The organism is Flavobacterium frigidum, assembly GCF_048286735.1.
Lineage (GTDB): Bacteria > Bacteroidota > Bacteroidia > Flavobacteriales > Flavobacteriaceae > Flavobacterium.
On sequence record NZ_JBLVPU010000005.1, the window covers coordinates 1 to 57,671 of the forward strand.

Here is a 57,671-nt window from a genome sequence, read left to right on the forward strand (position 1 = left end):
AATAAAAGCATTTAGATCTCAATTCAGAGGAGTTAGAAATATAGAATTCTTCCTTTTTAGACTAACTAATATTTATGCTTAATTTTTGCTTCCCCACAGGTTTTGGGATTGATCCATAAACCATCGACTACAGCTTTGGTAAACGATAAAAAAACGAATTGGATACCGAGCTAAAAATAGGGCATAAAAAAAACGCTCCACTAGGAAAGCGTTTTTAAAATGTGAAGCAGATGTGTAACAAAATTAATGTTAAGTCAATAATTGCGCTGCTATCTGTGACCACGGCGGGATTTGAACCCGCACGCCCTTGCGAGCACCAGCCCCTCAAGCTGGCAAGTCTACCGTTTCTCCACGTGGCCTAAAAAAATAAAAGGCCAAGTAATAAATTACTCGACCTTTTGTGACCCGACTGGGGCTCGAACCCAGGACCCCATCATTAAAAGTGATGTGCTCTACCAACTGAGCTATCGAGTCAATGCTTTCAAGAAAATTATGTGTTGATCACTTAAATTGTGACCCGACTGGGGCTCGAACCCAGGACCCCATCATTAAAAGTGATGTGCTCTACCAACTGAGCTATCGAGTCATTTTCTTTCCTTGAACGCGGGTGCAAATATAAGGACTTATTTTGGAGTTTACCAAGCAATTTTATTATAAATTTGTCTTTTTTTAATTAAATCACTCAACACCTTAATTTGTAAGGTTTTATTCAGATGAAAAAAATTATATTGTTAGGATATATGGGTTGTGGGAAGTCTACAATTGCTGTAGCGTTGTCTACTAGTATCGGAATTCCGTTCGTAGATCTCGATAAAGAAATTGAAGCAAAAGTAGGATTGTCTATCGATGCTATTTTTAAAAAGCACGGTGAAATATATTTTAGAAAGCTTGAACACGAAGTTTTTATCGACTTATTGAATAATTCAAAGCAACTAATCATTGGTTTAGGTGGCGGAACTCCATGTTATGCGAATAATCATGAGTTGCTAAAAGGCACTAATGTAGTATCCGTATATTTGAAAGCTTCCATTGATACGCTTTTTCATCGTTTACATCACAACAAAAGCAAACGCCCTCTGATTGCGGAAAAAAACGAAGGCGAAATGAAAGAGTTTATAGCCAAGCATCTTTTTGATCGAAGTTTTTATTACAATCAAGCTCAATATAAAGTTGTGGTAGATGATAAAACAATTAAGCAAACAGTACTTGATATTGTTTCGATTTTAACTTAGATAAGCATAATTGGTGTCGTTTTCGTCAAAAACTACTTGTACATGTTCGTACAATGAGGTAGAAAGAGAAATTCCTTTGAAGTCAGCTTTTACGGGATATTTTTTATGGTTGCGATCTACAAGCACTGCTGTTTTAAACTTTTTTAAAGGAACGTCTATAAAATGCCTTACTGCATATATTAAGGTAGTGCCTGAATTTAGTACATCATCAACAAGAACCAATCCTTTATTAGCATATTCGTCTTTTGATAAAGAGGTGTGAATGGGTAATTCAGGATGTTGTTTGTTAATTTGTACTTCGCAAAGCGAAACTTTGATGGTAGAGATAACTTCTAAACTCGCAGCTATTTTTTTTGCAAATATAAAACCGTTAGTTGCAATTCCTGCAATGACAATTTCTTGCTCGTCTACAAAGGTTTCGTAGATTTGATAGGCTATTCGTTTTATGGTATGTTCAATTTCTTGATTAGTCAAAATTATATTCTTGCTCATGGTTTTTTGTTTTGTTGGAGGGTTGAAGCGGCTATTTCAAATAGTTGAAGAACGGGGATTTTAGAGGAACTTTAAACCTAAATTTATAGTGTCTAAATCAATCTTCTTCGTCTACTATGATTTCATTTCCAAATTCATCGATATCTCTCCTGTCTTTTTTCGTGGGTCTACCAGTACCATTTTTTCGGTAATGTTCTTTGGATAATTTTAGTAATTCTAAATGCTGATACGCTTCTGCTGGAGTATCATTTCTTCTATAAATATCTACTAATTTAGCTGCAACACGATTATCTGGGACATCTAGAACAGTAATGATTTGCGTAATTTGATCTTTACGAAAAGTGATTTTATCTGTTGCAAATACCTCTTTAGAAGGTTTGGCGACTTGGCCATTTACTGTAACGTGGTTTTTTTTACAGGCTTCAGTAACCATGTTTCTGGTTTTGTAATACCGCACGCACCATAAGTATTTATCTATTCTCATAAAATTTCTAAAATCGGAGTTAAATAGTTTACAAAAATCAATCAATATTGTATCTTGCGCACTTAAAAATTAGCTATAATGAACAAATTTAAGTATTATTTTATTTTATCAATTACAACTTTATCTTTATTTTCATGTTCTAAAGATGATGCTACTGCTGAAATAACTCCGCCCAGAGATTTTGCAGTGCAATATGCTACTGATTTAACTGATATTGAAGAATATTTAAAAACATATTCCATAACCGTTGTCAATCATCCGGGGTTTGCAGATGATCAAGACGTTTCTTTTAAAAAAATTGCAACTGGAGGAACTGAACCTTCTATTTATTCTTATTTAAATAGCGCTACTTTTCCAAAACTTTTAAGTAAAGAGGTAAAACTTCATGATATCAGTTATAAATTGTACTATTTAGTATTACGCGAAGGAGTAGGGCAACAGCCTACCAACGTTGATGGTGTACTTACGTCATATAAAGGAGAGTACTTATCACGAACTAAAGTTGCTGATGTAGAGACCTTTGGAACTACTTTCTTTGAAGAAAGTAAAAATCCACAGCAGTTTTTTAATCTACCTTCAACAATTGTAGGTTGGGGTGAATCTTTTCCAAAATTTAAAGGAGGTACGTATTCATCTAATCCTGATGGGACCGTTTCGTATAGAGATTTTGGTGCTGGTGTCTTTTTTATACCATCAGGATTAGGTTACTTTTCTCAAGGTCAAAATAGTATTCCAGCGTATGCGCCTTTAATTTTCAGTATCAAATTATATGAAATCAATAGACTAGATTCAGATGGTGATGGAATACTAAATTTCCAAGAAGATTTAAATAATGATGGATACATTTACAATTATAGCAATAAAGTAAATTACCCAACGTTTCCTGCAGATAATATTCGTTATGAAGATGATTCTGATAAAGACGGAATACCAAATGCTTTAGACACAGATGATGATGGTGACTTTATAAGTACGAGAAAAGAAATTACAGATGCTAATGGTGTTTTAATTCCATTTGCATCCATCCCTTCTTGTAACGGAAATACAACAGATCCAACTCGAATTAAAAGGCATTTAGTACAATGTAACTAAAAAAAAATCAAGGCATAAAAAAACCAGTTCAAAATAAATGAACTGGTTTTTTTTTGGAATCAAATGAAAGCCTACTTTCTTTTCATTACTCTTTCTACAGCTTCAACAATCGCTTGATTGTTCAATTTGTATTTATCCATTAATTGTTCTGGTGTTCCAGATTCTCCGAAACTGTCATTTACTGCTACAAACTCTTGTGGAGCTGGACTGTTTAATGCCAAAACTCTTGAAACGCTTTCGCCAAGACCACCCAAAATATTATGCTCTTCAGCTGTAACGATACATTTTGTTTTTGCTAATGATTTTAATATGGCTTCTTCATCCAATGGCTTTATGGTGTGAATGTTGATCACTTCAGCAGAAATTCCTTGTAGCTCTAGAGCTTCGGCAGCTACTAAAGCTTCCCAAACCAAATGTCCTGTTGCAACAATCGTTACATCAGATCCCTCCGTTAAAACAATAGCTTTTCCTATAACGAACGGTTCATCAGCGGGCATAAAGTTAGGCACTACTGGACGGCCAAATCGCAAGTAAGCAGGACCATGATGATCTGCTAGTGCTAAAGTAGCTGCTTTGGTTTGGTTGTAATCACACGTATTAATTACGGTCATTCCTGGTAACATTTTCATCAAACCAATGTCTTCCAGGATTTGGTGTGTGGCACCATCTTCACCTAAAGTTAATCCAGCGTGAGAAGCACAAATTTTCACATTTTTTTCAGAGTACGCTACAGATTGACGAATTTGATCGTATACTCTTCCTGTAGAAAAGTTAGCAAAAGTTCCTGTAAAAGGAATTTTCCCTCCAATAGTTAATCCTGCTGCAATTCCAATCATGTTTGCTTCTGCAATTCCAATTTGGAAAAAACGCTCTGGATGGTTTTTTTTGAAATCATCAAATTTCAAAGAGCCAATTAAATCGGCACAAAGTGCAACTACATTTTCGTTTTTTTGACCCAATTCCGTCATTCCCGCTCCAAAACCCGAGCGTGTATCTTTACTTCCTGTATTTGTATATTTTTTCATTGTTAGATCTTTGGAATAATTAGTTTAGTTGCGATTGTTTTTTTAGTAATTCTTTCATAAGTACGAATATTTCCATTTTTATAATCTACAATGATTTTTATTGGAATACCAATTGATATTTTAAAATCAGTATTTAAAAAAGACCCATGCGAGAAAGAATTTAAAAATTCTTCATTAAATTTCACATCACTATTTTCATATATAATTTCAATTGCTATTTGTGCTCTTTTCATTTTTGGTCTTGCGTATCCTAAAATTAAAACTTTTGTTTTAATACTGTCAATCAACGTTTCTATTTGTTTATAATAAAATTTGGGTACTCGTTTAGCATTAAATTTCTCTTGTTTTTTACTTTCTTCGTAAATAAATGAAACTGATTTTTCTAAATTATGAACTTTAAATTTGTGATAAGTTTGTTTCTTTTCTTCAAAAATAGAACCGTACATTTCGAAATCTTTACTATGACCTGTAAATAAGTTTGTATTTTTTAAAGAATTAACCATATAAAAATGGATATTTCCGCTAGAGATATTTTTGTATTGAAGAAATATATCGTAGATAAATTCTTGAGAATAAATACTTCCCGACCATACTAGAAATATAAATAAAGATTTTAGCTTCATTTCTTAAATTTAATAATCTCCTAATGTAATAGGATTTTGACCCAAAGCAATTTCAAGTTGCGTGTCATTAGGCGCTTTACCGTGCCATGCGTGACTGTACATCATAAAATCGACACCATTACCCATTTCAGTATGCAATAATACACATACTGGTTTTCCTTTTCCAGTTCTTGATTTTGCATCGTTCATTCCAGCAATGATAGCTTCGATATCGTTTCCTTTTTCGATTTCGAGAACATCCCAGTCAAAAGCTTCAAATTTAGCACGGATACTTCCCATAGCTAAAACTTCGTCTGTAGAACCGTCAATTTGTTTCCCGTTCAAATCGATTGTAGCAATAAGATTGTCTACTTTTTTGGCAGAGGCATACATAATTGCTTCCCAGTTTTGACCTTCTTGCAACTCACCATCTCCGTGAAGCGTGTAAATGATATGATTGTCACCATTTAGTTTTTTAGCTTGTGCTGCACCAATTCCTACAGATAATCCTTGACCAAGTGAACCAGAGGCAATGCGCACTCCTGGCAAACTATCATGCGTTGTTGGATGTCCTTGTAATCTAGAATTAATCAAACGGAAAGTCGCTAATTCAGCTACTGGAAAGTAACCGCTTCTTGCTAAAACGCTGTAAAAAACAGGAGAAATATGCCCGTTTGAAAGGAAGAAAAGGTCTTCTCCAATTCCGTCCATTTCAAATCCTTCTTTGCGGTCCATTATATTTTGGTATAATACGACAAGAAATTCTGCACAACCTAATGAACCACCTGGGTGACCTGAGTTGACTGCATGTACCATTCGAAGAATATCTCTTCTAACTTGGATTGTTAAATCGTTTAATTGTTGTGTGTTCGGTTTCATTTGTGTGTTAAAATTAGACTCGGCAAAGATAAACAGTTATTTTGATTTTAGATAGTTCCGTTTTTAGATTTATCATTAGTTATAAAGGGTGTCCTTTTTTGTGAAATACTATTTTTTTGTTCTAATAAGGTAATTACTATCTTGCGAGCATGTTTGAACAATTATTTAAGAGTATTCGAGAAAAAGTAGCATTGACTCCGACTGAAATGGAGCTGTGCAAGACTTTTTTTATTCCTAAAAAGCTACGTAAAAAGCAAACATTGCTTCAAGAAGGTGATGTTTGTATCTATAATGCATTTGTCGAAAAAGGGATTTTACGCTCTTTTTCTATAGATGAGAAAGGAAATGAACACATTGTGCAATTTGCAATTGAAGGTTGGTGGATTACTGATTTAGCTAGTTTTCTAACCAACAGCAACTCTATTTACACCATAGAAGCGCTTGAAGATTCAGAATTGCTGTTGCTCACCACCGAAGCAAGAGAGGCATTGATGGATCAAATTCCAATGTTTGAACGCTACCAACGCTTACTATTGCAAAATGCTTACATTGCAAATCAAACCCGAATTAATTCGGCATTGACCGAAACGGCCGAAGATAAATACCTTAATTTAGGAAAAGCATATCCCGGAATTGTAAAACGGGTACCCCAACACATGCTTGCTTCCTACCTTGGACTTACCCCCGAAACTCTGAGTAGAGTTCGCAAACAAATTAGCAAAAAATAGTAGAATTCCTTGATGTAGATCAATGGTATTTCTTGCGCTACATCAACACTCTCTTGGGTATCGTTATTTATTTTTGTACTGTAAAATAAAGGCAATGACCAATAGAAAAACAGTCGCAATACTAGGTGTTTCCAATAGCAATGCAATTCTTTTAGCAACACATCTTGCCCGAGCGCATGCTGTTCTGCTTTTTGATACGGATCAAAAGTTGCTTTCACGTATTTATGCACAGCTACTTTTAGAAAACCCAAATGCACAAGTTGAACCGATGCGTTGTCCAACCAATGCAAGTTGGGAAGCTGATATTATTGTGGTTTCTGATAATGCTTTAGCAAATGAACCGCTAACACAGCAAATCAGGAAGGTGTCTACAGGCAAAATCGTCCTTATTCTTGAAAGTATAACCGATGAGAAAAATAAGAATTCGTATTTTGAAGTACTATTTCCTTTTTCTAAAATTATATATTGCTGTGAAGGCAAAGCAGATGCAATGGCAACTCTTTCTCTAAAAGGAAATGATGTTCAGGCTTTGGCAACTCTTGTTACTTTTTTTACCACTATTGGTTTAAAAATCAATGTTATATTTCCAAGTACAATTAACTCTTAACAAAAAAGAAATGAGTAAATCAATTTTATTTCAATCCTATACTCTGGGGACTCGTAGTTTAAAGAACCGCATGGTAATGGCACCCATGACACGAAGCCGCTCTAACAATAAAGGAAATGTTCCTACAGCATTAACGGCTCAATATTATGAACAAAGAGCCACTGCAGGTTTAATTGTAACCGAAGGTACTTTTGTGAGTACAAAAGCAGTAGGTTTTATTAATGTTCCAGGAATTTATAGCGAAGCTCAAACCGAAGGTTGGAAATTAGTAACCAAAGCCGTTCATGATAAAGGTGGAACTATTTTTGCCCAATTGTGGCATACGGGCCGCTTGTCTCATCCTGATTTGCATGATGGCGAATTACCACACGCTCCTTCAGCATTGAATCCATTTGCAAAAGCGTACACAAATGATGGTTTTGTAGATACCGTTGTTCCTAAAGAAATGACTATTGAAGACATTAAGCAAACGGTCTTAGATTTTAAAAACGGAGCAAAAAATGCTATTGCTGCAGGTTTTGATGGAGTCGAATTGCATGCGGCCAATGGGTATTTATTGCACCAATTTTTTAATGGGTATTCCAACCATCGATCTGATGCTTATGGTGGATCAATAGAGAACAAAGCCCGTATCTTATTTGATATTTTAGATGCTTTTGATGGTATTATTGATTATGCTAAGGTTGGTGTTAGATTGAATCCTTCACTGCACAATGCGCAAGGAATGATGCTAGACCAGCAGACAATACCTACCCACGAATACATTATAAACAGACTGAATGATTATGGACTAGCGTACATTCATTTAACAGAGCCTTTCACAGATGTTTCTGAAGTACCTTTTGCAGTTACTGAAGTAGCGAAACATTTCAGACCGTTTTACAAAGGAACTTTAATCATCAATAAAAGTTTTAATAAAGAAACAGGTATTAAGGTTATTGAAGACGGGTATGCTGACTTAGTTGCGTATGGCGTTCCCTTTATCGCAAATCCTGATTTGGTAGCACGTTATGAAACGGATGCTCCTTTGAACACTCCAGACCAAAATACTTTTTACACCGATACGGTAAAAGGATATACAGATTATCCAGCTTTGAATGGCTAAGTAGTTTTATACTTTAAAAAATTGATTAATACATGTCAATACAGTATTAGAAAGCCCGCTACTTGCGGGCTTTTGGTATTGAGTAATTTCAATAGAAAGTAATGATCGATTCAGTTATTATTAAGTTTATAACTCAGCTTGTGCTTGAAGGTAATTTACATTCAACCAAGAGCCACCGTTGTAACATTCAATTCCGTAAGCAGTCAGAAAAATCTGCGCTTGTTCGCTTCTATTTCCTGAGGCGCAACACAATATAAAAGGTTTTTCGAGTTCGTGAATTTCTTGCATTCGATGCTGAATTTCTTGAAGCGGAATGTTAAATGATCCAGCAACATGACCTCCTATAAATTCTTCATAAGAACGCACATCAAGTATAGTTCCCTTTTTTTCTTTAAGTATTGTGGCTACTTCCATTATTTTTTTAATTAATAGATTAGTGTTGTTTTAAACGGTAGAGATTTTTTGCTTTTTCTAAATCTAAAGGTTGCTTTATCGGAATTTCTAAAAAGTAAGGCAACTGCCATTGTTGTGTTTTTTGTGCTTGTTTGCTTGATGGTAAGTCCCAAGGAGGATATACACGCATACCTCGTTTTCCTTCCTTTAGATGGGTACTTATAATTCCTTGGTCGGCTAGAACTAATCGTGGGAAAATGAATTGACCAAATTCGTTCTTGCTTTTTGTATTAATAATAAAAAAATCAATTGCGTCAGCTACCTCGTATGGGGCGATAGTACCTTTGTTACTTCTTTTCCAAAAAGTCACAAACTGTCCAATTTTGGTTGGTGTTATTTTCGCCAGTCTAAAAAGTACAGCAGTTCCATTAAGCTCAAATTGACAAGCGCTGTAAGCAAGGCTTTCTTTTTCTAATTTGAGATTGCTAAGTTGAAACCCACAGATATCAAATACAAGTTCTGCAGTCTCTATTAGGTTTTTGGGAATCATAGTGTGATGTATTTGTACTGTTTCCTAGTGCATGACTAATTTTCTATTGACTGAAAATCAGTGTCTAAAAGGATTTGTTCTTGCTCTATTTCAACATCCAAATTACAAAATAGTGGTTCAATTTCGGCATAGTCTTTTATGATTTTGACAGTGATAAGGGCTAGCGGAATACCAATTATAGAGGCAATAATACTCACAATAGTTACTGTTGTTAACTCTTCCAGCGTCTCTGCTTTCTGAGAATATCGGAATACAAATTGACCTAAAAAAGAAGCGATCAACCATAAGGCCCACCACCAACGAATGAATTGGGTATTTAGATTTACCTTGCTATTCTCTTGTTTTGTAGTTAGTAAATTTTGAGTTTCTACATACAATTCTTTCATAATTTGTTTAGGTCTATACAACGAAATAAAGGGAACAAACCAGCAACCAGAAGCCCAGCCTTCGGTGAAGGATAGCGTTTCTGCTTTTAGGTGAAGGTTAAAATAAGCTCTGCGAAACCATCGGATAAAAGTTATCCCAGAAATGATATAGGTAACCAAATAAATAATGGCTATAATTTTTTGGCGTAAGTCATTGCCAGTGGCAGTTTCAGTAGAAATTTGGCCACCATTGGCCACAGTTTGTAACAAATCATACTGCAAGTAATCAGAAAGTATTGAAATTATTTCGATAGTGAGTACCGTCCATATGAGCATCATTGCAATTTTTGCTCTCTGGCCGTTTGGGCGCATTTTTTCCATGTTTCTTTCTAGTTTTTATGCAGTATTGTTTCGCTACCACCTTGTTTTATAATCAATTGCTTTTCATTGGGATTGAATTCTATTGTTATTCCTGCCGCTAAAAATTGAAATGTATCTTTCTTAATAGACTCTAGCGGAAATGCCGATTGTCCTGTAGCTTGCGCAAAAAGTGAAGCGTTGTCCTTTGTGATCATAATTTTTATTGGAAATCCAGCAGTGGAGTACTCGCCTAAATAGGGATCGAGTTCTTGGGAGGTAAGGGTAATGGCAGTAAAAGTAGGAATCACGAATGGTTTGTTAAAATAACTGCTCAAAGCGGCTACTATAATATCACTGTTATCGTAGTTTTTTCCGTTTGAGGTTAGCGCAATAGCCACTTTATCTGTTGGGAAATAATATAACACGGAACTAAATTCATCGATTCCTCCTTTGTGACCAAATCTTTTTTTGTCTTGAAACGGAATTTGGAAAATACCCATTCCGTAGTTGTCTTGTATCGTAGTCATTTGATTCAAACTACTTTCATTAATTATTTTTTTGGCAAACAAGTTTTCGATAAATAGTACTAAATCCGATGGATTTGAAACAACAGCTCCAGCACCCATTGGGATTGACATATCTGTTTCGGTCCCTTTTATCCATTGACCAAATAATTTATAGGAGTTGGCTTCGTTATTTTGAACGTTTATTTTACTGCCTACGTAAGTATTTTTTAGACCTAATGGTTTTGTGATTTTATCTTTTAGAATAGTATCATAGGGTTTATTATATATTTTTTGAAGAATATAACTGAGCAAAACATAATTAGAATTGCTATAGTTAGCTTTACTGTTGGGTTCAAAATCACTTTTAGCTTTTGCTATAATAGCTACCATTTGAGATTCTGATTGTGGGGTGGTATTATATCGAAGGTATTCCGCATCACTAGTAAAGTTGTGAATTCCGCTTCTGTGATTTAATAAGTTACTAATTGTTATTTTTGAAGCATTTTCAATTGTTGGGTAATAGCTTGCCAATGTTTGATTTAAGGATAGTTTCTTTTCTTCGATCGCCTTAAAAATTAATACGGATGTGAACATCTTTGAAATCGAACCAATGCGGTATTTAGTTAAAGGAGATGCTTTTGTATTGGTTTCAACATCAGCTTTTCCAACTGATTTAGAATAAACGAGTGTTCCATTCTGCGAAACAACGATGCTTCCCATGAATTTATCTTTTGCTTCAAGAATTTGAAACAAACTATCCAATTTTGCAACATTCATTTTTTGGGAATATCCAAGCCCAAGAACGAAGCTAAATAAAAGTGTAATTAAAATTCTCTTTTTCATAAGTGTTTGAATTGTGTTTGTTTAGATCCTTCGGTGCAATGACAAAACAAATTTACTTGCTTTTTAGATTGGCAAATGCATCTTTTTTATCAAATTCCGGGTAAATATATACGATTTAACTGATATGTAATTTTTTTGTAAAAATATTTTTACCGGCTTGCGCCAAAATGGGAATTTTTAACTTTCATATACTGTTTTAGTTTAAGTTTTGGCTTGAAAACTAGATTGCTTTTGAAAATTGAAACTGAAAAAACTTTTTTAATGTCATGATTTAGCCATTTTAGGATTTTGATCTACCAAGTTGCAAAAGATCTTATAGTTTTTAAACCGTAAAATCAAAAGCTACTGAAACATAAGAGTTTGTTAATTACGCCACGTTTTAGATTAATTAAGGGTAACTTTATAAGATAAAATAAAGTTTACTGTGGCATTTTTTTTAAACAGTTAACACTTGATTAGTAACAAATACATATAGAAAGATGTCAGAAAAAAGTAAAAAACAATTTGGGGTTTGGATGGATTCGCATCATGCTACCATTGTAGGAAGAGAAAATGTAGATTCCGGAGATTTCGTAGTTTTAGGTCATGAAACCGTAGACGGACAAGGCTACAACACCAGTGAAAATGCCGCTAACAGTGCCGAGAGAGATCTGCTACGTAAATTATTTAAAAGCATTACGGCTCATATGCAAAACGTAGATGAATTGCATGTAACGGGAACCGGCACGGCGCAAGAGCAATTTATCAATTATTTGAGCGAAACACCTCAATATAAAAATGTAGAAGCCAAAGAAAGTACCTCTAATAAAATGAGTGATGAAAGTTTAATTGACTTTGTGACGGCACAATTCAACTAATAGATTTTTAATAATTTTTAAAAAGCTGCCTGAAAAGACAGCTTTTTTTTGGTATTACAACATTTAAATATTGTATGATTCACTTATTTATTTAGTTCTTGTCGCGATGAAACTGAACGATATTTTATTTAATAGTACCTTCGTAAAAAAAATAGTTATGCGTTTTTCCTTGGTCATCATCGTTTTATTAAATGCTTTGCTGCTGGTTAATTGCAGTTCGAAAAAAAATACTAATATTTCCTATCAATCAACTATTGTTGAAAACAGTAGCAACATACCACAATTAAACATTTTTGTTCCGCGAAAATCGAAAGCAGAGCAATCGCAAGTATTGATTTTTGTACATGGAGGAAACTGGAATAGCGGACGAAAAGGAACTTATGATTTATTGGGCCGCAATTTTGCCAGAAAAGGCGTAATCACTGTAATCCCGGATTACACACTAAGCCCAGAAGCGAATTATGATGCCATGGCAAAGCAAATTGCAGCCGTCATTCAGTGGACTAAAAAGAATATTAGCCAATACAACGGAAATCCAAATCAAATTTTTATCACTGGACATTCAGCAGGAGGACATCTTGGTGCTTTGGCAGTTATGAATCCTAAATATGGGACAGATCCAAAAAACATTGCTGGAATTATTTTGAATGACGCCGCTGGATTGGATATGAAAAATTATTTAGAAGGGAATCCACCCACAGCCGAAGATGATTATTTAACAACATGGACCACCAATCCAGAGCAATGGAAAGCGGCATCTCCAATATATTTTATAGATAAAAACACACCTCCGTTTTTAATTTACGTAGGCGACAAAACCTATAATTCCATAAAAATTGCCAACAGTAGATTTGTAAGTGCTTTAAAACCATTTCAACCAGATGTCACGCCTATTCGCTTGAATAAAAAGCATGTTCCAATGGTACTGCAATATTTTTACCCTTGGAGCGATAGATTTGATGAGATTCTTACTTTTATGAAACAAAATAAGTAACAATTCATGTTTTGGGTATTCATTTTATCGATGCTTAATCCTAATGATTTTTTTAGTGAGATTTTAATAGCATAATGGCTGTTGTCTTTAGAATTAATTATCTTATTGTTTAATTTAAGTTTTTGCTGTGTTCAATTCATAAATGCAAAAGACAAAGTAGATAAGTTCATAGGCTTATAAATCATCACTTACTTTATTCAAAGACTGACAATTTTCAATCATTTCGCCAAAGTATTATCTTTAATTTGATCCATAAAAAAGGTTTATAGCACTTTTGAAGTGTAAAAATATTTAGAAAAAAACCTATAAAAAACTCGGATTACAATCTCAACTTGAAACCGACCACTTTAAACAAAAATTTCGTAAATTTGCACTCCAAATAAAAGGGATAACAAAATGTTAGATAGACTTCAAATAGTAAAACAACGTTTCGATGAGATTTCGGATTTGATTATACAGCCGGATGTGATTTCCGATCAAAAGCGTTATGTGCAATTGAATCAAGAGTACAAAAATTTAAAAGCATTGGCCGAGAAGCGTGATGAGTACGTGCTGATTATGGCAAATATTGAGGAAGCCAACGAAATTATAGCCGATAACAGTGATGCAGATATGACCGAAATGGCCAAAATGCAACTCGAAGAAGCAAAGGAAAGATTACCAGAATTAGAGGATGAAATCAAATTTATGTTGATTCCAAAAGATCCAGAAGATGCCAAGAATGTTATGGTAGAAATTCGTGCTGGAACAGGTGGGGATGAAGCGAGTATTTTTGCAGGGGATTTGTTCCGTATGTATACCAAATATTGCGAAAATCAAGGGTGGAGAACTTCTGTGGTAGATATGAACGAAGGAACTTCAGGTGGATTTAAAGAGGTTATTTTTGAAGTAACTGGCGAAGATGTTTATGGAACTTTGAAGTTTGAAGCGGGTGTACATCGCGTACAACGAGTACCACAAACAGAAACTCAAGGTCGTGTGCACACTTCAGCAGCAACCGTTATGGTATTACCAGAAGCAGAGGAATTTGATGTTCAAATTGATATGAATGATGTGCGTGTCGATTTCTTTTGTTCATCAGGACCTGGAGGACAATCAGTAAATACAACGAAATCAGCGGTTCGTTTGACACACATTCCAACAGGATTAGTGGCGCAATGCCAAGATCAGAAATCACAACACAAGAATAAAGATAAAGCTTTTGGCGTATTGCGTTCCCGTTTGTACGAACAGGAATTAGCTAAAAAACAAGCTGAAGATGCTACCAAACGTACTTCTCAGGTAAGTTCTGGTGACCGTTCAGCTAAAATTCGTACCTACAACTATGCACAAGGTCGCGTTACCGATCATCGTGTAGGTTTGACGTTGTACGATTTAGGAAATATCATGAATGGTGACATTCAGAAAATTGTAGATGAGTTGGCATTAGTCAATAACATGGAAAAATTGAAAGAGGCTAGCGAGGTATTTTAAATAAAAAAAAGTGAAATTCGTTTCACTTTTTTTTGCAATACTCGGGATCTGAAAGAGAATTTTTATAAAAAAATAAGCAATGAAGCCTATATTTAGTTTTAAATACTATTTGTAGGCTTCAATGATTCTATAAGTTACCAAGTCATTTGTTCCCATTAATTTGATTGTTTTTAAAGCTTGTGCTTCTGACATTGCATAGCCACTTGCTGAACCAGTAGTTGTGCTTACTTCCCAAAAATATACTGTTTTATCAGTCGATTTGCTGATTTCAAGTTTTTGTTTTTTTGAAATTGCAACTGGATTGATTTTTTCGTTTTCATTTGCAAAAGAAATTGTGGTTGCCAAGATAAAGGCTGCTAGTGTAAAGTTTTTCATTTTATGATTTTATATTGTTTTATTAACTTTGCAAAGGTGGTTCAGCACTAGATTTTTTTTGTTACATAATACTTTATTTTCCTTGTATAATTCACATTTATTATATTGAAAATCAATTTATTTCGAAATTAGAACAGAATTGAGAGGTAGATTTTTTTTGCAGTGAGGAATTTTTTTGGCATGCTCCGTCTGTGTTTTTTTTCTAATTTTCTAAAGTTTTTATGTTGGGAAATGGCCAATCCTTTCGTAGTTTTTTCATAAATTTGTCTCACACAACTAAAATCATGACTACACTACAACTCATTGATCAAATCAAAACCAAAAAATCATTTCTCTGTATAGGATTAGATGTTGATTTGAATAAAATTCCACCACATTTACTGCAGCTGGAAGACCCCATTTTTGAATTCAATAAAGCCATAATTGAGGCCACCCATGACCTTGCGGTATCGTACAAACCTAATACTGCGTTTTATGAAGCTTATGGAATAAAAGGCTGGATGTCTTTGCAAAAAACGATTCAGTACATCAACGAAAATTACCCTGAAATCTTCACGATTGCGGATGCTAAACGCGGCGATATTGGCAATACTTCATCTATGTATGCCAAAGCTTTTTTTGAAGATTTGAATTTTGATAGCATAACTGTGGCTCCTTACATGGGGAAAGATTCGGTAGAACCTTTTTTAGCATTCGAAAATAAACACACAATTATGTTGGCTTTAACGTCTAACGAAGGTGCATTCGATTTCCAGACTTTATCCACAACTTCAGAAGGCGCTGTAGGTCAGGAATTATACAAACAGGTTTTAGAAACTTCTAAATCATGGAAGAATGCCCAAAACCTAATGTATGTAGTTGGTGCGACAAAAGCCGAATATTTTACTGAAATTAGGAAAATTGTTCCCGATAGTTTCTTGCTCGTTCCGGGTGTAGGAGCGCAAGGAGGTAGCTTGTCTGAAGTTTGTAAATATGGGATGAACGACACTATAGGATTATTAATCAACTCTTCAAGAGGCATTATTTACGCTTCAAATGGAATTGATTTTGCAGAAAAAGCAAGAGCAGAAGCCTTGAAAATGCAACAAGAAATGGAAGCGATTATTAGTGTTAAGTTTAAAGTCTAAGTTTTAAATGGGAAGAATGGTAAACTGGGACTTTTTTAATCCATTAAGAAATTCTCTTAAAGCTTAATTTTCTTAATTTCTTAATGGTTAAAAAACTACTAATTTATGTTTTAATAATATGAACTTTAAACTTTAAACTTGAAACAAAAAACTCTAATCGATCAAATAGGCACTTCCCATTCATTTGAAACTTCGCCCAAGCGCATTATTTCACTAGTTCCCTCGCAAACGGAATTATTGTATGATTTAGGTTTAGAAGACCGTATTATTGGGATTACCAAGTTTTGTGTGCATCCGTATCATTTTAAATCGATTAAGAAAATTGTTGGCGGTACCAAGAAAGTGCATGTCGAGAAAATTAGATTGTTGCAGCCGGATATCATTATTTGTAACAAGGAAGAAAACACCCTTGAAATAGTAGCCGAATTGAAGAAAATTTGTCCTGTTTGGGTGACCAATATCATCACGATCGAAGATAACTTCAAGATGATAACCGACTTTGGTCAACTCTTTAATTGTAGAACCGAATCGCAAAAATGGAATGATAAAATAGATTTTGCTTGGAGTGATTTTAAAAACTTCATCAAAGACATGCCGGTAAAAAAAGTAGCGTATTTTATCTGGAAAAACCCTTTCATGGTTGCTGGATCGGATACTTTTATCAATGAATTGCTTAAACTGAACCACTTTCAGAATATCTATGAGAATAAAGGACGTTATCCAGAAATCGAACTCAAAAAAATACGTTTAGAGGGTGATCCTGATTTGGTTTTCCTGTCATCGGAACCGTTTCCATTTAAAGAAGGAGATGCTTTCGAAATTGGCAGTCATACCCATCATGCTAAAACTATTTTTGTAGATGGAGAAATGTTTTCGTGGCATGGTAGCAGGCTTTTAAAAGCGTTTGACTACTTTAAAAAAATGCATCAAAAATTATAATTCACATTCTTTTAAATCAATTTTCCATAAACATTGCACTCTTGTGGTGTTTTTTACGGTATTAAAATCACCTCCGTGTGCATTTGATATTCTGGTTTAAGCTTCTCTATTTCATTTTTACCTTGCAATAATCCTTACTTTGGCGTGATTTTTTTGCAAATGAACAGCTTACAACTTTTAAAAGTGCAATATTTTTTGTTGCGATTGAGATTTAAAATTAAAGTCCTATTTTTACAAAAAAAATTAAGTGATTAATTACACCATTTACGAAAATAAAAATAGCGATCAATGGGTCACTTTTGTCCATGGAGCCGGTGGAAGCTCTTCTATATGGTTTAAACAAATACGTGATTTCAAGAAACAATACAATGTATTGTTATTGGATTTACGGGGTCACGGAGATTCTAAAACCACTTTAAAAACGGCGTTCAAACAGAAATATACTTTTTCGGCCTTAGCCAATGATATTCTTGAAGTCTTAGATTTTCTAGAAATAAAAAAATCACATTTTGTTGGGATCTCATTAGGTACAATCCTCATAAGGCAATTGGCAGAAATGTACCCTGAACGTGTACAAAGCATGATTTTGGGCGGAGCCATACTGAAAATGAATTTCCGTTCTCAAGTATTAATGCGCCTGGGAAACATGTTTAAATATGTCTTACCATATTTGGTGTTATATAAATTTTTTGCGTTTGTAATCATGCCCAAAAAAAGTCACAAGCAATCGCGTGTTCTTTTTATCAACGAGGCAAAAAAATTATATCAAAAAGAGTTTATTAAATGGTTTAAATTGACAGCCGAAATAAATCCCGTATTAAAATGGTTCCGCCAAGTAGAATTGAATATTCCTACTTTGTATGTAATGGGCGAAGAGGATTATATGTTTTTGCCATCTGTACGTAAGGTCGTAGAGAATCATTATAAATCATCAAAGCTATTTGTCATAGCAAATTGTGGACATGTAGTCAATGTGGAGCAACCAAATGCTTTCAATGATGCGGTTCTTTCTTTTATAAACACAGCTAAATAAAAATTGCCTGCATTAAAAAATGCAGGCAATTCTTTAACTAACCAAAACCAAAATAATAAATAACCAGTTTATTACCCTACAAAGGTAGTTTAGAGGATCAAGTTTTGTTGTTAAGATTTTGTTATTACTTTGTTGGATATACGTTAAGGTTTAGCACATTGCAGTTGTTGTATTTTTTTTAGAGAATTAAAATAGTAGGAAATTAACCTCTATTATTTAGTTTTAATACTACGTAGCAACTTGATAAGTCATCCAAAAAATAACTCACTAAATACTTTATTTTGCATCCTGTATAGCAAATACCTTTTGCAACAGCACCGAAGTTCTAGCACTCAAATTTGTTCTAATATTTTTTTCCTCGACAGCAACCATCTTAAAAACTCCATTTAACGCTTGATTGGTCACATAATCAGTCAAATCAGGATTCACTTTATTCACTAGCGGAATGCTATTGTATTTGGTAATAATGTTACTCCAAACCTTATCTGCACCTACTTTTGTGAATGAATTTTTAATTACAGGATTAAATTTTCCGTATAAAGCAGTAGTAGTGCTATTTTGTAAGTACGTTGTTGCTGAACTTTGATTCCCCATCAAAATAGTTCGTGCATCATTAAATGTCATATTTCTTACGGCGTCAACAAATATGGGAGTCGCTTCCTTCACAGCATCTTCAGCAGCGCGATTCAATACTTTCAAACCTTCGTCCGCTAATGAGCTTAATCCAATTCTACGCAAACCAGCATCCACTTTTCTTAGTTCTTCTGGCAATAAAATTTTCACTGCCTCATTTCGAAAAAAACCATCGGTAGCTGTCAATTTTGATACTTGTTTCGAAATCCCGTTGTTTAGTGCTTCCTTTAATCCTCCAGCAATATCAAGACCTCCTATCCCTTGCGTTTGCGGAAACTGATTCATTACTTGTTGCATTTCGGCGCAACTGGAGAGCGAAACCGCTACTAGTACAATAATAATTTTTTTCATCGTAAATTAGGTATTCATTAAATCGCCAAATGGCATTTGTAAAAATACAACTTATTCAAAAATAAAGCCAACTAATATTTTGGAGCAGTAATTATGGTGTTTTAATCATAATCTGTCCCGCTTTACGCTATATCCCCGCTAGAAAAAAGCGGGGGATGCCGCCACAATCTGGGCTAGACAACAAAATCTTCCCTTATTTACGAACAACAAGGAGCAACAACAAATGATTTTTAAAATAAAATTGTAAATTGCAGGCTTAAATTATCATATTCATAAAATGGAACAACAAATACCATATATCCCTAACAATAAAGTAAGAATTGTTACAGCTGCAGCGCTTTTTGACGGTCATGATGCCGCTATCAACATTATGCGTAGAATTATTCAGTCTACAGGAGTTGAGGTGATTCACCTTGGCCACGACCGAAGTGTAGAAGAAGTAGTGAATACAGCAATCCAAGAAGATGCAAATGCTATTGCCATAACTTCCTATCAAGGAGGACATAACGAATATTTTAAGTACATGTATGACTTGCTTCAAGAAAAAGGAGCGGGCCAAATCAAGATTTTTGGCGGTGGAGGTGGCGTAATTCTGCCTTCAGAAATAGCCGAATTACAAGCGTACGGAATCACCAGAATTTATGCTCCAGATGACGGACGCGCCATGGGATTGCAGGGTATGATTAATGACTTGGTGCAACAATCAGATTTTCCTACTGGAGATAAATTAACAAATGAGTTGGACCAATTAGAGTTGAAAAATCCAACGGCTATCGCCAGAATCATATCAGCAGCTGAAAATTTTCCGGATGTTGCGGCAAAAACTTTGGAGGCTATCCAAAAAAAGAATAAAAACAGCACAATTCCAGTATTGGGAATTACGGGAACTGGTGGCTCAGGAAAATCATCTCTTGTAGATGAATTAGTACGTCGTTTTTTAATTGATTTCCCAGAAAAAACCATCGGATTAATATCTGTAGATCCATCTAAACGTAAAACAGGTGGTGCATTATTAGGCGATAGAATCCGAATGAATGCCATCAATAATCCTCGCGTTTACATGCGTTCGTTAGCAACACGTCAATCCAATCTAGCTTTATCTAAATATGTTGCCGATGCGATTCAAGTGATTAAAGCGGCAAATTATGATATCATCATCTTGGAGACTTCTGGAATTGGACAATCCGATACGGAAATTATGGACCATTCGGATGTTTCTTTATACGTAATGACACCGGAATTTGGTGCTGCAACCCAATTGGAAAAAATCGACATGCTTGATTTTGCTGATTTAGTTGCTATCAATAAATTTGATAAACGCGGTTCTCTTGACGCTTTGCGTGATGTAAAAAAACAATACCAACGCAACCATAATTTATGGGATGTGAATTTAGACACACTTCCGGTTTTTGGGACCATTGCGTCACAGTTCAATGATCCGGGAATGAATACGCTCTACAAAGCGATTATGGATAAAGTCCATGAAAAAACGAATTCTGATTTGAAATCAACGTTCCAAATCACGCGTGAAATGAGCGAGAAAATTTTCGTTATTCCGCCACACAGAACACGCTACTTGTCTGAAATTGCTGAGAGCAACAGAAAATACGACGTTTCAGCAGTTAGCCAAGAACAAGTGGCGCAAAAATTATATGGAATTTTCAAAACGTTAGAGACGGTTTCTGGTAAAGTTCCCGAAATTAACAAAGCAGGAATAAATGAGGATTCGGTTTTACCAACTGCTTTAGAATTAGAAAAATCGGGCACAGCTGAGGATAAAATATTCTTAAATCTACTACTCAACCAGTTTGAAAAAGTAAAAATGGATTTGGATCCCTACAATTGGGAAATCATTTTGACTTGGAACGAAAAAGTAAATAAGTACAAAAATCCAGTGTACACTTTTAAAGTTCGTGACCGTGAAATAAAAATGGCGACACACACCGAGTCACTTTCGCATTCGCAAATTCCAAAAATTGCATTGCCAAAGTACAAAGCTTGGGGCGATATTTTACGTTGGTGTTTGCAGGAAAATGTTCCAGGAGAATTTCCGTTTACTGCCGGTTTATATCCGTTCAAGCGTGAAGGAGAAGATCCTTCTCGAATGTTTGCTGGAGAAGGCGGACCGGAAAGAACCAACAAACGCTTTCATTATGTGAGTGCAGGATTGCCAGCAAAACGTTTGTCAACTGCTTTTGATAGCGTGACTTTATACGGAAACGATCCACATGTACGTCCTGATATTTATGGAAAAATCGGGAATGCCGGAGTTTCGATTTGTTGTTTGGATGATGCTAAAAAATTATATTCTGGTTTCGATTTGGTGCATGCCATGACTTCAGTGAGTATGACTATTAACGGTCCAGCGCCAATGTTGCTTGGGTTTTTCATGAATGCTGCAATTGATCAACAATGTGAGTTGTACATAGCTAATAATGAGCTAGAAGCAGATGTCGCCGAAAAAATCAAACAAATTTATATCGAAAAGGGAATAGACAGACCACACTATCAAGGCGATTTGCCAGCGGGAAACAATGGTTTAGGTCTAATGCTTTTAGGTGTTACTGGAGATCAAGTTTTGCCAGCTGATGTTTACAATGAAATCAAGACAAGAACTTTATCACAAGTACGTGGAACCGTTCAAGCTGATATTTTAAAAGAAGATCAGGCGCAAAATACTTGTATTTTCTCTACTGAATTTGCCCTACGATTAATGGGTGATGTTCAAGAATATTTCATAACTAAAAATGTTAGAAATTTTTATTCGGTTTCTATTTCAGGATATCACATTGCCGAAGCGGGAGCAAATCCAATAACGCAATTGGCATTTACACTTTCAAATGGTTTTACTTATGTAGAATACTATTTGAGTCGTGGTATGAACATCAATGATTTTGGACCAAATTTATCGTTTTTCTTTTCGAATGGTGTTGATCCAGAATATGCAGTAATTGGACGTGTAGCGCGTAAAATTTGGGCGAAAGCCATGAAAAATAAATACGGTGCTAACGAACGTGCTCAAATGTTGAAATACCATATTCAAACATCAGGTCGTTCACTTCACGCACAAGAAATTGATTTCAATGACATTCGTACGACTTTGCAGGCGTTGTATGCGATTTATGACAACTGTAATTCGTTGCATACCAATGCGTATGATGAAGCAATTACGACTCCTACCGAAGAATCAGTGCGTCGTGCAATGGCGATTCAATTGATTATTAATAAAGAATTAGGTTTGGCCAAAAATGAAAACCCAATTCAAGGTGCTTTTATCATCGAAGAATTAACTGATTTGGTAGAAGCAGCCGTTTTACTAGAATTTGACAGAATTACAGAGCGTGGTGGTGTTTTAGGCGCTATGGAAACAATGTACCAAAGAAGTAAAATTCAGGAAGAAAGTTTGTATTATGAAACATTGAAACATACCGGTGAATTCCCAATTATTGGTGTAAATACATTCTTAAGTTCTAAAGGTTCTCCAACCGTAATTCCAGCCGAAGTAATTCGTGCTACCGAGGAAGAAAAACAATACCAAATAGATATGTTGAATAATTTGCATCAATCTAATCAGGATAAAGTGAATCAACAACTAAATGCGATACAAGAAGCAGCGATTAAGAACGAAAATTTATTCGAACACTTGATGGAAGCTACAAAAGTGTGCTCTTTGGGGCAAATTACATCTGCTTTATTTGAAGTAGGCGGACAGTATCGAAGAAACATGTAAGCTGAGAGCCATTTTCTTTGAAAAAAAAAAGTATGAATCGCTTATCCCGCTTTTGGGCGGGATCTTAAGAATTTAAAAAACCTTTCAGCAATGAAAGGTTTTTTTATGGTTTGTTCAAAATATTGGTTTCAATTATTTTATAATTTTTTAAGTTGGAAATAACCAATATGCAAAGGGTTTTCTTTTAGTGGAACTTCTGATTTTGTAATTTTTAAAGTATATAGCGCTTTAAATTCCTCAGGTAGTATATCGACAACTTTATAGCTATCGTCTATATCGATTCCGTATTTCTCGTCAAGGTGCGATTCGGCTCCTTTAAAACCGCAATGTTTGTAAAAAGCAGTTGCTTTAGATTTTTTAGTTGCCAAGGCAAGTTTATTGGCTACAGCCAGCATTTTATAATGGTATTCTTCAAATTCATTTTCTTTATAGCCACCTAAATTGATAAAAAACAATTGTGCTAATGAAGGATTTGTTGGCGTATTTTTAGAAACGACTTCAATAGTAAAATCGTCCACAACAGATACTTCGCGCCAAGCATCAATATGAAGTTTTCCTTTGGCTTCAGGCCAAAAATTTTTAATCTGTGGGATTAAATCTTTTAAGGATTTTCCAATTCCGAAAAAAATATCATGTTGCTCCGTAAGTCGTCCTGCCGGTGTGCAGCCTAGCATTAGCATGTATAATTTAAGTTCTTTTTCCATTTATCAAAAGTACATTATTTTTTAAAATAAATTTTGGCACAATTAATGGTTAGTATTTTTTATATAAATTATAAAACGATAAAGAATGAAAAAAATTACCTTAATTTTAGTTTTCATCGGGATGGTGGCACTACAAAGTTGTGAAGTAAATGAAGTAAATGATACTGCTGACAATGACACAATTAGCGAAGCATTTGAACTTCGTAATGTTGATTTTGGTTATAATTTAGACGAGGGATATTTCATTTCAAGAAACTTTAATTCTACTATTGGGTCTAATATTTATTCCTCCGATGTTGTTTTAATGTACAGATTGATTGGTGTAACTAATTCTAACGCTCCAATATGGCAGTCAATTCCTAGAACAATTTTTAATTCGAGAGGGGAGTTAGATTATGATTTTGATTTTAGTAAAGAGGATTTTTTTATCAGAGTTGATGGAAATTACAATTTGGAATTGACGCCTCAATACTTGGATAATCAAACTTTTAGGATAGTAATTGTTCCAGTAAATCTTATTAATTTAATAGATAAAGATAATTACGAAGCAGTAATTTCTGCATTAAAAATTAGTGAAAGCCAAATTCAAAAGATTAATTTTTAATTAACAAAATGTATAAAAAAGGGAAATCTCATGATTTCCCTTTTTTGTTTTATTTATTTTTTGAATTTTATTGTACTTCTTTACTGGCTTTTCTAAGAGAAACTATAATCCCCGTAATAAGAGATAACGCAATAAAAGCAAGAGAAACCCATTCTGGCATTTCTATAAAGTCATGTAATAGCATTTTTAACCCAACAAAGCTTAAAATAGCGATTAGGCTGTATTCTAAATAACTGAATTTTGCCAGCATGTTAGCCAAAAAGAAATACATAGATCTCAATCCTAAAATGGCAAAAATATTAGAACTAAAGACTAAAAACGGATCATTTGTTATGGCTAATATTGCAGGAACACTGTCTATAGCAAAAACAACATCCATTACTTCAATAACCACAAGTGCAACAAATAATGGTGTTGCAGCAGTAATATGTCGTCTTTTTACAAAAAAATGCTCCTCGTCAATGTGATTGGAGATCGGTATTATTTTTTTTAGACTTCTATATACAAAAGACTTTTTAGGTTGAAATTGTTCATCATCGCCACTGAACAACATTTTCATCGCAGTATACACTAGGAAAGCACCAAAGATATACGTGGTCCATGAAAATTTATTTATAAGTAGCACTCCAAAAAAGATCATTAATCCTCTGAAAACGATCGCCCCTAAAATGCCCCAGAATAAAACACGATGTTGGTATTTTTGTGGAATTTTAAAAGCTGAGAATATAATCGCTATAACAAATATGTTGTCTACGCTCAGCGATAATTCGATCAAATAACCTGTAATGAATTTAATAGATGCTGTGCTAGGCCTCAATAAATCGGGATTAGCAATATAACTTGTCCCATAAAGCCAATAGATCACGCCAGAGAACATAAAGGATAAAGCAACCCATATTGCGGTCCATTTTCCCGCTTCTTTAGAACTGATAATGTGAGGTGTTTTGTTAAAAACTCCTAGGTCAAGCGCTAGAAAAAGTATCACAGCAGCTAAAAAACAAATCCAGACAATCATATACAAATTATTTTAAGTAGTACAAAGATACTTTTTGGTTCGCCAAAATCGAAAAATATTCTAAGATAATAGTTTTTTTTACAAAGATACAGACAAAATAAAAGTGCCAACTTTTATGAAGGCACTTTATGAAATACGAAATTAAGTTTTAGTAGTAGAAGGTTACACCAAAGCAGAATTTACCGTTTTTATAATTCGGGCAGCAATTTTATAAGGATCACCATTTGATGCAGGTCTTCTATCTTCTAACCATCCTTTCCATCCTTTTTGAACAGTCATTAATGGAATACGAATAGAGCAACCTCTATCAGAAACGCCATAAGAGAAGTCATGGATAGAAGCAGTTTCGTGTTTTCCGGTCAAACGAAGATCGTTGTAAGCGCCATAAACAGCAATATGTTCTGCAGTTACAGGTCTAAATGCTTCACAGATTTTTTCATATACTTCTTGTGAACCACATGTTCTTAAAACTTCATTCGAGAAATTAGCATGCATTCCTGAGCCATTCCAATCGGTATCGCCTAATGGTTTTGGGTGGTAATCAATATAGTATCCGTACTTTTCTGTTAGTCGATCTAATAAATAGCGAGCAATCCAAATTTCATCCCCTGCTTTTTTTGCTCCTTGCGCAAACAATTGAAATTCCCATTGGCCACAAGCAACTTCTTGATTGATTCCCTCAAAGTTAATCCCAGCTGCAATACATAAGTCGGCATGCTCTTCTACTAATGCTCTTCCGTGTGTGTTTTTTCCGCCAACAGAGCAGTAGTACATACCTTGTGGAGCAGGATAACCTCCAATAGGAAATCCTAATGGCAACAATGTTTTAGTATCCATAATGAAATACTCTTGTTCAAATCCAAACCAGAAATCACCATCATCATCAATAGTAGCTCTGCCGTTTGAAGAATGTGGTGTGCCATCAGCATTCATCACTTCAGTCATTACTAAATAACCATTGATGCGAGTAGGATCAGGATAGATAGCTACGGGTACCAATAAACAATCAGAGGAACCGCCTTCGGCTTGTTTTGTAGAGGATCCATCAAAAGACCAATTTCCAATTTCTTCAAGTGTTCCCTTAAAGTTTTCGTGCTCCTCAACTTTAGTTTTGCTTCTCAGGTTTTGAGTTGGTTCATAACCATCTAACCAAATGTACTCTAATTTTATTTTTGCCATAACTATGTAAATTAACTGGGTGATTATTTTCTTGTGCAAAAGTAAAACATTTTTTCAATCAATAGAAATTAGGGGGTATTTTTTATTAATTAGTTCATTATTTTTTGGAGAAGTATATTTTTAACGGGGGTAAATTTTTTAAAATAGATTATTTTGGGTTAAAAAATATAATTTGATAAAGTCAGCCGAATGTTTTTTTGCTTTTTATTGATTATATTTGAACTTTATCCAACACATAACTACTAATTAAAAAATCACGCTATGCCAACATTACGTTTCCAAGCTTTGAGAGAAGCATCAAACAGAAAGCCTGTTCAATTTGAAGAAACCGATAGAAAATCAACCATTTTTGGTTCGAATGTGTTTAACGATAAGGCCATGAAGCAGTATTTAACTTCCGATGCATTTAAAGGCGTGCAAGGTGCCGTTCAGCATGGAACTAAAATAGATCGAAAATTAGCAGATTATATAGCCATGGGGATGAAAGAGTGGGCGCTAGCAAAAGGAGTGACACATTACACACACTGGTTTCAGCCGCTTACGGGAACTACTGCAGAAAAACACGATGCTTTTTTTGAAACGTCCTATGATGGCAGTGATCCAGTAGAAAAATTTGGTGGTGCGCAATTGGTACAACAAGAACCGGATGCCTCTAGTTTTCCTAATGGTGGTATCAGAAATACATTTGAAGCGCGAGGATATACTGCTTGGGATCCTACTTCTCCAGCTTTTATATATGGAACTACTTTATGTATTCCTACCGTTTTCATCTCTTATACTGGCGAAGCATTAGACAATAAAATTCCATTATTGCGAGCGCTTTCTGCTATGGATACTGCTGCAACAGAAGTGTGTAAGTATTTTGACAAAAATGTTAAAAAGGTTACAGCAACTTTAGGTTGGGAGCAAGAATATTTTTTGATTGACAAATCACTAGCAGATTCTCGTCCGGATCTTATTATGACTGGAAGAACGCTGCTTGGACATACTTCTGCTAAAGGACAACAACTAGACGATCATTATTTTGGATCGATTCCGACCCGTGCTTTAACTTATATGAGAGATTTAGAGCAAGAATGTATGTTGCTTGGAATCCCTGTAAAAACGCGTCATAATGAAGTAGCACCTAACCAATTTGAATTGGCTCCTATTTTTGAAGAAACAAATTTGGCAGTAGACCACAACTGCTTATTGATGGATGTGATGCAAAAAGTAGCTGAACGTCATGATTTGAAAGTTTTATTTCATGAAAAACCTTTCAAGGGAGTAAATGGTTCTGGAAAGCACAACAACTGGTCATTGGCTACAGATACTGGTGTGAATTTGTTAAGCCCAAGTAAAACCCCAATGAGCAATTTACAGTTCTTAACGTTTTTTATTAATACCATTAAAGCAGTTAATGATTATGAAGCGCTATTGAGAGGAGCAATTGCAACAGCAAGTAATGATCATAGATTAGGTGCCAATGAAGCTCCCCCAGCTATTATTTCTGTGTTTATTGGAGAGCAACTGACTAAAGTTTTAGCAGAGCTGGAAGGCGTTACGGCTGGGAAATTATCTCCAGAGGAAAAAACCGACTTGAAGTTGAACGTTGTAGGTAAAATTCCAGATGTCCTTTTAGACAACACGGATAGAAACAGGACTTCGCCTTTTGCGTTTACAGGAAATAAATTTGAATTTAGAGCTGTGGGTTCTTCTGCAAATTGTTCTAATGCGATGACTACTTTGAATACCATAGTAGCCAAACAATTGAAAGATTTCAAAATTGAAGTGGATGCTTTGATCGAATCCAAAGACATGAAGAAAGATGATGCCATCTTCAATGTGTTGCGTGAGTACATCAAAGTTTCTAAAAATATACTTTTTGAAGGAGATGGTTACAGCGAAGCGTGGGAAGTAGAAGCAGCAAAACGAGGATTGAGCAATTTTAAAACAACTCCCGAAGCCTTAAAAGCTAGAGCTTCTAAACAAGCCTTGGATTTGTTTTCTGAAATGGGGATCATGAATCACATTGAAGTTGAGGCCCGTTACGAAATCGAATTGGAGGAATACACCAAGAAAATTCAAATTGAAGGTCGAGTTTTAGGTGATATTTCAAAAAATCACGTAATTCCAACAGCTATTCGTTACCAAAATACTTTGATAGAAAACGTAAAAGGTTTAAAAGATATTTTTGGAGCCGAATTTGAATCGATCGCCAAGGAACAAATTATTTTAATTAGAGAAATTTCAGGACATATAGAAGGAATCAATTCTAAAGTAGAGGCAATGACTGACGAAAGAAGAAAAGCCAATACCTTGACAGATGCGCAAGAAATGGCTGAGGCGTACTGCAATACTGTGAAACCATACTTTGAAATCATCAGAAACCATTGTGATAAATTAGAATTATTAGTCGATAACGAGCTTTGGACCTTGACTAAATACAGAGAATTATTGTTTACAAAGTAAAATGTTTTCAAATTATAGAGTCAAAGCCTTTCTGTAAAGAGAGGCTTTTTTCATTTTTATTCGCTTTAGAAATAGTATTTATGTTCGAGAAAAGTTGAATGATTTTAATTTGTATTAAGAAATGTTTAAGCATGTATTAATAAATATCTATTGTATTTTATTGTAATTATTTAGTTAAAAGTTAATTTATTATGGCTTTTATATTAATGTAAGTAAAGTTGTATTATATTTTTTTTGTAAAAATGTAGTTTGTCGATATACAATTACTTTTTATCGAAAATTTATCTATTAACTTGAAAAACAGGTATTTATACGTGTTTTTTTTATTTTGTCTTTTCTATCTTTGAAATGTAATACTGAAACAAGATTTATAAAAAAAGTCGTTGTTTGATTATTTAAAAAAAAGATTCCCCAAATCACTTTTTTAAACCTACATAATAACTTGTATTAACAACCAATTAAATATATGTATTATGAAAAAAGTAATTTTGAGCATCTCAGCGATGCTATTTGTAGGAGCAGCATCTTATGCGCAGCCGGGCCCAGTAGCTGGAGCAAATTCAAGTTTGGTAGGACAAACAGGAACTTCACAAAATGCACAAGTTCATCAAATTGGAACCGCACAGAGTTCAAAGATCAAACAAACGATCAACAACAATGATGCGTTTGTGTATCAAGGTGTAAATCCGGGGCAAATTATCGTATCTGGTAACAACACTTCGGCTAAAAACATGGCAGACGTAGATCAAAAAGGGAATGACAACCGTGCGTACATCTCTCAAAACAACTGGGACAATAAAGCGACGCAAAAACAAGTTGGTGATCGAAATGACGCTACCATTTGGCAGGACGAAATTGTAGTAGCAACTGCACAATTGTTTGGAGCCGATGAAGCTATGCAAAAACAAACTGGTAAAGACAACAAAGCGACAATTGATCAAGGAACGTCTGGAAACAATCCTATTCCAGCTGTATCAACTTTCTTTATGATGGTGCCTCTTAGTTCAGCAGTGCCAACTTCGCCACACGGATACAACAAAGCCAGTCAAACGCAAGATGGAAACTTCAATTTGGCCTACACGAGTCAAGGAGGAGAGCGTAATGATTCTAAGATTTCTCAAAACAGCACTACACAAGTTGCTACATTAACTGCAAGAAACGAGGCAAACCACTATCAATATGGTAAAGATAATCTAGCTGAAACAACTCAAAAAGGTTTCAAAAATTTAGATAATGTTTTGCAAGAAGGTTTGTTTAATAAATCATTTACAAATCAAACAGGTACGAGCTCAGGAAACATAAACGCAGTTTCTCAACAAGGAAACAGTAACATGTCAAATGTGATTCAAAGTAACTAATTAAGGTTTTTTTAGATAAGGACAGCTGGTATAAAAGCTGTCCTATCTTTTTTAATTTAAAATTAGAATCATGAAAACATTCCTATTATGTAGCATTTTTTGTTTCTCCTATTTTCAGGTGGCATTTGCTCAAATTTTTGTAACAAATGCAATTGATCCAGCGGTGCTAAGGCCGATTGATTTGTTTCAAAACAGACCTATACGCAATCCCATTCAATTGAGTACTATAAGTACGGTACTAGTGAGTCAAAATTTTGGAAATATTGTTCAAATACGGCAAGTAGGGAACTTTAATAACGTTCAGGCTAATTTGGCAGCAAACAATATTGAATTAGATATTACTCAAAAGGGAGACAAGAACCAAATATATTTGAATAAACAAGCCAAAGAAATCAATCATATTATTTGGCAAGAAGGTAATAATAATAGAATCAATGATTTTGCTTCTTTTTCTAATTATGCTAGTAACAACGTAGTAATTCAAAAAGGGAATAATCAAAGTTTTACAAGTTTTGGAACTAATTCATTATCAAGAGATATGCAAATTAGACAGACAGGGACCGGAACTGCAATTATAATTATCAATAAATAGAAAAATGAAGGTCAACTACAAAAATCTTTGCATACTTGTATTTTTTGTATGTCCGTTACATTTTTTTGCACAAACCACTAATACCGTGGTAAAAGCAAAAATTATTATAGAGAAAAATCAGTCTGTTGTAACCTTGACTGGAGCAGCAGAGAATTTGTCTGAAGTTGTTCAAAGTTTTTCTTATAAGTTATCTGTCATAAAAAAAAATAGTACTTCAGACAATCAATCTACGAATGAACAAGAAGGTTTTTTTACATTGAATGCGAACGAAAATAAAAATTTATCTACTTCTCAGATTAACTTAACAACGGGAGATGAAGTGATTGTTCTGCTACTTTTTTACAATGAAAATAAACAACTAATTGGAAAAGACAGAGTAGTGCTAGGAGAACAAAAAAAAAAGAACAGCCTCAACGACTTTTAACTGAAGGGTTTGAATTGACAGGTATTATATCTGATGAGACTAAGACTAAAGTTGGTAAAGATTTCTATGACTTGTACTATTATTTGTACCATGATTACCAGATAAGCGCAAAAAAAATAGTGGTTCTTACAGAGGAATTTAGTTTTGCCAGAAATACTAAAATAATTGTCGGCATTGAAAATGAAATTATATTCGAATTTTTAACAAGGCCAGATGAGGAATATCTATCGCAGATGGCTGAACAAGCTATTTATGCCACTTACCTGCATTTAAAAAATCTTGAAAAACAAAGTAAATATTTTACTCAATATTAATTTATAAAATGTACCCATGAAGCAACTAGTAACAGTAGCCTTTATTGTTCTTGGCATACAATCATTGCTTGCCCAAGATTTAGTATATAAACCTAAAAATCCCGCTTTTGGTGGAGACACCTTTAATTACCAATGGCTGGCTAGCTCTGCTGAGTCTCAAAATAAATTTACAGATAAGACCATCAAAGAAAAATCACAAACAGAGTTAGAACGATTTACTTCAAGTTTAAATTCTCTTTTACTCAGTCAAATCTCAAGTTCACTGTTCCGCCAGCAATTTGGCACCGATGGCATCAAAATAGGATCGTATACATTTGGAAGTTTGTCAGTAGAAGTGTATCCTTCAGCAGATGGATTAACAGTACATATTTTAGACACAAAAACAGGTGAACAAACGCAAGTAATTATACCAAATCGATAATATGAAATGTAAAAACCATTGTTATTTATTGCTTTTTTTGACACTATTTAGCTGTGGTGCCTATTACAATCAACCCACTGGAGTTGAAAAAGCAATTATTGGTGAAAATACGAAAGCGACAACAGCCCTTAAACAATTGCCAAAAGCAAAAGAACAAATTGTAGTTGGGCTTTACAAATTTCGCGATCAAACCGGACAATACAAAGCTTCAGAAAACGGTAGCAATTTTAGTACTGCTGTAACGCAGGGTGCTACTTCAATTTTAATTAAAGCGCTTGAAGACTCCAAATGGTTTATCCCTATTGAAAGAGAAAATATTGGCAATTTGCTACAAGAACGAAACCTTATTCGATCTACTAGACAAGAATACACTAAAGATGTAGATCCTAATGTGCCACAAATAACACCTTTACTCTATGCGGGAGTTTTATTAGAGGGTGGCATTATATCCTATGATACTAATATTATTACTGGCGGTTTTGGTGCTCGATATTTTGGTACGGGTGGCTCTGTAAAATACAGGCAAGATCGAGTTACTATTTATTTGAGAATGGTATCAACAGCTAACGGAAAGATTTTAAAATCTGTTTATATTTCGAAAACAATATTATCGCAAGCCATCGATCAAAGCCTTTTTAAGTATGTTAACTTCAAAAGATTATTAGAGGTAGAAACAGGGTATACTACAAATGAACCCGTACAAATGGCAGTGACCGAAGCGATTGAAAAAGCAGTGTGCACACTAGTTCTTGAAGGGATAAAAGGTGGCATTTGGGAGGCTGATGCAAGTCCAGAAGCTATTGATGAAGCTTTAGTCAACTATGAAAAAGAAAATGAGCAAGCACTGACTAACTCTTTATTTGGAAGAAATTTGCAAGAGCGACGTTCAAAATTTGCAGTTGAAATTGGAGCTGGAGCAACACTTATAGATGGCGATTATAGCAATCCTACGTTAAGACCATTAGGACGAACTGCTTTAAAATATTTTTTTACTCCAAGTTTTAGCATTAGTAGTTCGCTCAACGTATTTAAACTAGCTAATAAAGGACTTTTAGATGTAGGATATGCTACGGTAGATGTGAATGCGGAACTATTGGTATTGCCAAAAGATAAATTGAGTCCCTTTGTATTTGCAGGTTTTGGTTTCGGAACGAATAAGATATTCGAGAATAGACATTCTAAAATTCAATACGGTGCTGGACTGGAATATCTTGTCAGTTCGAAAATAGGAATTAAGGCTTTCGCTGAACAAAATATCAATTTTAGTGATACCATAGATTATTTAGAGCGTGGCGTACGTGATGATTATTATTTCCGATTTGGCGTAGGACTTACTTATTATTTTCAAATTAAAAAGACAGCTCGAAAAACAACTATTATTACAAATTCTAAAAAATGATGATAAAGGAACCTAATATGAATCGCAATATCTTACCAATAATTCAAAGAGTTTTAAAAGTAAGATATATAGTCTTGCTCTTTTTCATTTTTCTTTCTTGTGAGGAGGAAAAGTTTGCAGGAGAAGAATTTGGTACTATAGAAGGTAAAGTAGTTAGTGCTGTAGATTTTAAACCTATGGCTAATGTTAAAGTGTTCTCAAACCCCAATACTAGCATTGTGTTTACTGACGAACAGGGTAAGTTTGTAGTCAATAATGTAAAAGTAGGGGATTATTCGTTTGAGGCTCAAAAGGAAGGATATATTGCTAAATTTGAAGCAGCAACCGTTAATGCTAATAAAACCTCTAGTTTAGTTTTTGAGTTGAAGTTGTCAACTACAAATAATAAACCTCCTACAACGCCCGTGTTAGTGACACCGGCAGATAATGCAATCAATCAGGCTCTCGAAATCAATTTAGCATGGACAGCCACCGATATAGAGAAAGACAGTTTAAAATATGTAATTACATTACGAAAAGAGAACAATACAGAGGTCGTAACTTTTCTTAACATTTCTAAAAACACATTAACCATTAAAGGCTTGTCCTATAGCACTAAATACTATTGGCAAGTAGCAGTTTCTGATGCTATTAATCCCGCTGTTCTAAGTCCAGTGCGCGCTTTTACCACAATAGACTTCCGTGATGCTCGGTTTCTATTTGTCAAAAAGGAGGTTAATAACTATGTAATTTATTCCGGAGATGAAAGTGGTAATCAGTTACAACTGACCAATACTAGCGTAAATAGTTGGCGCCCTCGAAAAAATAATCAAGTAAATAAAATAGCATTCATAAGATCAAATGGTGGTCAAAATCATATTTATACGATGAATCCAGATGGAACCAACGTATTAAAAATCACCAACGCGGCACCTATTTCTGGCTTTAATTCGGATTATCTCAATTTTTCTTGGAATGCCTCTGGAAGCCAAATTATATATCCATCTTTTGATAAGTTGTATCGCATCAATAATGACGGAAGCGGCTTAACCAAGATTTATCAAACACCAAATGGTAAGTTCATTTCTGAATGCGATTGGAGCAATGACGGTTCAAAAATTGCTATAAAAGTAAATGATCCTAATGGTTACAACGCTGAAATTTATGTAATCAATACAGCAGGAACAGTGCAAAATCAGGTTGTGTCAGGTATTAATGGAGCGATAGGAGGGCTTAATTTTTCTATAAACGGACAACGATTAATTTTTACAAGAGACGTATCTGGTTTTGAAGATGCAAATTACAGGCAATTAGATAGCCGAGTTTTTCAAGCCGTATTAAGCACTGGCGTAACTACAGAAATAAGTGCCGAAAAACTTATCGGGACCATAGATATTGACGTAAGACTTTCGCCAAATGAAGCCGAATTTATTTTGATGAATACCTCAAACGATGGCTTGTCTATTAAAAATATTATCAAGTACACTCCTGCAGGGAACAATCTTGGTGCATCGCGTTTGATACTTTTTTCAAATGCAAGTATGCCAGATTGGGAATAAAATAACGATTGGAATTATATATCAAAAAAAAGCATCTTTTTAATAAGAAATGGATGCTTTTTTCGTTTGTGTATCTGAATAGTGCTTTCTGGTCTTTTTTTAACGATATCATTAATTTGATTCACGAGCCAAAAGCTTTAGATTTTATTCTAATTGAAATCAAAGAAGATGATCAAATATTTACTCTTTATTAGCCTACTCTGGAACGGAGCACTATTTTCGCAAGAAAAAGCTATTTTTTATTTTGATCTTGATCAAGATTATCTCAATAGTAAATCTGAAATGAAATTTACTCAATGGTTGCAGGATAAGCAGCAAATTAAAATTTCTCGAATTGAGGCTTATTGTGATAGTACAGCTAGTTTTTCATACAATATGCTGTTGGCGAACAGAAGAGCAAAATACATAAAAAAACGTTTTGAAAATCATACCATTAATATTGATTCTACTGCGGCTGTTGTAGCATTCGGTGAGGATTTTAAAGGTGCTACACATCACGGTATTCATCGTAAGGTAGTTGTTTTTTACCATAACATAATTCCAAGTTCTGAAGTGATTACTCCGTCACCTTTACAAATTAAAAATACAATAAAAACATTAGAATCGCCAATAGTAGAGAGTTCAAATAATTTAACTACGCAGCTTCAGAAAGCGGAAGTAGGTGAATTTATAATTTTGAAAAATGTTAATTTTAAATTTAATTCAGAGGTAATTGTTGATCGAGCAACTGATATTTTAAATGAATTATTGCGTTTTATGCAACTCGAGACTACTTTGAAAATTGAAATTCAAGGACATATTTGTTGCAACAGTGACCCAAATGACGTTAAGTTATCTTACCGAAGATCAAAGGCTATTTTTGATTTTTTGATTCGAAGCGGAATTGCAACAAAAAGATTGGGTTATAAAGGATTTGGAAGTAGTAGACCTATTTACCGTTTGCCCGAAAAAAACGAAAAAGAACGAGCGGCCAACCGCAGAGTCGAGATTTTGATCCTTCAAAAATAGCACAAAAATCCTAAAACCTTGTTCCTAATTCCTAAATCAAATTAGTATCTTTGCACCACAACTATCTGCCTAAAAGCAGGCTTCACAACTATACTACATGAGTTCAGATACTTCAAAAAGATATGCGCTTCGCGGTGTTTCGGCATCCAAAGAAGATGTTCATAATGCTATAAAAAACATTGATAAAGGATTGTTTCCTCAAGCTTTCTGCAAAATTGTCCCTGATTATTTAACCCAAGATGAAGAGTATTGTTTGATTATGCACGCTGATGGAGCGGGTACAAAGTCTTCCTTGGCGTACATGTATTGGAAGGAAACAGGCGACATCTCGGTATGGAAAGGCATTGCGCAAGATGCGTTGATTATGAATATTGACGATTTATTGTGCGTAGGCGCAACAGATAACATTTTACTTTCTTCCACCATCGGAAGAAATAAAAATCTCATCCCTGCGGAAGTGATTTCGGCTATCATCAACGGAACGGAAGAACTAATCAAAGAACTTGATACTTTTGGTGTGACCATTCATTCTACAGGTGGAGAAACCGCTGATGTAGGTGATATTGTTCGAACTATAATTGTAGATTCTACAGTTACAGCTCGTATGAAACGTAGCAAAGTAATTGATAATGCCAACATTCAAGCAGGCGATGTAATCGTAGGACTGGCTTCTTTTGGTCAAGCAACATATGAAAAAAGCTATAATGGCGGAATGGGAAGCAACGGACTTACATCTGCACGTCATGATGTTTTCGGGAAGTATTTGGCAACCAAATATCCAGAGAGTTTTGATGCTGCCGTTCCCGAAGAATTAATCTATTCCGGACAAGTTAACTTGACGGATGCTGTTGAAAATTCACCAATTGATGCTGGACAATTAGTATTGTCGCCAACTAGAACGTACGCTCCAATCATCAAGAAAATTTTAGACCAATATTCTTCTAATGAAATTCACGGAATGGTGCATTGCAGTGGAGGAGCGCAAACTAAAATTTTGCATTTCGTAGAAAATTTACACATTATAAAAGACAATTTATTTCCAGTTCCGCCTTTGTTTCAGTTAATCCAAGAGCAATCAAAAACCGATTGGAAAGAAATGTATCAAGTATTCAATTGTGGTCACCGAATGGAAATTTACGTTCCCGAAGCTATTGCACAAGACATTATCGAGATTTCAAAATCATTTAATGTCGATGCACAAATAGTTGGTAGAGTAGAAGCTGCCACTTCAAAAAAACTGACAATTACCAGCGAATACGGAACTTTCGAATATTAAAAAGCTTCAATCGGAGTTCATTTTTCAATCTTTTAATTTTTCAATCTTTTAATCTTTTAATTTTTTATTTATGTACGAATTGGTTTTTTGGAAATATCAGGACGGAATTTATCTGAATCATCACTTGGTATACGAGGCCCTTGTGGAGCAAGAAACGGTCGAAGGACTAGAAGAACTTCCTGTTCAGGTTATCTTAAACAGAATCGCCTCGGTATTTTCAAAATGGGAAAAAGTAGACGAAAGCAGTTGGAAAAACACTAACGGAGTAGGTGCATTTCACATCAATACAACGCCACAAAGCATTCAAATAGATTGCTATGGAACCGATGGGAAAACTATGAATCTCCTTGCTGATACTATGGAGGAATTCAAATGTCCGGCATACGACCCACAAGTACCGCAGCGCTATGACGAAATGAGTGAGTAAAATTTCAAGGAGCTTATCCAGCTCTGCGTTTCAATTCTTCCTTAAAAAAAAATATTTTTCTAAATCCTGAAAGGAGCTTCCGTTGGTCGCTCTTTCAGGACAAGAAAAATTATCTTTTTTGCAGTAAGGATTTTTACTTCGATCTGGGCTAGGACTAGCAGTATTTTAAAAGCCTACTCCTGTTTGAAGCTCATTTATTTTACAGCAGATTGATTCAAAAGAATCGGTGCTCCAAAACCTATTTGCTCCAGTTTCTTCAATTGCGTTTCCGCATCGCCTACAATCAAATAAATCATTTTGTTGGCATTCAAATACATTTCAGAAAACTTTTTTAGTTCGTCAATTGTAATTTTCTTCACGATATTTTCCTGCTGTTTCGCGTAATCATTCGAGTAGCTATAATTGTTAATATCGTACAACATTTCCAGTTTAGACGATAGCGTTTCAAAGGCTCTTGCATTACTTTTTATCAAATAGCCTTTTGTTACTTCCAGATCGGTATCGTTGAAATTTTTACCGTATTGCATTAAAATATCTTTGATTAAATTCACTGATTCAAAGGTTACGTTAGATCGTACACCACTTGCAATCGTAAACGGACCTTTATTTCTAGAACCACTAAACGAAGAGCTAATGCCATAGGTATAGCCTTTTCCTTCGCGCAATTGTTGCGTCAATTGGGATGCGAAACTACCACCTCCCAAACGGTAATTCAAGATTTGCGCTGGATAAAAATCGGGATCTATTGCCGCAAGAGCAGGGTAACCAATACGAATTACAGATTGCTTGGCACCAGGAACATCATAAAAATAAATTTTAGATGCTGTAACGGTGTTTGCAGAAACAACTGCTGGAATAGTCACTTTTTTTGCTTCCCAATTTTTATTCAGAGTAACCAATGAATTACTAACGTCGGTTTTGCTAATGGCTCCAACAATTTGAAAATTAGTAACGGACGGAGCCATGTTTTGAGTGTAGTATTTTTTTAGATCATCCAATGTGATGCTGTTTACGGAGTTTTCGGTACCAATGCGGTTGTTGGCTAAAATGGAACCCGTTCCGTAAATTAATTTCTTGTATTCGTTTCGAGCAATACTATTGGGATCTGCTTTTTGTTGTAGAATTTGGCTTAGCGTACTTTGTTTGATCAAATCAAATTCTTTTGCGTCCCAGCGAGGCTGCAGCAGTATTTCTTGAACAAGTCCCATGGTAGCATTGTAATTTTTAGCCAATGTATTAACCGAAATGAAGATCGATTCATCGGTAGCGTATGCTCGGATGGTAGCACCTAGACTTTCAATGGCATTTTCTAATTGCTCCGGAGTTTTATTCTTGGTTCCTTTTGTCATCAAATCGGCTAGCATATTCGAAACGCCAATTTTATCGGCGCTTTCAAGTAACATTGCGCCTTTTATTTGCACTTGAAACTGCACTAGTGGCACTTCACGATTGTCAATACCCAATACGCTGATTCCAGAGGATAACTTATTTTTCCATACCATTGGTAATTTTACATCTGGACTCTGGCCATACGCAGGTTCTACGCTACGATCAAATGTAGAAGGTGTTTTTTTGTAGGTAGCTGCGATGCTGGCATCAAAAGTATCCTCTTTTCCTTCGATTATTTTTTCTTCGACTACGGCAGCAACTGTCGAACCCTCTAAAATTAAATTGGCTTGTCCTTTTGGGACAAAACTAGTGGCTACATAATTTTTCCCTTTAATGTATTTTTCATATACCCGCATAACATCCTGCGTAGTTACAGCAAGAATATTCTTTACATCTTGGTTGATGTATTCAGGGGTTCCTGCAAAAATCTCGTACTGTGCCAGTTGAAAACCTTTTCCTAAAACACTCGATAAATTAGTATAAAAAGCAGTTTCTTGTCCGGCTTTGATTCGGTCTAAATCTTGTTGTGAAATCCCTTCGGCTTCAAAGTTTTTGAAAGCTTCATTGATGCCGTTCATGACATCATTTAAATTTGTTTTCTGGAAAGCCGTCACGCTGAGCATATATTGACCCGCTATTTCTGAATTGTATTGAAACAAATCAGCCGCATCAGTCACTTTCTTATCTTCAACTAAGGTTTTATACAAAGGCGCTTTTTTACCTTTCGAAAGATAATTAGCCAGCACTTCTAGTGCATAACTGTCTGGATGGTATTCGTAAACCGAAGGCCAAGTTAGTGTGAGCTGCGGCAACTTGGCAAAATTATCTTCATAATATAGTTTTTTTGTTTCGGTTAATTGTACGGGTTGTTTTTCCATTTTAGGAATCGCTTCGCCACGTTTTATTTCTCCAAAGTATTTTTCGACCCACGCTTTGGTTTGTTTCACATCAAAATCTCCGGCAATAGTTAATGTAACATTATTAGGCACATACCAGCGGTTGTAAAAATTTTTAACATCGTCTAGCGTAGCATTTTGCAAATCTTCAAGTGAACCAATTACATCCCAATTGTACGGATGCGTACCAGGGTATAAATTTTTTGAAATTACTGAAAAATTGTGACCGTAGGGTCTGTTATCGTAACTCTGTCTTTTTTCGTTTTTAACGACTTGTTTTTCTTTAGCCAAAACAGGTTCAGTCACTGTATTGATGAAATATCCTAATTTGTCTGCTTCGGCCCAAATCATTTTTTCCAAAGCATCTTTGGGAACAGTTTGAAAATAATTCGTTCGATCTCGGCTTGTAGAACCATTAGCTCCTTCGCCACCAATACGCGCACTCATTTTATCTAAGCCACCTTTTCCTAAATTTTCGGATTCCAAAAAGAGTAAATGCTCAAACAAATGTGCAAAACCCGTTCGTCCTACTTTTTCTCTCGCTGAGCCTACGTGACTTGTTAAGGCAACGGCAACAACGGGATCAGAACGGTCGATGTGCAAGATAACTTGCAAGCCGTTATCTAAAGTAAATTTCTCGTAAGCTACTTTAAATTCGGTCGAATTTTTATTTTGTGAGTAGGAGAAAATTGTGCTAAAAAGTAGTAAATAAAATAAAAATGTTGGGATTGGTTTCATTTTTTAAAATTTCGTTCAAGGTAGTTTTCAACGCTAAGAAGATGTTCTTGCTTTTGACTTTAAAAGTAAGAAAAAATTTTAGAATAAAGAAGGAGCTGCGGTTCTGTTTGAGGTAAACACTTGTATAAGTTCAAAATTATAGTTGTCTAAAACTATTACTATTAAAAAAAAATCAGTTTAAAACAATCTGAATAGCTTGATTTTTAATGCTAAAATTGCAATTGAATTTTATTTTATTTTTTTTATTTCAAAATAAATAGGATTGCGCAGTAATTTTTAAAAAGCCAAAAAGAAATTAATTTGGATTGCGATCGAATTAAGATTTACATTTGAACGTATTGCTATCATAAAAATTAAATGCTATGAATTCGAATTTTGATTTTTCTCAATCCTTAGTTTTAGAGGATGAAAGGGTGTTGCTCCGACCGCTACAAGAAACGGATGTGGAGCACTTATTGGAGATTTCGATTAACGAACCCGAGACTTGGAAGTATTCTTTGGTGCGCGCCAATGGTAGAGAAAATCTGGAGCACTACATACATCTTGCTTTGAAAGCGCGCAACAACAAAACCGAATTTCCGTTTATTGTATTCGACAAAAAATCGGGGAAGTATGCGGGAAGTACTCGTTTTTATGATATGAATTTAGATTTCAAAACAATACAACTGGGCTACACCTGGTACGGCAGTGCTTTTAGAGGAACGGGATTAAACAAGCATTGCAAATTTTTGCTTTTGCAATATGCTTTTGAAACTTTAGAAGTAGAACGTGTAGAATTTCGTGCAGACAATAACAATAAACGAAGTATTGCGGCGATGAAAAGTATCGGCTGCAAAGTAGAAGGTATCTTGCGCAGTAATATGCCCACAGCGGATGGTGACGAACGTCGCGACAGCATTATTCTAAGTATTTTAAGATCAGAGTGGTTTGAAGCCGTAAAAGCAAATTTGAAAATGCAGTTGTATTGAAAAATTTTTAGTCAAAGGGATTTAACAGTATTGATATTAAATCCTTGTAGATCAGCAACAATAGTGATGGATTATATCATTTAATTTTTTCGAATCATTTTCGTCAATAGTACTAAGGTCAAAAGCAAAGCTGTTGCCATCATTTTTATAAATGGTCAAAAGATTGTTTTCTAATTTGGTACTTTCAATGGTTTTGAACGCAATTGATTTTCCTGAGAAGGAGTTTATGCGAAGGAACATTCCTTTTTCATTCCATTGCAGATAATTTTTATACCAGAAAGTTCTAGAGAAAAACAAGGCTTGTGATGCGAAGCCAATAGCACGAATTCTTCTATTTATGATGGGGTTTTCAAATGGAATAAGTTCAAAACTACCAACCACAAGACCAATTAACGATTATACAATTAGCGAAGTTAAAAACCAGTTGGCTTGTATGTTATCGAATTTTATTTTTTTCATTTTCGTTGTTTTTAAAAAAAGTGTATTGTATATCTAAATTGAAGACGATGCAGTAGGTTTTATTTAAACATAGGTTCGTTTTATTGTCCCTCAGAGGTTCACAGCGGATTAATTACTAATAAAGGTAAAAATTAACTATACCGTGAATTTATTACAAAATTTGCAAACTTACCAAACGCCTTGTAGCAGATAGCCAAAATATTTAGTTTTGTAATCTCCATTCATTATTCTGTAAATCGTCAAATCCTATTACTCCTTTATTTTGTTCAAAGTATATATTTTTTAAACTTGGTAATTGCCAATTCGGATTTGGAAATGGATTTGGAGTTATTTCAATTTTTCTAACTTTTGTATAGGTTATTCCGTTTATTGATAAATTTATTAAAGATTCTGAATAGTCTAAAAATGTATTTTGAATACCAGTTGAAAATGGAATTAATCCAATATTTGTTATAAATTTTGAATCTTGTGAAATAACAGTTGGATTTGTTTGGTAAGTTTTTGGCCATCTTTTCAAACTCAAATAAAATGAACTACTACAACAAAAATCACCATCTGCCAATAAGGTTGATTGCATTTCAATTCTTTGTTCGTCATAGTAGAAATATTTATAGGAGCCATTTACAAAATCTGTTTTGCTTTCAAGTTGCTTTTCGGTATTGTTTTTCAAAATTTTGAATTTCAATTCACCATTGTTTTGGTTTTTAAAGATCAGTATTTTTCCAACTTCTGCTGAGTTAATAAATTTATCATTATCAACTTGTAAAAACTGAAAGTAAGGAAGACCGTCTCCAACTCCGGTTTTGTCGCTAGAGCAACTTAAATTTACAATTAGTACAAATAATAAAATTAACTTTTTCATAGTTTTCTTTTTAACGTTATTTTATTAAACTGGTAACATACCCTTAATTCAGAGGGTTTGGGACTAGATTAAACCTTATTTTCAAATATGCCACTAGTGCGATAGCGAATAGGCAAAGCAAATCTCCCAAATACAAAACCAACTTCAAATTAAGCCAAATCCCGCCATATTGCCAAACGGCGGATTGCGGATGTCTTACTTACTAATTGTTATTTCAAAACTATTTGGAAAATTTTCTTTTTTTACGAAAAGCAATGAAATAAATGGAATAAAAATTAAAGGCAATATTACTTTTTTCGCAATAATTAATTGAATAATTAAACCTGTAATTGCAATTCCTATAATAATTCCCAAACCTAATTTATAAGTAACACTTGCATTAATAGTTATAGTTATGTCTTGGGCATATTTTATATTTATCTCTTTTACAATACTTGTATTTTCATTTTTAATCTGAATAATATTTCTCCCGCTTTCTGCAATAAATATTTGTCTGTTATTTACATAGTCAAGTTCAGCTTTAGATTCATTATTAATGAGTATTTCGTACTTATTACTTTTATTATAAATCCCAGTACTTTTAGACATTCTTACTATAATTTTACTTTCTGACATTTTTACAATATTTAGGGTTTATTATTTTTTTTGAATAGTTTCTTTATTTCACATTGTTTTTTAATTAACGAATTTTCCTCAGACATAGGCACAACGTTCCCATGCTAGAGCTCGTGGCGGCTTGGGAACCGAGTTTTCTCCAGTAAGAGAAAACGAATTTAGGAAAAAAGAACGAACAATTTACCGAAAACCTAGCCATGAGTTTTAGCATGTGTTGTGCGGAGTTCTAATGGATATTAATATCTTGAAGGATTATAGCAAGAAATTTTAATATTTCTATTAGTTTCTTGTAATAATAATTGCACTCTATTAAAAACCTTTTTATGTTCTGGATTAATTATAACGATTTCTTGTAAATTCTCATTTTTTAAACTTACAAATATAGTTTGATTTAATTCTGCATCTAATGGATCTAGCGAAATGCCATATAGAATCATTTGATTTGATTTTTTTAAAATGCTAAGTAGAATTGCTTGATTTACCCCGTGTTCGTTATCTTCTTCAACACTTCGATAGTTTTCACATGTAATTTCTGAAGGAAGATACAAACTATTCGGTTTTTCAATGGAACCATGTAAATGCAAAATATTTATCGTTTTCCCATGTTCAACTTTCTTTGCGAATTGATTTATTGCTTCTCCTACGACTGTATCCCAATTTGTAGAAATTACTGCAAATTCATTTTCGTCTTTAAAGATAAAATTTATTAAAAGCGCTTCAAAATGACTTCTAACTTTTAGTTCTTGATTTTGTTGAGCAAGATTTAGTTGCTTTACAATTTCATGTTTTAATTCCGTAACTTTTCTTTTAGCACTTTCGAGAGCATCTTTTGTATTATCAGCAAATTTTGACGCGGAGTAAAACCTTAGTAGATAAACTAATCTAGTAAATTGAAAATTTGCACTATCAGCGTCGTCAATCGAAGACTCAAAAACATTTTGAAATGATTTGTAAATTGGTAGCCAAGCATTTTCTACAGCTCCAGCTCCAACAATAAGTACAACTTTTTTTTGATTCATGGCGTTCTTGTGACTACGGTTTTGAACAGAATTTCGCACAACTAGTTTATCAACGAAATAAACTTTCGCCAATAAACCTAATAATAGTTAGTAAGCGAAGATTTATGTTGTTTTAATTATTTCAAATGTATTAAAATTTTCTTACAAAGTTACCAGATTTATAGTGGTACTATGATTTAAAATTCAATTCATAGAATTTCATTGAAGGTGAAGCTTTTATTGTGGTTTAGTCCGTAACAAATTAGTTTTGCTAGTACAGTTCTAGTTTGAATTAATTTTTACTATCGAAAAGTAACCGACTTTGTAAAAATCTTTCCGAACTTTGCAAGCCAAGATGGGTACTGTATGCGATTCCACATTTGGCGAAAGCGCAATGCAACAACTAATTGGTAGCAATAATAATTAAAACATAAACAACCACAATGAAAATAAATCCAAAAATCGGAATTGAGAAACTCATTTTCGGAATGAAACAAAATGATGTAACGGCGCTTTATGGAAAGCCGGATCGCAATTATAAGGACGAAGATGACAACGTTATTTTTGCGTACAATAAACTAAAAATGCGTTTGACTTTCTATGTAGAGGAGGAGTTTAAACTGGGGTATATCGTTGCTTCAAGCTCTGAACTGGAGTTGTTTGGCAACAAAATTATCAACAGAAAAATTAGTGATGTAAAGAAAGATTTGGCTGCTAAAGCCATAACTAAATTCACTCAGGAAGAATTTGATACGTTTGAAAACTATTTCAATGAAGAAAATTGGATAATTTTTCAAACGGAATTTGATGAGGTGGTGAAATTTGAAATTGGTGCTATTATCAATCAAAAAGACGAATTTGACTGGAAATTCGGGAAGAAATAATTTATTTTCTCAATTAAATTCACAAGTTTATTTGTTATTCCTGCGAAGGAGGAATAGCCACAAGTGGAGTATTCAAGTTGTCGAGATTCTTCCTTCGTCAGAATGACAAATTTGGACGTGGTCTAGCATTAAATTTCAGTGTGGTGTAGATTAATGACAACTTGATGTTGAATCAACGAGAAAATATTTTTTATATCAAACAAAAAACCCGACAGATTTCAAAATCTGTCGGGTTTTTTATAATCTACTTTTTAAACTTTATTGTTTCGGGGCAGGTTGCTTTTCTAGCATTTCCAATTCAAAAATAAGCATTGTATTTGGCGGAATTACACCACCTGCACCTCTTTCTCCGTAAGCAAGATTGGCCGGAATAAAAACGATTGCTTTATCACCAAATCCCATATTGTCTAGTCCTTCAATAAATCCAGGAATCATTCCGTCTTTTTTACCCGCTTCAAATGGGAAGCATTGGTATCCGTTTTGTGCTGCGCGATTGGCATCGAATTTTCCGTATGCTTTGTTCACGTCTTCATAACTACTATCAAATAGGGTTCCGTCTTCAAAATAACCAGCATAATTGAAATAGAAGGTTGCGCCTCTAGGCGGTTTCACGCCTGTTCCTTTCTGTGTTATGGTGTACATTAATCCTGATGGAGTAGTGGTTGCAGTTGTTTTTGCGGTGGCTAAATATGCTTTTTTTGCATCGATTACTGGACCATATTTTTCTGTATATACTCGTTTAGCGTCTGCCATTAGCGCAGCTTGTTTGGCTTTATTCTCCGCATTGATGATGTCCTGTTTCTTTTGGTCCTCGGATTTATAATTGAAATAGTCCGTGAACACTTTTGGGGCATCAAATTTTTTGGCTAAAGCGCCTTTTCTTTCAATAGTTACCTTGGTAATAACATCATTTGCGGCAATTGTATTCACCACATTCATTCCTTCTGTAACATGACCAAAAACAGTGTGTTTTCCGTCTAACCAAGAAGTTTCTTTGTGCGTGATAAAAAACTGACTTCCATTAGTGCCTGGTCCAGAGTTAGCCATAGATAAAATTCCGGCTTTGTTGTGTTTTAAGTCTGTGAATTCATCTTTAAATGAATAACCAGGTCCTCCAGAACCGTTTCCAACAGGATCTCCACCTTGAATCATGAAATCTTTGATAACACGGTGAAATTTTAAACCATCAAAAAATGGTTTTCCTTTCAGATTTTCTTGCGTTACAAAAGTATTTTTACCTTCTGCTAAAGCGATAAAATTTGCTACTGTTACAGGTGTTTTTTTGTATTCTAATTCCAATACAATATTCCCTTTGTTAGTGGCAATGGTAGCAAAAATTCCTTCTATTACTGCAGGTGTTTTCACCGCTGGTTTAGACGTTGCTTTTACAGTTGTAGCCGTTTTTTTTACTGGCGTCCCTTTTTTTGTAGTTTGAGAATGCAAGTTGAACATTCCCAGAAATAATAAAAACAGAATTTTAGATTTCATTTTGAGTTGTATTTAGATATCACTTTTTATGCTACTATTGTTGTGGCATTGTTTCCAATAATTCGATTTCGAAAATGATGTTGGCGTTGGGAGGAATAACTCCTCCAGCTCCAGCAGCACCATATCCTAAATTAGAAGGAATAAAAATTACAGCTTTATCGCCAAAAGACAATTGCTCTAGTCCTTCGATGAAACCAGGAATCATGCCATCTTTTCTTCCTGCTTGAAATGGGATAGGTTGATATCCGTTTTGAGCCGCTCTATTTTCGTCGTATTTTCCAAATGTTTTAGCAACACTTTCGATACTAGCATCAAATAATTCTCCGTCTTCAAGAAAACCAGCGTAGTGTATGAAAACATTTGCGCCATTTGCGGGCTTCTTGCCACCACTTTTCTTAATGATTGTGTATTGCAATCCAGTTGGTGTTTTAGTAGCTTTGGCTTTTAGAGTGGCAAAATAGGCGATTTTATTTTCGCGAACTTCTTTATATTTTGCGTCGTATACTTTTTTATTTTCAGCGTCAATAGCTTCCTTTTTCTTTTGGTTTTCTGATTCTACTGCAAAATAATCTGTGAATGTTTTTACTGCATTGAACTTTTTAGCCGCTTCTCCATTTCGGATAATTGTCACTTTATTGATGTAATCATTTTGAACAATAGTATTTACTACATCCATTCCTTTCTCCACTACATGACCAAAAATGGTATGCTTTCCTTCTAACCAAGGCGTTGCAACATGTGTAATAAAAAATTGGCTGCTGTTGGTAGTCGGTCCGTTATTGGCCATAGCCAAAACTCCGCCTTTGTCAAATTTTAAATCGGAGAATTCATCTTTAAACTTATAACCGGTATCGCCAGAGCCTGTTCCTAGCGGATCTCCGGTCTGAATCATAAATTCTGGAATCACTCTATGAAATTTTAATCCGTCAAAAAAGGGTTTGTCTTTTAGGTTTTCATTCGTTACAAATTGATTTTTCCCTTCGGCTAATGCCACATAATTGGCAACTGTGATGGGTGCTTTTTCGAAATCTAATTGTACAATAATTTCCCCTTTGTTAGTTTCTATTTTTGCATACAAACCATCAGGAAGATTGTTGTGTTCTTCTTTACAAGAGTATAAAGAAGCAATAACTAGGAATGCGAATAGGATGTTTTTTTTCATTTCTTACTTTAATTTTATTGAGTTATGGTGTCTTTAGGCGCAACAACAGCTGGGGCTTCAGTCTTAACGGGTGGTTTTGCTATTGGTACTTTTAGTTTTAATTCACTTTCTTTTTTGTACAAAATTTCCGATTTGAAATCGCGTAATGTGACAATACAAATTAAGGGTTGGTTCGTGCCAATTTTTTTATCGTCACCATGATAACCATATCCCATATTTGATGGAAAAAGGAAACGCACTTTTTCATTTTTGCGCATTAATTTGATACCATCGCGCAATCCCATCATGATATTTTGCTTATCAACATAATAGATTTGTGGTCTTAATTCTAATTCAGAGTAGATCACATTACCTTTTAAATCTTTGATTTCGTAATCAAAAAAGGCAGCATCTCCTTTTTTGGGAGTTAGAGAATCCAATGTATTTTTGGTTTCGTACGTGTACCAATATCCTTTTTTGGAAGCAATATATGTTACTTTTGGATCTTTTTTGATTAGTGCCTCAATATCCGTTTCTTCGTTGGCTACGAGTTTTTTGTTGCGTGCAATAGATTTTTTCATAAAGCTGCCCGAAGTATGTGACAGTGGCTTTCTAGCATCTTGATGCTGTTTACAACCTATGATAAAAATGGATAATACACATCCAAACACAATCAACTTACTACATTTTGACATGTTTTTATATTGTTAGTTTTGTTACTAAATCTTCAAATTTACGTATTGTTTCTTCCATCGATACTTCTGATTTTCCGCCTGCTGCATTGCGATGGCCACCACCACTGAAATGATCTCTTGCAAATTGATTGACATCAAAGTCGCCTTGGGAACGAAACGAAATCTTGATAATTTTTTCTTCTTTATTTTCAATAAATATAGCAGTAAAAACGATTCCTTTTATACTTAGTCCGTAGTTTACTATTCCTTCGGTGTCTCCTTTTACGTAATCAAATGAGTTCAATTCATCTTGTGTAAGGGTGGTGTACGCCGTGTGATGGGCTGTAAAGACTTTCATGTTCTGGAGTGCTCTACCCAATAGTTGTAATCTACCGTAAGAACTATTATCAAATAATAAAGTTGGGATCTCGGTATTTTCGACACCTAAATCTATTAATTCTGCAATAATTCTGTGTGTTGTTCCTGTTGTCTTTGGAAAACGAAAAGAACCTGAATCGGTGAGAATTCCGGTATAAATACAGGTTCCAATAGTTTTGTCGATATCTCCTTTTTTTCCAAGAAGAGAAATGAAATTGTAAATCATTTCGCAAGTTGAACCAAAACTAGTATCAGAATAAGTGAATGTAGCATAATCATCTGGTTTTTGATGATGATCGATCATTATAAATGGCGCTTTTAGGGTCGCCAATAGTTGTTCCATTTCCCCAGTTCGGTGCAATGCATTAAAATCTAAGGTGTAAATGATTTCGGCATCTTCTAGTATTTTAGTACAATTTTCTTTGTCTTTTTCGTATATTTTAACGTTCTCTGATCCTGGCATCCACGCTAGGAAATCAGGGAATTCGTTCGGAGAAACTACCACAGGATGATGGTTGTTTTTTATTAAAAAATGGTATAATCCTAAAGTAGAACCCATGGCGTCTCCGTCTGGACCTCTGTGTGGGATTATGGCAATTTTTTTCGGTGTTGCTAATAACTGCTGAATCTCGTGAATGTCTTGTGTTTTCATAAGTTGCGAAATTACATTTTTTTAATGTAATGTTGAAATCATTAACAGGAATTTCACGGTTTTTGAAGGTCTTATCTTTTGTTTAATTTAATTTTTGAATGTAAATAAAGCCAACAAATAACTAGAATGAAAAAGAATAGCTTAAATTTTTGAAATTAAAATCAAGCCGATAAACTATTTTGATGAGTCACTTTTGATTTTAGTAATAATTTGATTTATCTCGTTATCTAATTCATCCATGATTTTATCATACTGATCTGTATTCTCATTTAATTTTTTGTAACCAAGTTCATAGTATTCTTTGCGCAGTTCGCAGTATTCTATTAAGTTATCGTTTTGTTTGTGTACGGCTTCAGGAAGATATAGTTTATCCAGTTTTTCTAATAAAATTATATTTTCGTCCCAATAATAAATACCGCGGTCTTTAATAGAAGTGAGCTTATTTTCCTTGCTGTCTCCATAAAAAGTATTGAAAGATTCCAAAGCCATTTTTTCCATTTCTACAAAATCTTGCATTCCTTCTTGATATTCTATAATTTGATAAATAAACGTTTTGGAGTTTTTGCTAATCGTAAAAAAAATAACGGATATCAGTAATGTAGTTGCTGTAACTACTGAAATTCCCGCTTTTCGATTTTTAATTAATAATGCTACTATTAAACCAAATAATACTCCTGATGCTAATCCTCCAATGTGTGCTGCTGCATCAATACCCTCTTTGAAACTCGAAGCAATATTTAAACCAATCAAAGTTCCTATTGTTATCAAAAGTGAGCTTTTAGCTTTTTTGTCAATAGTATTGAGCACGACAGAAACCAATAAAATGCCGTACATACCAAAAATAGCTCCCGATGCACCAGCACTTACAATATTACTGTTCCAATACAAGCTAGTCAAACTCGCTGTTAAACCACAAAAAAGATAGGTCAGTAAAAAATCTCTTTTTTTTAGGTAAGATTCTAATAATAAACCAACATAGGCAAGCGCATAACAATTCATAAGTAAATGAAAAATTCCGATATGAACAAAGCAAGCAGAGAGCAAGCGCCACCATCCATTTTCGATAGTTAAAGGACCATAATTTCCGCCCCAATCAATAATATCCTGTGTAGTTGGTACAAAGATATTAACGCCAGAAAAAATCATGATTAGAAAAATAAAAATATTGATGTTGATGAGAATCGGTGTGATGAAATAGTCTTTTGTAGGAATGAATAAGGAGAAGAAAGAATAAAACTGAGTAATTTTTTTCGCATCAGCTAATTCTGAAACGGGAAAGGTTTTTTCAGAATGAATAGCTTTTACTAGGGTTTCTTCGTCTAAAGTAAGAATGGAATCTTGCTGTTTTATTGCATAAAATATATTTAAAAAGGAATCTATATTTTTCTGATTTCTACCACGATCATAAAGTTGATTTCCATTGCTAAAGCTTGTATTTAGCGGGTCATGATCTTCAAGAGTAATAGTAATAGTCTCGTTCCAAGTATAAGGATTGCTAACGGTTTGGGCTTTTAATCCGTTTTCGTCAAGTTGGGTTAGAGTCCAGTTAAGTTTTTTTAGTGCTTCAACGGACACAAAAATAAGTTGTAATCTAGATAAGTTATTCAGCGGAACGTATTGTGAAGAAGTAGCAGGATTTCCAAAAGACATTTTTATGAGATTTAATTAATATTGTGCTAAGAACAATACTACAAAAAAATAAATTAAAAAAAGGAAATTCTATTTTATAAAAATCTATTTTTTCATTTTTTAATTTTTTGATACAAATGAAATTTTGCGCCTTTTACTATTTGAGCATTGTAAATTCCTACTGAACCAGAAGCAAAATAGGCGGTGTAGCAAGCAATACCAACAAAAATTCCACTTTCGATCCCAAAAAGCTCTATTCCCATCACGGTACAAGCAATTGGAGTGTGCGTTGCTCCTGCAAAAACAGCGACAAATCCCATTCCAGCCAAAAGTGCTATGGGTAACGGAACTACCAGTGATAATGCACTTCCCAGTGTAGCGCCTATAAAAAACAATGGCGTTACTTCGCCACCTTTAAATCCTGCTCCGAGTGTGAATCCTGTAAATAGTATCTTTAGAAGAAAATCATACGCCGTATTTGGGTTAGAAAAAGAATCCACAATCACGGGAATTCCTAAACCATTGTACTTTGTTGTACCAATAAAATAGATGGCTATTGCCAATAAAATTCCGCCAGCGAAAGGTCGAAGCGGAGGATAGGAAATGTTTTTTGAAAATAGCTTACTCCAAAAATGAGTACTCATAGAAAATAACATGGCGGTTAAACCAAAAAGAATACCCACTCCAATTATCCAAAATAAAGTTGTAAAATTCATTTCTGGTAGTATTGGAATGCTGTAAGGGGTATGTTTTATGTTCCAAAATTCAACTGTGAAATAAGCAATATAAGCGATCAAAAAAGATAAAGGAATACTCTTGCAGCTGATTTTGCTAAAAAAAAGTACTTCTAGAGCAAACAAAGCGCCCGCTAATGGAGTGCCAAAAACGGAAGCGAAACCAGCACTGATGCCAAGAATGAGAATTGTTTTCCTTTCCGAAGCATTCAGTTTGAAAACATTTGTAAATTGATCGGCAATTGTGCCACCCATTTGCACAGCTGTTCCTTCTCGTCCCGCCGAACCGCCAAAAAGATGTGTGATTAGGGTGCCGAAAAGTACCAACGGAGCCATTGTTAAAGAAATCTTTTTTTGCGGATTTTCGTATTCTTCCAGCAACAAATTGTTGCCTTTTGCTACATCTTTGCCCCCGTAATAATAACCGTAACCAATGAGTAAGCCACCTATTGGTAAAAGCCAAATCAGCCAATTATTATGTTCTCTGCAGTTTGTAACCCAATCCAGTGCTATTAAAAAAAAGGCAGATGCGGAACCAGTTGTTATGCCTATTAAAACACTAATGAGGATCCATTTGAGGGTGACAAGCATTATTTTTGTAACGTTTTCTATGTTCATTACTTTAATGAAAAGGGAGTTTATGCAAAAGTATAAAAATCCTTTGTAGATAAATTATTTTTCAGAAATGACTGCTGTAAATTCAATTTCAACCAGATATTCAGGCCCTACAAGTTGATTGATACCGTAGAAACCTGTAGTTGCTTTTATGTCTTTGAAAAATTGTGAATGTGCTGCAGCAACAGCCTCACATGTATTGATATTTGTTGTGAATATTCGCGTTCGAATAACGTCTTTTATACTTGCATCAAGATCTTCCAAAACTTTTTCGACGCGTTCTAAAATATTTAGTGTTTGGGCATAAGCATCATCAGCTTTCACTTTTTCACCGTCTACAATTGCTGCAGTTCTTGATATTTTAATAATGTTTCCAATGCGCACTGCACGGCAATATCCCATTTTGTCTTCTTAAGGCAAACCTGTTACTATGTTTTTTCTTTTCATTATTTGTGGTTTTAAAAAGTGTTCAGCAAAAAATATATTTTGGCTGTGGCATACTATTTGCAAGTTAGAAGAAAAGTAAAATAAAAACATCAATTTTAGATTAAAATAAAATAAAACCGAGAGGATTATTTAGCTGATTAGCTTAATAAAATATAATATTTTGGGCATTTGAGAGTTATAAATGAAAGTTAAATTGTTGCTTGATTTTTGAATAAATACAATTGGTTTTCTATTTTTAAATTTTTACCAGCAAGGATCATCAAATTTTAAGAAGTTATGAAAAGGATTTTATATTTATTGTTATTGGTAGGTATTACTTTGAGTGGATCTGCTCAAAATGAATTTAGTTCAAAATTTAAGCCTATTGCACCAAAAAACAATACTCCTAAAATTAAGAAAGCAATTCCAAAAGTAGATCTAGCTCAAAAGATAAGTCAAAAGGATGTTAAGGAACAAGACGTTTCTCGAGATGTAACAAAAATTGATTTCTTAAATCCTACTAGAATTAATAAAAAACCAGAAAATACAGATGTTGTTACGTATAAAAGAAACCAAAATTTAGGGAGTTTTAAAACTGGTTCTCTTACAGCAAAAGTGAGGTATAGAGATGCTGCTTATGTTGATGGCGATAAGATTAGAGTATATTTAAATGATAAAGTACTAGATTTCGAGGTTGTTTTGGATGGAGATTTTAAAGGTTTTGAGATAAAATTAGAAAAAGGTGTTAATAAGATTGATTTTGAGGCATTAAATGAAGGGTTTGCACCTCCTAATACAGCAGAATTTCAAGTGTTAGATGATAAGGGAAGTATTATTTTTGATAATCAATGGAATCTTGGGAAAAATTTCAAAGGGACCTTAATGTTAATGAAAGATTAGTAACGTTCTTTTTTAAATTCGATAAATAAATTTATGGCATTTTGTTGTTTACATTGTATTTTTAGTTTTAAATTCTTAATAAATATTGACTTATCAATATTCTCTAAATATGAAACAGATTCTTTTTTTTATAATAATTAGTATTGGTATTTCTTCAAAAAGCTATAGTCAGATTGAAATTAGTAAAAAATTTAAAGCAATACCACTTAAAAATAATGCCCCTAAAATTAAAAAAGTAGTTCCTCCTGAAACTGAGATGCCTCCAATTTATACCCCAAATGTTTTTAAAAGTCCTGAAATTAAAACCCCTAGTTCAGTATTGAAAATTGGAGAAAAAAACACTATAAACATGACTCCAAAAAATGATTTTGTTAATCCAGGAGATGTTTATATGGATAAAATGGAAAAGGATTTAGATAAAACATTAGTTCGGCAGGGTTTGAGGGAAGATTCTAGATTTTTAGTTAAAATCGATGTCAATTTTGGAGAAATTAGAACTAAATCAAAATACTTTGTAATTAAATTTCGTGATTTTGGACAGATTGATGGAGATTTAGCCAGAGCGTCACTTAATGGTGCTGTTGTAGAAGATAAATTGTTGATGGAAGAAAAATTTCAGGAATTTAAAATATTTTTTAGAGAAGGAATAAATACATTTGAAATTGAAGCTCTTAACAAAGGTTTATTAGGAGGAAATACAGCTGAATTCCAGATTTATGATGCAGAAGGAAAATTTATTAAATCTGATTTTTGGGCAAATTGGGATGCAGGAGTAAAAGGTAAATTTATAATTGTAAAAGAATAATGATGACTTAAAGATTGCCGAATTTCAGATCTACGATGATAACGGCGGTCTGATTTCGGCAAGTCAATGGAATCTTGGAACAGGTTTTAAAGCTACAATTGTAGTTACAAAAGAATAATGAATAAAAGCCTAAAATGGATCAGCGGTAACTCTGAATTTCATATCAGCATTAACCGTAATATCTTGAGCTATACTTTCTTTTAGAACGGCTTCGGTTCTTATTTTATAAGAAGATGCTTTTATATATTTGTCCAAACTTTGATCTGTGCAGATCAAATTTAAAGTGTTTGTTGTTGAATTAATATTTTCTAAATAAGCCAGTTCTATTTCATCATTTGCATCTGTTGAGATAAACAAACGAACCGATTTCAAAAAGCTAAAAGACTTGTCAGTTGGATTTGTAATCGTCAATTTTAATTCGCTAATTTTCACATTTTTCACCAAGTCTGCCTTAGTATTGTTGTTTTCAAAAGTAGAACTAGAATTGGTAGGTACATCTGGGGTAATTACGCTGAAAGCTGTTCCAATAGGGAATCCACTGCTAATTTTAAAAGTAGTTTGATTGTCTATTGTAAAAGTCAATAAATCATCAATAGCATTACAGGAAGTTATCAAAAGGATTAAAGTAACAACTGATAAATAAATTTTTGTTCTCATAGAAATGGGGTTTAATTTGCGATGAATTTTTAAAATGGTTGTGCGTTAAAGTACGTAAATATTTTGAATTAGGTTTTTTAGCATACTGTGATTTCTTTGATTGAGAATTTAATCTGTACAAAGAAAAAGAATTTTTTTCAGAATTCAATTTTCAAATCAAAATATAAAAAGTATTTTTGCGCATGCAACACAACGTACTTATTTTAGATTTCGGATCGCAATACACACAGCTTATTGCGCGTAGAGTTCGCGAATTAAATATATTCTGCGAAATATTTCCTTACAATCATTTTCCGAGTGATTTATCCTCTTACAAAGCAGTAATTCTAGGAGGAAGCCCTTTTTCTGTTCGTTCAGAAGATGCGCCACATCCAGACTTATCTCAAATTAGAGGGAAACTACCATTGCTAGCCGTTTGTTACGGAGCACAATATTTAGCTCATTTTAGTGGTGGCGAAGTAGCAGCATCGAATACCAGAGAGTATGGTAGAGCTAATTTAAATTTCATTAAAGAAAATGAAGTTTTCTTTGAAGGGGTTTCAGAAAACAGCCAAGTTTGGATGAGTCATAGTGATAGCATCAAAGCGCTGCCAGCCAATGGAGTAAAATTGGCGAGCACGCATGATGTAGAATTTGCAGCTTACAAAATTGAAGGTGAGGCCACTTATGCAATTCAATACCACCCTGAAGTTTTCCATTCTACGGATGGATCAAAAATGCTGGAAAACTTTTTAGTAAAAATCGCAGAAGTTCCTCAAAATTTCACACCTGGTGCTTTTGTCGAGGAAATGGTAGCAGAATTAAAGGAGAAGTTACAAGACGATAAAGTAGTTCTTGGTCTTTCTGGTGGTGTAGATTCTACTGTTGCGGCAGTTTTATTGCATCAGGCAATTGGAAAAAATCTATACTGCATTTTTGTAAATAATGGTTTGCTTCGTAAAAACGAATTCCAGAATGTATTAGACCAATACAAAGGTATGGGTTTGAATGTAAAAGGAGTTGACGCTGGTGATCGTTTCTTGTCTGAATTAGCAGGTGTAAGTGACCCAGAAACCAAACGCAAAATTATAGGACGTGTATTTATCGAAGTTTTTGATGATGAATCGCATCTTATTGAAGATGTAAAATGGTTGGCGCAAGGGACAATTTATCCAGATGTTATTGAATCTGTTTCTGTAAAAGGACCTTCAGCTACTATAAAATCGCATCACAACGTAGGCGGATTGCCAGATTATATGAAACTTAAAATAGTAGAGCCTTTGCGCATGCTTTTTAAGGATGAAGTACGAAGAGTAGGAGCTTCATTAGGAATTGATCCTGAGTTATTGGGAAGGCATCCTTTTCCTGGACCTGGATTGTCAATTAGAATTCTAGGCGATATTACACCTGAGAAAGTGCAAATTTTGCAAGATGTAGATGCCGTTTTTATTGATGGATTAAAATCTTGGGGATTGTATGATAAAGTGTGGCAAGCAGGAGCAATTTTACTTCCTGTGAATAGTGTAGGTGTTATGGGTGACGAGCGAACGTATGAGAAAGTGATTGCGCTTCGTGCCGTTGAATCTACAGACGGTATGACCGCTGACTGGGTACATTTACCGTATGATTTCTTGATGAAAGTGTCAAACGACATTATCAATAAGGTAAAAGGAGTGAATAGAGTGGTGTATGATATTAGTTCAAAACCGCCAGCAACTATTGAGTGGGAATAAGACTTTAGATTAATATACAATCTTTAGGTCAGCACTTTTTTACTGTTGGCTATAAAACGGTATCAGATTTTTGGAATAAAATTTGATACCGTTCGTTATTAAGAATTGAATAATTTATAAATAAAAAGGATGAAATATTTTTTTGCGACTTGTATAATGACTTTGTTTTTTAATTCTAGTGTTTTTTCACAAGAAAAAACGACGACTCATAAAGTGGAGAAAGGGGAGACAATCAGTCAGATTGCGCAAAAGTATAATGTTACTCCGTATGACATCTTTCAATTAAATCCCGATGCACAAAGTGGATTAAAACCCAACAGCGTTTTGTTGATTCCAAAAAACAAAAGCCAACAAAAAGTTGTGGTTCAAAAGAAGCCAGTTGCAAAAATGATTACTCATAATGTCGCTCCAAAAGAGACTTTATATGGTATTGAAAAAAAATATGATGTTTCAGACGAAGCATTAAAAAAAGCAAATCCATTTTTGGAAAAAGAGGGATTGCAAATTGGGCAAACGCTCGTTATTCCGTCAGGAATTGGTCAGAAAACTGCAAATTTATTACAAAA

At 34.3% G+C, this 57,671-nt stretch carries 57 protein-coding genes and 3 tRNA genes (1 of these 60 running past the window's edge); 30 read left to right on the forward strand and 30 right to left on the reverse strand.

Annotation, left to right across the window (positions count from 1 at the left end):
* Positions 1–276 precede the first annotated feature (276 nt).
* The 3 genes from ACNQGO_RS04315 to ACNQGO_RS04325 form a co-directional block, all read right to left on the reverse strand.
* Positions 277–359: transfer RNA gene (locus ACNQGO_RS04315), tRNA-Leu, on the reverse strand.
* 42 nt (positions 360–401) lie between these two features.
* Positions 402–474: transfer RNA gene (locus ACNQGO_RS04320), tRNA-Lys, on the reverse strand.
* A gap of 39 nt (positions 475–513) precedes the next feature.
* Positions 514–586 (reverse strand) — tRNA-Lys (locus tag ACNQGO_RS04325).
* Positions 587–713: 127 nt separating this feature from the next.
* On the opposite strand from ACNQGO_RS04325, the gene ACNQGO_RS04330 reads away from it, so the two are divergent.
* Positions 714–1,232 (forward strand): shikimate kinase, encoded by a 519-nt coding sequence (locus ACNQGO_RS04330; RefSeq protein WP_417968783.1) that lies wholly within the window; start codon positions 714–716, stop codon positions 1,230–1,232.
* On the opposite strand, the gene ACNQGO_RS04335 is transcribed toward ACNQGO_RS04330, so the two are convergent.
* Positions 1,224–1,724, reverse strand: a complete 501-nt coding sequence (locus ACNQGO_RS04335; RefSeq protein WP_417944598.1) for a phosphoribosyltransferase family protein — start codon at positions 1,722–1,724, stop codon at positions 1,224–1,226. The two genes, ACNQGO_RS04330 and ACNQGO_RS04335, sit on opposite strands and share 9 nt — an antisense overlap.
* Before the next feature lie 97 nt (positions 1,725–1,821).
* Positions 1,822–2,208 (reverse strand): RNA-binding S4 domain-containing protein, encoded by a 387-nt coding sequence (locus ACNQGO_RS04340; protein ID WP_309759964.1) that lies wholly within the window; start codon positions 2,206–2,208, stop codon positions 1,822–1,824.
* 78 nt (positions 2,209–2,286) lie between these two features.
* Here ACNQGO_RS04340 and ACNQGO_RS04345 point away from each other — a divergent pair, with 78 nt between their 5' ends.
* A complete protein-coding gene (locus ACNQGO_RS04345; RefSeq protein ID WP_417984368.1) occupies positions 2,287–3,300 on the forward strand; it encodes an FKBP-type peptidyl-prolyl cis-trans isomerase in 1,014 nt (337 codons plus the stop codon).
* Positions 3,301–3,371: 71 nt separating this feature from the next.
* Here ACNQGO_RS04345 and ACNQGO_RS04350 read toward each other — a convergent pair whose 3' ends face one another.
* From ACNQGO_RS04350 to ACNQGO_RS04360, 3 genes are read right to left on the reverse strand one after another with little or no spacing between them, the layout of a single operon-like run.
* Positions 3,372–4,325 carry a transketolase family protein gene (locus ACNQGO_RS04350; protein WP_417968781.1) on the reverse strand — a complete coding sequence of 318 codons (954 nt, stop codon included), beginning with the start codon at positions 4,323–4,325 and terminating at the stop codon, positions 3,372–3,374.
* A gap of 2 nt (positions 4,326–4,327) precedes the next feature.
* Positions 4,328–4,948: a hypothetical protein gene (locus tag ACNQGO_RS04355; protein ID WP_417968780.1), complete on the reverse strand. Its 621-nt coding sequence runs from the start codon at positions 4,946–4,948 to the stop codon at positions 4,328–4,330.
* 9 nt (positions 4,949–4,957) lie between these two features.
* On the reverse strand, positions 4,958–5,806 hold the full coding sequence (locus ACNQGO_RS04360) for a transketolase (protein ID WP_417984370.1): 849 nt from the start codon (positions 5,804–5,806) through the stop codon (positions 4,958–4,960).
* A gap of 149 nt (positions 5,807–5,955) precedes the next feature.
* Here ACNQGO_RS04360 and ACNQGO_RS04365 point away from each other — a divergent pair, with 149 nt between their 5' ends.
* The 3 genes from ACNQGO_RS04365 (at position 5,956) to ACNQGO_RS04375 (ending at position 8,246) form a co-directional block, all read left to right on the forward strand.
* Positions 5,956–6,534, forward strand: coding sequence for a Crp/Fnr family transcriptional regulator (locus tag ACNQGO_RS04365; RefSeq protein WP_417984372.1), 579 nt, complete (start codon positions 5,956–5,958; stop codon positions 6,532–6,534).
* A gap of 94 nt (positions 6,535–6,628) precedes the next feature.
* Positions 6,629–7,141, forward strand: coding sequence for a hypothetical protein (locus tag ACNQGO_RS04370; RefSeq protein ID WP_417984374.1), 513 nt, complete (start codon positions 6,629–6,631; stop codon positions 7,139–7,141).
* Between the two features lie 10 nt (positions 7,142–7,151).
* On the forward strand, positions 7,152–8,246 hold the full coding sequence (locus ACNQGO_RS04375) for an alkene reductase (RefSeq protein WP_417947980.1): 1,095 nt from the start codon (positions 7,152–7,154) through the stop codon (positions 8,244–8,246).
* A 126-nt stretch (positions 8,247–8,372) separates the two neighbouring features.
* On the opposite strand, the gene ACNQGO_RS04380 is transcribed toward ACNQGO_RS04375, so the two are convergent.
* From ACNQGO_RS04380 to ACNQGO_RS04395, 4 genes are read right to left on the reverse strand one after another with little or no spacing between them, the layout of a single operon-like run.
* Complete coding sequence (locus ACNQGO_RS04380) at positions 8,373–8,660, reverse strand: rhodanese-like domain-containing protein (RefSeq protein WP_417947979.1); 288 nt, start codon at positions 8,658–8,660, stop codon at positions 8,373–8,375.
* Between the two features lie 19 nt (positions 8,661–8,679).
* Positions 8,680–9,189 carry a MepB family protein gene (locus tag ACNQGO_RS04385; RefSeq protein ID WP_417984376.1) on the reverse strand — a complete coding sequence of 170 codons (510 nt, stop codon included), beginning with the start codon at positions 9,187–9,189 and terminating at the stop codon, positions 8,680–8,682.
* A gap of 35 nt (positions 9,190–9,224) precedes the next feature.
* Positions 9,225–9,935, reverse strand: a complete 711-nt coding sequence (locus ACNQGO_RS04390; RefSeq protein ID WP_417984377.1) for a DUF4328 domain-containing protein — start codon at positions 9,933–9,935, stop codon at positions 9,225–9,227.
* Between the two features lie 8 nt (positions 9,936–9,943).
* Positions 9,944–11,263: a serine hydrolase domain-containing protein gene (locus ACNQGO_RS04395; RefSeq protein WP_417984379.1), complete on the reverse strand. Its 1,320-nt coding sequence runs from the start codon at positions 11,261–11,263 to the stop codon at positions 9,944–9,946.
* 479 nt (positions 11,264–11,742) lie between these two features.
* Here ACNQGO_RS04395 and ACNQGO_RS04400 point away from each other — a divergent pair, with 479 nt between their 5' ends.
* From ACNQGO_RS04400 to prfA, 3 genes are all read left to right on the forward strand, one after another.
* Positions 11,743–12,120, forward strand: a complete 378-nt coding sequence (locus ACNQGO_RS04400) for a hypothetical protein (RefSeq protein WP_417984381.1) — start codon at positions 11,743–11,745, stop codon at positions 12,118–12,120.
* 157 nt (positions 12,121–12,277) lie between these two features.
* Positions 12,278–13,114, forward strand: a complete 837-nt coding sequence (locus ACNQGO_RS04405) for an alpha/beta hydrolase (RefSeq protein WP_417984383.1) — start codon at positions 12,278–12,280, stop codon at positions 13,112–13,114.
* 396 nt (positions 13,115–13,510) lie between these two features.
* Positions 13,511–14,587: a peptide chain release factor 1 gene (gene prfA / locus ACNQGO_RS04410; RefSeq protein ID WP_309755656.1), complete on the forward strand. Its 1,077-nt coding sequence runs from the start codon at positions 13,511–13,513 to the stop codon at positions 14,585–14,587.
* 105 nt (positions 14,588–14,692) lie between these two features.
* Here prfA and ACNQGO_RS04415 read toward each other — a convergent pair whose 3' ends face one another.
* Positions 14,693–14,962: a hypothetical protein gene (locus ACNQGO_RS04415; RefSeq protein ID WP_417978977.1), complete on the reverse strand. Its 270-nt coding sequence runs from the start codon at positions 14,960–14,962 to the stop codon at positions 14,693–14,695.
* Positions 14,963–15,246: 284 nt separating this feature from the next.
* Here ACNQGO_RS04415 and pyrF point away from each other — a divergent pair, with 284 nt between their 5' ends.
* The 3 genes from pyrF (at position 15,247) to ACNQGO_RS04430 (ending at position 18,061) form a co-directional block, all read left to right on the forward strand.
* Positions 15,247–16,089 (forward strand): orotidine-5'-phosphate decarboxylase, encoded by an 843-nt coding sequence (gene pyrF / locus ACNQGO_RS04420; RefSeq protein ID WP_417984386.1) that lies wholly within the window; start codon positions 15,247–15,249, stop codon positions 16,087–16,089.
* Positions 16,090–16,227: 138 nt separating this feature from the next.
* On the forward strand, positions 16,228–17,028 hold the full coding sequence (locus ACNQGO_RS04425; protein WP_417984388.1) for an ABC transporter substrate-binding protein: 801 nt from the start codon (positions 16,228–16,230) through the stop codon (positions 17,026–17,028).
* 247 nt (positions 17,029–17,275) lie between these two features.
* Complete coding sequence (locus ACNQGO_RS04430) at positions 17,276–18,061, forward strand: alpha/beta fold hydrolase (protein WP_417984390.1); 786 nt, start codon at positions 17,276–17,278, stop codon at positions 18,059–18,061.
* Between the two features lie 276 nt (positions 18,062–18,337).
* Here ACNQGO_RS04430 and ACNQGO_RS04435 read toward each other — a convergent pair whose 3' ends face one another.
* Positions 18,338–19,045, reverse strand: a complete 708-nt coding sequence (locus tag ACNQGO_RS04435; RefSeq protein ID WP_417984391.1) for a DUF4197 domain-containing protein — start codon at positions 19,043–19,045, stop codon at positions 18,338–18,340.
* A 277-nt stretch (positions 19,046–19,322) separates the two neighbouring features.
* On the opposite strand from ACNQGO_RS04435, the gene ACNQGO_RS04440 reads away from it, so the two are divergent.
* Entirely contained in the window at positions 19,323–22,775 is a 3,453-nt protein-coding gene (locus ACNQGO_RS04440; RefSeq protein WP_417984393.1) for a methylmalonyl-CoA mutase family protein, read from the forward strand.
* Between the two features lie 137 nt (positions 22,776–22,912).
* Here ACNQGO_RS04440 and ACNQGO_RS04445 read toward each other — a convergent pair whose 3' ends face one another.
* On the reverse strand, positions 22,913–23,479 hold the full coding sequence (locus ACNQGO_RS04445) for a DUF1543 domain-containing protein (RefSeq protein WP_417984395.1): 567 nt from the start codon (positions 23,477–23,479) through the stop codon (positions 22,913–22,915).
* An 85-nt stretch (positions 23,480–23,564) separates the two neighbouring features.
* Between ACNQGO_RS04445 and ACNQGO_RS04450 the strand changes: the two genes are divergently transcribed.
* Positions 23,565–24,083 (forward strand): hypothetical protein, encoded by a 519-nt coding sequence (locus tag ACNQGO_RS04450; protein ID WP_417948294.1) that lies wholly within the window; start codon positions 23,565–23,567, stop codon positions 24,081–24,083.
* 67 nt (positions 24,084–24,150) lie between these two features.
* Here the strand turns inward: ACNQGO_RS04450 and ACNQGO_RS04455 are convergent, their stop codons facing one another.
* Together ACNQGO_RS04455 and ACNQGO_RS04460 are read right to left on the reverse strand one after the other, a co-directional pair.
* Positions 24,151–25,098, reverse strand: a complete 948-nt coding sequence (locus tag ACNQGO_RS04455; protein WP_417984397.1) for a TerC family protein — start codon at positions 25,096–25,098, stop codon at positions 24,151–24,153.
* A gap of 162 nt (positions 25,099–25,260) precedes the next feature.
* Positions 25,261–26,277 (reverse strand): glutamine synthetase beta-grasp domain-containing protein, encoded by a 1,017-nt coding sequence (locus ACNQGO_RS04460; RefSeq protein ID WP_417968750.1) that lies wholly within the window; start codon positions 26,275–26,277, stop codon positions 25,261–25,263.
* Positions 26,278–26,538: 261 nt separating this feature from the next.
* Between ACNQGO_RS04460 and ACNQGO_RS04465 the strand changes: the two genes are divergently transcribed.
* From ACNQGO_RS04465 to ACNQGO_RS04515, 11 genes are all read left to right on the forward strand, one after another.
* Positions 26,539–28,728 (forward strand): glutamine synthetase III family protein, encoded by a 2,190-nt coding sequence (locus ACNQGO_RS04465; protein WP_417946293.1) that lies wholly within the window; start codon positions 26,539–26,541, stop codon positions 28,726–28,728.
* A 473-nt stretch (positions 28,729–29,201) separates the two neighbouring features.
* Positions 29,202–30,086 (forward strand): hypothetical protein, encoded by an 885-nt coding sequence (locus tag ACNQGO_RS04470; protein ID WP_417978985.1) that lies wholly within the window; start codon positions 29,202–29,204, stop codon positions 30,084–30,086.
* A 70-nt stretch (positions 30,087–30,156) separates the two neighbouring features.
* On the forward strand, positions 30,157–30,678 hold the full coding sequence (locus ACNQGO_RS04475) for a hypothetical protein (protein WP_417978986.1): 522 nt from the start codon (positions 30,157–30,159) through the stop codon (positions 30,676–30,678).
* Positions 30,679–30,682: 4 nt separating this feature from the next.
* Complete coding sequence (locus ACNQGO_RS04480) at positions 30,683–31,102, forward strand: hypothetical protein (RefSeq protein ID WP_417978987.1); 420 nt, start codon at positions 30,683–30,685, stop codon at positions 31,100–31,102.
* Positions 31,103–31,116: 14 nt separating this feature from the next.
* On the forward strand, positions 31,117–31,416 hold the full coding sequence (locus ACNQGO_RS04485) for a CsgE family curli-type amyloid fiber assembly protein (RefSeq protein ID WP_309760055.1): 300 nt from the start codon (positions 31,117–31,119) through the stop codon (positions 31,414–31,416).
* Between the two features lie 16 nt (positions 31,417–31,432).
* Positions 31,433–31,837: a curli assembly protein CsgF gene (locus tag ACNQGO_RS04490; RefSeq protein WP_417978988.1), complete on the forward strand. Its 405-nt coding sequence runs from the start codon at positions 31,433–31,435 to the stop codon at positions 31,835–31,837.
* Position 31,838: 1 nt separating this feature from the next.
* On the forward strand, positions 31,839–33,236 hold the full coding sequence (locus tag ACNQGO_RS04495) for a CsgG/HfaB family protein (RefSeq protein WP_417978989.1): 1,398 nt from the start codon (positions 31,839–31,841) through the stop codon (positions 33,234–33,236).
* A gap of 17 nt (positions 33,237–33,253) precedes the next feature.
* Positions 33,254–34,774 (forward strand): carboxypeptidase regulatory-like domain-containing protein, encoded by a 1,521-nt coding sequence (locus tag ACNQGO_RS04500; protein ID WP_417984401.1) that lies wholly within the window; start codon positions 33,254–33,256, stop codon positions 34,772–34,774.
* Positions 34,775–34,942: 168 nt separating this feature from the next.
* Complete coding sequence (locus ACNQGO_RS04505) at positions 34,943–35,782, forward strand: OmpA family protein (RefSeq protein ID WP_417948003.1); 840 nt, start codon at positions 34,943–34,945, stop codon at positions 35,780–35,782.
* A 97-nt stretch (positions 35,783–35,879) separates the two neighbouring features.
* Entirely contained in the window at positions 35,880–37,058 is a 1,179-nt protein-coding gene (locus tag ACNQGO_RS04510) for an AIR synthase related protein (protein WP_417947761.1), read from the forward strand.
* 70 nt (positions 37,059–37,128) lie between these two features.
* Entirely contained in the window at positions 37,129–37,485 is a 357-nt protein-coding gene (locus ACNQGO_RS04515) for a hypothetical protein (RefSeq protein ID WP_417947762.1), read from the forward strand.
* A gap of 194 nt (positions 37,486–37,679) precedes the next feature.
* Here ACNQGO_RS04515 and ACNQGO_RS04520 read toward each other — a convergent pair whose 3' ends face one another.
* Positions 37,680–40,508 carry a M16 family metallopeptidase gene (locus ACNQGO_RS04520; RefSeq protein ID WP_417984403.1) on the reverse strand — a complete coding sequence of 943 codons (2,829 nt, stop codon included), beginning with the start codon at positions 40,506–40,508 and terminating at the stop codon, positions 37,680–37,682.
* A 362-nt stretch (positions 40,509–40,870) separates the two neighbouring features.
* Between ACNQGO_RS04520 and ACNQGO_RS04525 the strand changes: the two genes are divergently transcribed.
* Positions 40,871–41,476 (forward strand): GNAT family N-acetyltransferase, encoded by a 606-nt coding sequence (locus ACNQGO_RS04525; RefSeq protein ID WP_417947736.1) that lies wholly within the window; start codon positions 40,871–40,873, stop codon positions 41,474–41,476.
* A gap of 51 nt (positions 41,477–41,527) precedes the next feature.
* Here the strand turns inward: ACNQGO_RS04525 and ACNQGO_RS04530 are convergent, their stop codons facing one another.
* The 4 genes from ACNQGO_RS04530 to ACNQGO_RS04545 form a co-directional block, all read right to left on the reverse strand.
* Positions 41,528–41,857 (reverse strand): hypothetical protein, encoded by a 330-nt coding sequence (locus ACNQGO_RS04530; protein WP_417947734.1) that lies wholly within the window; start codon positions 41,855–41,857, stop codon positions 41,528–41,530.
* 280 nt (positions 41,858–42,137) lie between these two features.
* Positions 42,138–42,797, reverse strand: coding sequence for a putative periplasmic lipoprotein (locus tag ACNQGO_RS04535; RefSeq protein WP_417947732.1), 660 nt, complete (start codon positions 42,795–42,797; stop codon positions 42,138–42,140).
* Positions 42,798–42,992: 195 nt separating this feature from the next.
* Positions 42,993–43,412: a hypothetical protein gene (locus tag ACNQGO_RS04540; RefSeq protein ID WP_417978995.1), complete on the reverse strand. Its 420-nt coding sequence runs from the start codon at positions 43,410–43,412 to the stop codon at positions 42,993–42,995.
* A 236-nt stretch (positions 43,413–43,648) separates the two neighbouring features.
* Positions 43,649–44,431, reverse strand: coding sequence for an SIR2 family protein (locus ACNQGO_RS04545; RefSeq protein WP_417978996.1), 783 nt, complete (start codon positions 44,429–44,431; stop codon positions 43,649–43,651).
* A 422-nt stretch (positions 44,432–44,853) separates the two neighbouring features.
* Between ACNQGO_RS04545 and ACNQGO_RS04550 the strand changes: the two genes are divergently transcribed.
* Positions 44,854–45,294: a hypothetical protein gene (locus ACNQGO_RS04550; protein ID WP_417947641.1), complete on the forward strand. Its 441-nt coding sequence runs from the start codon at positions 44,854–44,856 to the stop codon at positions 45,292–45,294.
* 258 nt (positions 45,295–45,552) lie between these two features.
* On the opposite strand, the gene ACNQGO_RS04555 is transcribed toward ACNQGO_RS04550, so the two are convergent.
* The 7 genes from ACNQGO_RS04555 to ACNQGO_RS04585 all read right to left on the reverse strand — a co-directional run bounded on the left by ACNQGO_RS04555 (position 45,553) and on the right by ACNQGO_RS04585 (position 53,007).
* Positions 45,553–46,782: a peptidylprolyl isomerase gene (locus ACNQGO_RS04555; protein ID WP_417978998.1), complete on the reverse strand. Its 1,230-nt coding sequence runs from the start codon at positions 46,780–46,782 to the stop codon at positions 45,553–45,555.
* Positions 46,783–46,816: 34 nt separating this feature from the next.
* Positions 46,817–47,944 (reverse strand): peptidylprolyl isomerase, encoded by a 1,128-nt coding sequence (locus ACNQGO_RS04560; protein WP_417978999.1) that lies wholly within the window; start codon positions 47,942–47,944, stop codon positions 46,817–46,819.
* A 14-nt stretch (positions 47,945–47,958) separates the two neighbouring features.
* Positions 47,959–48,618, reverse strand: coding sequence for a gliding motility-associated peptidyl-prolyl isomerase GldI (gene gldI, locus ACNQGO_RS04565; protein ID WP_417979000.1), 660 nt, complete (start codon positions 48,616–48,618; stop codon positions 47,959–47,961).
* Between the two features lie 4 nt (positions 48,619–48,622).
* A complete protein-coding gene (locus ACNQGO_RS04570; RefSeq protein ID WP_417979001.1) occupies positions 48,623–49,627 on the reverse strand; it encodes a DHH family phosphoesterase in 1,005 nt (334 codons plus the stop codon).
* Positions 49,628–49,801: 174 nt separating this feature from the next.
* Positions 49,802–51,277 (reverse strand): rhomboid family intramembrane serine protease, encoded by a 1,476-nt coding sequence (locus tag ACNQGO_RS04575; RefSeq protein ID WP_417979003.1) that lies wholly within the window; start codon positions 51,275–51,277, stop codon positions 49,802–49,804.
* A gap of 92 nt (positions 51,278–51,369) precedes the next feature.
* Entirely contained in the window at positions 51,370–52,581 is a 1,212-nt protein-coding gene (locus ACNQGO_RS04580; RefSeq protein WP_417947899.1) for a chloride channel protein, read from the reverse strand.
* 81 nt (positions 52,582–52,662) lie between these two features.
* Positions 52,663–53,007 (reverse strand): Rid family hydrolase, encoded by a 345-nt coding sequence (locus ACNQGO_RS04585; RefSeq protein ID WP_417979005.1) that lies wholly within the window; start codon positions 53,005–53,007, stop codon positions 52,663–52,665.
* Positions 53,008–53,328: 321 nt separating this feature from the next.
* On the opposite strand from ACNQGO_RS04585, the gene ACNQGO_RS04590 reads away from it, so the two are divergent.
* Entirely contained in the window at positions 53,329–53,931 is a 603-nt protein-coding gene (locus ACNQGO_RS04590; RefSeq protein ID WP_417979006.1) for a hypothetical protein, read from the forward strand.
* 85 nt (positions 53,932–54,016) lie between these two features.
* Positions 54,017–54,736: a hypothetical protein gene (locus ACNQGO_RS04595; protein WP_417984408.1), complete on the forward strand. Its 720-nt coding sequence runs from the start codon at positions 54,017–54,019 to the stop codon at positions 54,734–54,736.
* 129 nt (positions 54,737–54,865) lie between these two features.
* Here ACNQGO_RS04595 and ACNQGO_RS04600 read toward each other — a convergent pair whose 3' ends face one another.
* On the reverse strand, positions 54,866–55,393 hold the full coding sequence (locus tag ACNQGO_RS04600) for a hypothetical protein (protein WP_417979007.1): 528 nt from the start codon (positions 55,391–55,393) through the stop codon (positions 54,866–54,868).
* A 182-nt stretch (positions 55,394–55,575) separates the two neighbouring features.
* On the opposite strand from ACNQGO_RS04600, the gene guaA reads away from it, so the two are divergent.
* Together guaA and ACNQGO_RS04610 are read left to right on the forward strand one after the other, a co-directional pair.
* Positions 55,576–57,105: a glutamine-hydrolyzing GMP synthase gene (gene guaA, locus ACNQGO_RS04605; RefSeq protein ID WP_417979008.1), complete on the forward strand. Its 1,530-nt coding sequence runs from the start codon at positions 55,576–55,578 to the stop codon at positions 57,103–57,105.
* A gap of 129 nt (positions 57,106–57,234) precedes the next feature.
* Positions 57,235–57,671: the 5' end (the start) of an amino acid ABC transporter substrate-binding protein gene (locus ACNQGO_RS04610; protein ID WP_417984411.1), read on the forward strand. The gene runs 1,522 nt beyond the window's last position; the window shows 437 of its 1,959 coding nt (coding positions 1–437); its start codon is at positions 57,235–57,237; its stop codon lies off the right edge, out of view.

What these genes read in the sequence shown, in the direction of transcription:
- ACNQGO_RS04525 (WP_417947736.1), top strand. Translation starts at nt 40,871, where the DNA reads ATGAATTCGAATTTTGATTTTTCTCAATCCTTAGTTTTAGAGGATGAA.
- ACNQGO_RS04355 (WP_417968780.1), bottom strand. Translation starts at nt 4,948, where the DNA reads ATGAAGCTAAAATCTTTATTTATATTTCTAGTATGGTCGGGAAGTATT.
- ACNQGO_RS04570 (WP_417979001.1), bottom strand. Translation starts at nt 49,627, where the DNA reads ATGAAAACACAAGACATTCACGAGATTCAGCAGTTATTAGCAACACCG.
- ACNQGO_RS04545 (WP_417978996.1), bottom strand. Translation starts at nt 44,431, where the DNA reads ATGAATCAAAAAAAAGTTGTACTTATTGTTGGAGCTGGAGCTGTAGAA.
- ACNQGO_RS04580 (WP_417947899.1), bottom strand. Translation starts at nt 52,581, where the DNA reads ATGCTTGTCACCCTCAAATGGATCCTCATTAGTGTTTTAATAGGCATA.
- ACNQGO_RS04575 (WP_417979003.1), bottom strand. Translation starts at nt 51,277, where the DNA reads ATGTCTTTTGGAAATCCTGCTACTTCTTCACAATACGTTCCGCTGAAT.
- ACNQGO_RS04600 (WP_417979007.1), bottom strand. Translation starts at nt 55,393, where the DNA reads ATGAGAACAAAAATTTATTTATCAGTTGTTACTTTAATCCTTTTGATA.
- gldI (WP_417979000.1), bottom strand. Translation starts at nt 48,618, where the DNA reads ATGTCAAAATGTAGTAAGTTGATTGTGTTTGGATGTGTATTATCCATT.
- ACNQGO_RS04495 (WP_417978989.1), top strand. Translation starts at nt 31,839, where the DNA reads ATGAAATGTAAAAACCATTGTTATTTATTGCTTTTTTTGACACTATTT.
- ACNQGO_RS04330 (WP_417968783.1), top strand. Translation starts at nt 714, where the DNA reads ATGAAAAAAATTATATTGTTAGGATATATGGGTTGTGGGAAGTCTACA.
- ACNQGO_RS04490 (WP_417978988.1), top strand. Translation starts at nt 31,433, where the DNA reads ATGAAGCAACTAGTAACAGTAGCCTTTATTGTTCTTGGCATACAATCA.
- ACNQGO_RS04475 (WP_417978986.1), top strand. Translation starts at nt 30,157, where the DNA reads ATGAAAACATTCCTATTATGTAGCATTTTTTGTTTCTCCTATTTTCAG.
- ACNQGO_RS04335 (WP_417944598.1), bottom strand. Translation starts at nt 1,724, where the DNA reads ATGAGCAAGAATATAATTTTGACTAATCAAGAAATTGAACATACCATA.
- ACNQGO_RS04400 (WP_417984381.1), top strand. Translation starts at nt 11,743, where the DNA reads ATGTCAGAAAAAAGTAAAAAACAATTTGGGGTTTGGATGGATTCGCAT.
- ACNQGO_RS04405 (WP_417984383.1), top strand. Translation starts at nt 12,278, where the DNA reads ATGCGTTTTTCCTTGGTCATCATCGTTTTATTAAATGCTTTGCTGCTG.
- ACNQGO_RS04350 (WP_417968781.1), bottom strand. Translation starts at nt 4,325, where the DNA reads ATGAAAAAATATACAAATACAGGAAGTAAAGATACACGCTCGGGTTTT.
- ACNQGO_RS04435 (WP_417984391.1), bottom strand. Translation starts at nt 19,045, where the DNA reads ATGAAAAAAATTATTATTGTACTAGTAGCGGTTTCGCTCTCCAGTTGC.
- ACNQGO_RS04540 (WP_417978995.1), bottom strand. Translation starts at nt 43,412, where the DNA reads ATGTCAGAAAGTAAAATTATAGTAAGAATGTCTAAAAGTACTGGGATT.
- ACNQGO_RS04380 (WP_417947979.1), bottom strand. Translation starts at nt 8,660, where the DNA reads ATGGAAGTAGCCACAATACTTAAAGAAAAAAAGGGAACTATACTTGAT.
- ACNQGO_RS04465 (WP_417946293.1), top strand. Translation starts at nt 26,539, where the DNA reads ATGCCAACATTACGTTTCCAAGCTTTGAGAGAAGCATCAAACAGAAAG.
- ACNQGO_RS04340 (WP_309759964.1), bottom strand. Translation starts at nt 2,208, where the DNA reads ATGAGAATAGATAAATACTTATGGTGCGTGCGGTATTACAAAACCAGA.
- ACNQGO_RS04510 (WP_417947761.1), top strand. Translation starts at nt 35,880, where the DNA reads ATGAGTTCAGATACTTCAAAAAGATATGCGCTTCGCGGTGTTTCGGCA.
- ACNQGO_RS04500 (WP_417984401.1), top strand. Translation starts at nt 33,254, where the DNA reads ATGAATCGCAATATCTTACCAATAATTCAAAGAGTTTTAAAAGTAAGA.
- ACNQGO_RS04470 (WP_417978985.1), top strand. Translation starts at nt 29,202, where the DNA reads ATGAAAAAAGTAATTTTGAGCATCTCAGCGATGCTATTTGTAGGAGCA.
- ACNQGO_RS04375 (WP_417947980.1), top strand. Translation starts at nt 7,152, where the DNA reads ATGAGTAAATCAATTTTATTTCAATCCTATACTCTGGGGACTCGTAGT.
- ACNQGO_RS04560 (WP_417978999.1), bottom strand. Translation starts at nt 47,944, where the DNA reads ATGAAAAAAAACATCCTATTCGCATTCCTAGTTATTGCTTCTTTATAC.
- guaA (WP_417979008.1), top strand. Translation starts at nt 55,576, where the DNA reads ATGCAACACAACGTACTTATTTTAGATTTCGGATCGCAATACACACAG.
- ACNQGO_RS04535 (WP_417947732.1), bottom strand. Translation starts at nt 42,797, where the DNA reads ATGAAAAAGTTAATTTTATTATTTGTACTAATTGTAAATTTAAGTTGC.
- pyrF (WP_417984386.1), top strand. Translation starts at nt 15,247, where the DNA reads ATGACTACACTACAACTCATTGATCAAATCAAAACCAAAAAATCATTT.
- ACNQGO_RS04515 (WP_417947762.1), top strand. Translation starts at nt 37,129, where the DNA reads ATGTACGAATTGGTTTTTTGGAAATATCAGGACGGAATTTATCTGAAT.
- ACNQGO_RS04550 (WP_417947641.1), top strand. Translation starts at nt 44,854, where the DNA reads ATGAAAATAAATCCAAAAATCGGAATTGAGAAACTCATTTTCGGAATG.
- ACNQGO_RS04505 (WP_417948003.1), top strand. Translation starts at nt 34,943, where the DNA reads ATGATCAAATATTTACTCTTTATTAGCCTACTCTGGAACGGAGCACTA.
- ACNQGO_RS04455 (WP_417984397.1), bottom strand. Translation starts at nt 25,098, where the DNA reads ATGATTGTCTGGATTTGTTTTTTAGCTGCTGTGATACTTTTTCTAGCG.
- prfA (WP_309755656.1), top strand. Translation starts at nt 13,511, where the DNA reads ATGTTAGATAGACTTCAAATAGTAAAACAACGTTTCGATGAGATTTCG.
- ACNQGO_RS04345 (WP_417984368.1), top strand. Translation starts at nt 2,287, where the DNA reads ATGAACAAATTTAAGTATTATTTTATTTTATCAATTACAACTTTATCT.
- ACNQGO_RS04520 (WP_417984403.1), bottom strand. Translation starts at nt 40,508, where the DNA reads ATGAAACCAATCCCAACATTTTTATTTTATTTACTACTTTTTAGCACA.
- ACNQGO_RS04480 (WP_417978987.1), top strand. Translation starts at nt 30,683, where the DNA reads ATGAAGGTCAACTACAAAAATCTTTGCATACTTGTATTTTTTGTATGT.
- ACNQGO_RS04370 (WP_417984374.1), top strand. Translation starts at nt 6,629, where the DNA reads ATGACCAATAGAAAAACAGTCGCAATACTAGGTGTTTCCAATAGCAAT.
- ACNQGO_RS04360 (WP_417984370.1), bottom strand. Translation starts at nt 5,806, where the DNA reads ATGAAACCGAACACACAACAATTAAACGATTTAACAATCCAAGTTAGA.
- ACNQGO_RS04460 (WP_417968750.1), bottom strand. Translation starts at nt 26,277, where the DNA reads ATGGCAAAAATAAAATTAGAGTACATTTGGTTAGATGGTTATGAACCA.
- ACNQGO_RS04390 (WP_417984377.1), bottom strand. Translation starts at nt 9,935, where the DNA reads ATGGAAAAAATGCGCCCAAACGGCCAGAGAGCAAAAATTGCAATGATG.
- ACNQGO_RS04440 (WP_417984393.1), top strand. Translation starts at nt 19,323, where the DNA reads ATGGAACAACAAATACCATATATCCCTAACAATAAAGTAAGAATTGTT.
- ACNQGO_RS04365 (WP_417984372.1), top strand. Translation starts at nt 5,956, where the DNA reads ATGTTTGAACAATTATTTAAGAGTATTCGAGAAAAAGTAGCATTGACT.
- ACNQGO_RS04415 (WP_417978977.1), bottom strand. Translation starts at nt 14,962, where the DNA reads ATGAAAAACTTTACACTAGCAGCCTTTATCTTGGCAACCACAATTTCT.
- ACNQGO_RS04585 (WP_417979005.1), bottom strand. Translation starts at nt 53,007, where the DNA reads ATGGGATATTGCCGTGCAGTGCGCATTGGAAACATTATTAAAATATCA.
- ACNQGO_RS04385 (WP_417984376.1), bottom strand. Translation starts at nt 9,189, where the DNA reads ATGATTCCCAAAAACCTAATAGAGACTGCAGAACTTGTATTTGATATC.
- ACNQGO_RS04590 (WP_417979006.1), top strand. Translation starts at nt 53,329, where the DNA reads ATGAAAAGGATTTTATATTTATTGTTATTGGTAGGTATTACTTTGAGT.
- ACNQGO_RS04450 (WP_417948294.1), top strand. Translation starts at nt 23,565, where the DNA reads ATGAAAAAAATTACCTTAATTTTAGTTTTCATCGGGATGGTGGCACTA.
- ACNQGO_RS04395 (WP_417984379.1), bottom strand. Translation starts at nt 11,263, where the DNA reads ATGAAAAAGAGAATTTTAATTACACTTTTATTTAGCTTCGTTCTTGGG.
- ACNQGO_RS04555 (WP_417978998.1), bottom strand. Translation starts at nt 46,782, where the DNA reads ATGAAATCTAAAATTCTGTTTTTATTATTTCTGGGAATGTTCAACTTG.
- ACNQGO_RS04445 (WP_417984395.1), bottom strand. Translation starts at nt 23,479, where the DNA reads ATGGAAAAAGAACTTAAATTATACATGCTAATGCTAGGCTGCACACCG.